We start from the raw sequence: 55,262 nt of genomic DNA on the forward strand, positions 1-55,262 counted from the left end.
CCAGGAAGACCATGACCATGAAGCCGGTGCGCTTGCGCTCCTCGAGATGCGGCTCGGCGGCCCACATCAGGAAGGAAGCGACGTCCTTGGCGTACTGGTCGACCGTCGCCGGCGAGCCGTCGTCATAGGTGACCTGGCCGTCGGAGAGCGGCTTTGGCATGGCGAGCGCAGCAGCACCGGCGAAGTACGGGTTGTAATGCGTGCCCTCGGCCACCTGGACGCCGGCCGGCGGCTGCTGGTCGTAGCCGGTCAGCAGCGAGTAGATGTAGTCCGGACCGCCTTCCTGATAGCCGCCGACGAACGGGATCATGTCGATCAGGAACTGCGGGAAGCCGCGCTCGATGCCGCGCGCCTTGGCGATCAGCGAGAAGTCCGGCGGCGCCGCACCATTGTTGGCGGCAGCCGCCGCCTCGTGGTTCGGGAACGGCGACGGGAAATGGTCCGACGGAATGGCCTTGCGGGTGAACATGTCACCGCTGGCATTCGGGCCATCCTGAACCTCGTAGTTGGCGGCCAAGGCCTTCACCTGTGCGTCCGAGTAGCCGAGAGCTCCGAGCGTGCGGAACGGCACGAGGCTCATCGAGTGACAGGCGGCGCAGACTTCCGTGTAGACCTTCAGGCCGCGCTGCAGCTGGCCCTTGTCGTAATGGCCGAGCGGGCCGGCAAAGGTCCAGTGCTCATGCTTCGGATGCATGAGCGGATAGTGCGGCGTTGCGCCTTCGGCATGCTCTGCCGGCGCGGCCCCGTTCGGGGTGGTTTCCTGGGCAAGTGCCGCGCCGCTCAAACCAGCGACGACGGCCAGCGACAGGAGGCTGGTAACAAGCTTGTTCATGTGTCTCTTCCCTTCCTGTCGCACGCTCAGGCCTTGACCGGCTCGGCGGCCGCCACCTTGTTGCGCTTTTCCAGAACCGCTTCCGTAATCGAGTTGGGCAAGCGGCGCGGCGTCTCGACGAGGCCGAGAACCGGCATGATCACCAGGAAGAAGGCGAAGTAGAAGAGAGTGCCAAGCTGCGACATGATCACGTAGGTGCCTTCGGCAGGACGCGAGCCGAGCCAGCCGAGGACGATGGCATTGGCGACGAACAGCCAGAAGAACAGCTTGTACCAAGGGCGATAAGCCGCCGAACGCACCTTCGAGGTATCGAGCCAGGGCACGAAGAACAGCACGATGATGGCGCCGAACATGACGAGGACGCCGGCCAGCTTCGAGTCGATCGGTCCGATGTTGAAGGTGATCGAGCGCAGCATCGCGTAGAACGGCAGGAAGTACCATTCCGGAACGATATGGGCCGGCGTCTTCAACGGGTCAGCCGGGATGTAGTTGTCCGGATGGCCGAGGAAGTTCGGCATGTAGAAGACGAAGTAGGCGTAGACCAGCAGGAAGATCGAAACGCCAAGCGCATCCTTCAACGTCGCGTAGGGCGTGAAGCGAACCGTGTCGGTCTTGGTCTTCACCTCGACGCCGGTCGGGTTCGTCTGGCCGACGACATGCAGCGCCCAGATGTGCAGGACGACGACGCCGGCAATGACGAAGGGCAGCAGGTAGTGCAGCGAGAAGAAGCGGTTCAGCGTCGGGTTGTCGACGGCAAAGCCGCCGAGCAGGAACTGCTGGATCCACTCGCCGACCAGCGGGAATGCCGAGAAGAAGCCGGTGATGACGGTCGCGCCCCAGAAGGACATCTGGCCCCAGGGCAGAACGTAGCCCATGAAGCCGGTCGCCATCATCAGCAGGTAGATGAGGACGCCGAGGATCCAGAGGATCTCGCGCGGCGCCTTGTAGGAGCCGTAGTAGAGACCGCGGGCGATGTGCAGGTAGACGGCAACGAAGAAGAACGACGCGCCGTTGGCGTGCATATAGCGCAGCAGCCAGCCGTGGTTGACGTCACGCATGATCTTTTCGACGGAGTTGAAGGCAACCGTCGTTTCCGCCGCATAGTGCATGGCCAGCACGACGCCGGTCAGGATCTGCACGACGAGCATGACCGAAAGCATGGCGCCGAAGGTGTAGGCATAGTTCAGGTTGCGCGGAACCGGATAGGCGACGAAACTGTCATAGACCATGCGCGGCAAAGGCAGGCGCGCATCGATCCACTTCTCAAGGCCGGTTGATGGCTCGTAGCTGGAATGGCCACTCATAAATCAGTCCCCCTCAACCGATCTTGATTACTTTATCGGAAACGAACGAATAGGTCGGGATCGCCAGGTTCTGCGGCGCCGGACCTTTGCGGATGCGACCGGCCGTGTCGTAGACCGAGCCATGGCAGGGACAGAACCAACCATTGTATTCGCCGGCCTGGCCGAGCGGGATGCAGCCGAGATGGGTGCACGAGCCGATCATGACGATCCAGTTTTCCTTGTCCTTGCCGGCCGAACGGTCGACGCCGGTCGCCTGCGCGTCGGACGGCAGGTTGGCGTTGCGCGCCACCGGGTCCTTCAGGTCGGAAAGCGGCACCTCATCGGCAGCCTTCACTTCCTCGGGCGTACGGTTGCGGATGAAGATCGGCTTGCCGCGCCACTTGGCCGTCAGCGACATTCCCGGCTCGAGGCTGGAAACGTCAACCTCGATCGAGGCCAGCGCCAACGTCGAAGCATCCGGACGCATCTGGTCGATAAACGGCCATGCAACCGCGACGGCCCCAACCGCCCCCGCCATGCCTGTGGTGAGATAAAGGAAATCACGGCGAGTCGGCTCGTTTGCGGTTTCTTGGTTCGTGCTGTCTGTCACGCGTTTGACCTTTCGACGCTTGGATCGATCGCTTCGCCGACTGGCGTCCCCCTTGCTTAAGCAAGCGGCTGAACAGCGATTATGACCTCCATAGGTCGAAGGGCGCTCCCGGTATTTGCGCTTCCTCAAAGATCGCTGCGCTCGCCCGACCGCCCCGGCAAAACAGCTCAACTTTCCAACGGTCCTTGCACGCAGCAGGAAGTGCAATTGAGACTTTGCGTCTCCAAAAACGTGTGCTACGATTCTTGCTGTGGGGGAGCCGCCATGACCGATTTGATCGACAAAGCTCCGAAGGAAATCACTCCCCGCGGACGGCGGCGGGTCGAACTCCTTGCTTTCCTCGTTTTGGCGTTTGGAATCTGGCCGCTCGTCGCCGTTGGCGTCGTCGGCGGATACGGTTTCCTCGTCTGGATGTTCCAGATCATTTACGGTCCGCCGGGGCCGCCTGCGGGTCATTGAGGGCGTCATGCGGACAGAGCCCATCTCACGTCGAGCGTTGTTTTTCGGCCGACCTGCCAGGAGAAATATCGGCATCTGTCCTCCTGGGGCGACGGCCGAAAGCCTCAACGCGTGCACGGGGTGCGGGCTTTGCGTCGAACGATGTCCGACCGGCATCATCCGGCTTTCGGACGGGATGCCCTCGATCGATTTCGCTTTTGGCGAATGCACCTTCTGCGGCGAATGCAGCTCGGTCTGTCCCGAACCCGTCTTTTTGACCGTGAACGCCGATCGTTTCCCGCATGTCGCGGTTGTCGGCGACGGCTGTCTCGCGAAGCGCCACGTGGCCTGCCAGTCGTGCGGCGAATGCTGTCCCGAGCAAGCGATCCGCTTCCGCCCGCGGATGGGCGGCCCGTTCGTCCCGGAATTGAACGAAGCGCTCTGCAGCGGTTGCGGCGCGTGCCTCAGCATATGCCCGGTCAGCGCCATCGGCCTTCAGGCCCGCGAAGCGGAGGCCGCCGATGTCTGAGCAGCCGCAGCGCTATCATATTTCCAGCGCGGTGATCGCGACGGTGCCGGCGCGAACCGAAGGCGTCCTGGCTGCAATCGCCGGGATGGAGAATGTCGAAATTCATGGCCACGGCGGCGGCAAGATCGTCGTCGTGATCGAGGGAACGGATACGGGCATGCTCGGCGAATGCCTGACGCGCATTTCGCTCCTCGAGGGGGTGATCACGGCGAGCATGGTTTTCGAGCACGTCGAGACAGAGGAGATGCGAAGCGATGACCGGAACACTGACGCGGCGTGACATCCTGAAGGCCCACGCCGCCGGCATCGCCGCGGCGACGGCCGGTATAGCACTACCTGCCGCCGCCCAGCCGGTACCAGGCGGCGTCGAGGCACTCGAGATCAAATGGTCCAAGGCACCCTGCCGCTTCTGCGGCACCGGCTGCGGCGTGATGGTCGGCGTGAAGGATGGCAAGGTGGTCGCCACCCATGGCGACATGCAGGCCGAGGTCAATCGCGGCCTGAACTGCATCAAGGGCTATTTCCTTTCCAAGATCATGTACGGCGAGGACCGGCTGAAGACACCGCTCTTGCGCAAGCGTAACGGCGTCTATGCCAAGGACGGCGAGTTCGAACCGATCACCTGGGACGAGGCGTTCGACGTGATGGCCGAGCAATGCAAGAGGGTGCTGAAGGAGAAGGGACCGACGGCCGTCGGCATGTTCGGCTCCGGCCAGTGGACGATCTTCGAGGGCTATGCAGCGACGAAACTGATGCGCGCCGGCCTGCGCTCCAACAATCTCGATCCGAACGCTCGCCACTGCATGGCCTCGGCGGCCTACGCCTTCATGCGCACCTTCGGCATGGATGAGCCGATGGGCGTCTATGACGATTTCGAGCATGCTGACGCCTTTGTGCTCTGGGGCTCGAATATGGCGGAGATGCATCCGATCCTGTGGACCCGCGTCGCCGACCGTCGTCTCGGCCACCCACATGTCAGGGTCGCGGTTCTATCCACCTTTACCCACCGCAGCATGGATCTCGCGGACATACCGATGATCTTCAAGCCTGGGTCGGACCTGGCAATCCTCAACTACATCGCGAACCACATCATCCAGACCGGGCGGGTTAACCAGGACTTCGTGGATCGGCATACGCGGTTCGCCCGCGGCGTTACCGACATCGGTTACGGGTTGAGGCCGGATAATCCGCTGGAATTGAAGGCTGCCAATGCGACCGATCCGGCGAAGATGGAGCCAATTGACTTTGCCGCCTTCAAGAAATTCGTGTCCGAGTACACGCTGGAAAAGGCAGCAGAACTGAGCGGCGTTGATACAGGCTTCCTGGAGCAGTTGGCGGAACTCTACGCCGATCCGCAACGCAAGGTCATGTCGCTCTGGACGATGGGCTTCAACCAGCATGTGCGCGGCGTCTGGGCGAACCAGATGGTCTATAACATCCACCTGCTGACGGGTAAGATATCGGAACCCGGCAACAGTCCCTTCTCACTGACCGGGCAGCCGTCGGCCTGCGGTACCGCGCGCGAGGTCGGCACCTTCGCCCATCGCCTCCCGGCCGACATGACCGTTACCAATCCCGAGCACCGCAAGCGTGCGGAGGAAATCTGGCGCATCCCGCATGGCATCATCCCGGAAAAGCCGGGCTACCACGCCGTTCAGCAGGACCGCATGCTGAAGGATGGAAAGCTCAATTTCTACTGGGTGCAGGTCAACAACAATATCCAGGCAGCACCCAACACGAGCAACGAGACCTGGCAGGGCTACCGAAACCCGGAGAACTTCATCGTCGTCTCCGATGCCTATCCGACGATCACGGCGATGAGCGCCGACCTGATCCTGCCGGCTGCGATGTGGGTTGAGAAAGAGGGCGGCTACGGCAATGCCGAGCGCCGCACCCAGCTCTGGCGCCAGCTTGTCCAAGCCCCTGGAGAGGGACGGTCGGACCTCTGGCAGATCGCGGAATTCTCCAAGCGCTTCAAGACCGACGAGGTCTGGCCCGCCAATATCCTCGACGCCAATCCGGAATATCGCGACAAGAGCCTGTTTGACGTGATCTTCCGCAATGGCGAGGTCGACCGCTTTCCCCTCAGCGAACTCAATGCCGACTACGACAATCAGGAAGCGAAGGCCTTTGGCTTCTACATTCAGAAAGGCCTGTTTGAGGAATATGCCACCTTCGGGCGCGGACACGGCCACGATCTCGCACCCTTCAACATGTACCACGAGGTGCGCGGGCTGCGTTGGCCGGTGGTCAACGGCCAGGAGACGCTGTGGCGCTATCGCGAGGGCTTTGATCCTTTCGTGAAACCTGGCGAAGGCGTGAACTTCTACGGCCAGCCGGACGGCAAGGCGGTCATCCTGGCCGTGCCCTACGAGCCGCCGGCGGAGGCCCCGGATGATGAGTTTGACGTCTGGCTGGTGACTGGCCGTGTGCTGGAACACTGGCATTCGGGTTCAATGACATTGCGCGTTCCCGAGCTCTTCAAGGCATTCCCGGGTGCACGGGTATTCATGAACGCGGAGGACGCCCGCAAGCGCGGCATCAACCAGGGTGCGGAAGTGCGGATTGTGTCACGTCGCGGCGAGATCCGGTCGCGTGTCGAGACGCGCGGGCGAAACCGCATGCCGCCCGGCGTCATCTTCGTTCCCTGGTTCGATGCAAGCCAACTGATCAACAAGGTTACTCTCGACGCCACCGATCCCATCTCAAAACAGACGGATTTCAAAAAATGCGCGGTCAAGATTCTCCCCGTCGCCATTTGAGGCGGCCTGATTGGATGCTGGTCACGGCGGGTATTCTGCTTTTCGTCGCGACGGCCACGATTGCCCAGGTATTGCCGGAAGCGGCACCGCAACTGGTCGGGCGAGTGCCGTCGATGGCGATCGGCCCGGCGGCGCCGCTGCCGAAGTGGATCGTGGACGACCGCCGCAGGATGCGCGCCTATCCCGACCAGCCGCCAGTGATCCCTCATTCGATCGAGGGATACGAGCTCTCGGTGAACGCGAACCGATGCCTTTCCTGCCACAAGCGCGAGTTCACCCAGGACTCCGGTGCGCCGATGATCAGCGTAACACACTACATGACCCGCGACGGCCAGATGCTCGCGGATGTCTCGCCCCGGCGCTATTTCTGCACCGCCTGCCACGTGCCGCAGGCGGACGTGCGTCCGCTGGTGAACAACCTGTTCAGGGATATGAGCGAAATGGGCGTCAAGCCTGCGGGAAGCGAGTGACGCCGATGATCTCATGGATCAAGAAAGCGATTGTCTGGGCCTGGTCGATCCTGACGACGCCTGCGGCCACGATTGGGCTCGGCGTCCTGACGCTCGGCGGTTTCATTGGCGGCGTGATGTTCTGGGGCGCGTTCAATACGGCGCTGGAACTCACCAATACCGAGAAGTTCTGTACCTCCTGTCATGAGATGCATGACAATGTTTACCAGGAACTGTCTCGCACGATTCACTTCTCGAACCGCTCAGGCGTCAGGGCCACCTGTCCGGACTGTCACGTGCCGCATCAATGGACCGACAAGATCGCTCGCAAGATGCAGGCATCCAAGGAGGTGTGGGGCAAGATATTCGGCACGATCAATACGCGGCCCAAATTCCTGGAGAAGCGGTTGGAGTTGGCACAGCACGAATGGGCGCGCATGAAGGCCAACGACAGCCTGGAATGCCGCAACTGCCACACCGCGGTGGCAATGGATCTGCAGAAGCAGACGCAGCGCGCTGCCGAGATTCACACCCGATATCTGTTATCTGGACAGGCAACCTGTATCGACTGCCACAAAGGGATCGCCCATGAGCTTCCAAACATGGAAGGCATCGACCCCGGCTGGAAGATGCCGAAAGAGCTGGAAGGCAATGCGATGACGAGATCGACGCCGATCGAGGATCTGCAGGATGCCATAGCCAGAGCGCATGGATCCGCCTCCTCGCAGATGGTTGATTGATCTGCCGCACAAACCGCACGCGAAGTGGCCATTCATTGAAAGGACGGCAAGTGGATGAGACCGCCTTCCGCCGAGTGACTGACATCCGAACACGATCGCAGTGAGGATCTCGCCCTCCCCCGTCAGAGGAAATGTTTTATCGGTCGTTCTTCTCCACGTGGTGTGTAACCACACGGGCGCGATCGAACGAGATGCAGTCGCCATTCAATCCCCGTTCGAATCACCGGCATTTTGACGACACCGCGACGTTTCGGTTCATTCGGTGGACAGATAGGGCGGCGGCTGGTTTGCGTAGTACCGGGCTGCCTCTTCAATCTCTTCGGGCGTCATCGCGCGCGCAACGTTGCGCATCTGACTGCTGATGTCGTTCTGCCGCGAGCCGGATACGAAGGCCTGGAGCTGGGTCTTGAGGTAAAGTTCGGACTGGCCCTCGAGCCACGGACTGCCCAGCTTGTTTTCAATAGTGCCATGACACGAACCACAGGGCGCGATTCCTCTCGTTGGCGCGCCGCTGACCACGATCCGCGGCGCGGGATTGGCCCCGGCGGGATGAAAGCCCGGCAGTCGCGGCAAGAAGGCGTAGTATGCGGCAAGGTCCTGCATATCCCGCTCGGTCAGTTTCGCCGTGAACGGGCTCATGACAGCATTGACACGAACGCCGTCCTTGAAATCGCGAAGCTGTTTATAGACCACGCTCGCATACTGGCCGGCCAGATTCGGGGAGTCTGCGCGGCTTATGCCTGTGGGGCCGTGACAGATGGCGCACTGCTGCGCAAGCGTGGCCCCTCTGCCTATCGCCTCCTCGTTGCGAGTTCGCGAAACTGCGGTTGCTATCTTCACAAGAGACGTCTTGTAACCTGGCTGCACGGGTTCAGAAGCTTCTCCGCGCTGCGGCAGCCCGGCCGCCCGGCAGATGGTATCCCATAAGCCCACCACCTGCTCCCTTGCGTCAAGGCGCGGAAGCAGCACAAAGCCCAATAGCGCGGCGACAACGAAGATTGCGGCTGTGACGAAGACGCTGGTCAGCGTCCACCGGTTCCGAAAGCTGGTCAGCCTGTCGCCGTTCATCACCTTTCTCCCACATATACCGCTGGCACGGAGGTGTCATTGCGTATGGCAAGTTGAAGGATCGGATATCCATAGTTCGTGATCGTCAGTGCTACCATCAGGCCAACCCAAAGACCGTAGCTGTTCAGGGCAGCAGGAACTCTGGTGGTAGGATGGACGGCCAGCGCGAACCGATACTCCTCCGGCTGGCTTGGCGAAGCGAGATGCGAGCGGATAAGAACGACAAGGAAAAGAATACCCGAGGCAACGAGTATGAACCCGCCAATTGCCGAGAGCACGACCGAAACCGCCTCGTTCGCAAGCGCCGGATCCGTATAGTCGAAGAAGGACATCCGGCGCGGCATGCCGAGGATCCCGACATAGTGCCATGGGAAAGTCGTCACGATCATTCCGATGAACCAGAGCCAGAGCTGGAGCCTGACCAGACCAAGGCTGACGAGAGGGCGTCCCGTCAGATGGGGCCACAGGTCATAAGCGATGGCGAAATACATTATGACGATCGCGCCGCCGAAAATGAGATGAAAGTGTCCGGTGATCCACTGCGTGTTGTGGATCGACGCGTCGAGCTGGTAGCTCATGTTTATGAGCCCCCCGGCCCCGCCGAAGCCGAGCATGACGAAGGAGAACGTCACCGCCAGCATCATGGGGTTGCGCCAGGGGAGCGCGGTCAGCCAGCCGAAGGCGCCCCTGCCCCCTCGCGCACGCGCCGCGATTTCCACAGACGCCAGAATGGTGAAGACGGTCAGCAGCGTTGGAAGTGCGACCAGGGCGGTGAAAGTGGAATGGATGAACTTGAAGCCTGCACCGACCTGAGGGTCGGCGAAGGCGTGGTGGATGCCGATCGGCATGGCAACCACGAGAAAGAGGATGAACGAGATACGCGCCATGGTGTCGCTGAAGACGCGACCGCCGATCGCCCGCGGAACGATCGTGTAGTAGGCGATATAGGTCGGCATGAGCCAGAAATAGACGATTGCGTGCAATGTCCACGAGAAGAATACGCGCGCAAGACCGGCGTCGATCGTCGATTTGAACCCGAGTGCAACCGGGATGATTTGCAGCAGTAGCTCCAGGGCGGCGCCGACGGCGGTCCATGCCCATAGATACGAGCCGGCCACGTTCGCAAACATGGCGAGTGGCACCGGAGCGCCCGGATTGGCCCTTTTCCAAACTCTCAGATTGATGGACATGAGAGCCACCCAGATCCAGGAGCCGACAACGACCATCACCACGCCGATATAGTAGAGCGCGCTTCCGATCAAAGGCGGGTAGAAGGTATAAAGCACTGACGCCCGACCAAGGGACACGGGGATCATCGCGACGACAGCGCCGACCGCAATCAGCCAAAAACCGCTCCAGGCCCAGCGGACTCCAACGAGGGCCTGTTTCAGGGAAGCCTCGCTGATCGCATAGCCGAAGGCCATTGCGACAAGCGTTGGGAACACATAACCCATCACCGTGCCATGAGCGGTCAGGGAACGATAATACCATTCAGGATTGCTGATCCAGGGGGAGAGCGGACTGCGGACGTACATCTGCCAGGCGCCAAGCGGCAGGGCAAGGCCAAAGGTCGCGAAGGCGAGCCAGAAGTGCGCCAGAATTAGCCTGCGATTATGGAGCACAGGAAAGCCTCCTCTTGTCCGCAATTTCCGAAAGGAACTGCTGCTTGTCGACGGCCTTCACTTTCGCCCACATGCCTTCGTGGCCAACACTGCAGAACTCCTGGCATGGCATGAGGTGTTCACCGGGTTGGTCAAAGCTGGCCTTCTGAACCGATACGTAGCCAGGAACGAGCATCGTGTTGATGTTGGTGCCCTGGATGAGGAAGCCATGCACGACGTCGGCGCTGGTGGCCCTGAAGGTAACCGGGGTCTGAGTTGGAACGACGATGCAGGGCGGGGAGAACGAATACTGCTGGCCGATCGCCCTTACCGTCACGGAGCCATCCTGCTCAACCGCGCTGCCCAGATTGGATTCAATGAACTCGCCCTGGAGATGGATCGTGGTCGGGTCGATGGTTTCGACCGCTGTCTGCGGCATGGTCGCCTGATGTATCCCGGCGAACGCCGCCATCCCCGCCAAAAACACAATAATCAAGATCGCAACGGTCGCCCAGCGCCGTTCGACGCGCTCAGCGACCGCCGCCGCTTCGTTGTGAACATCGCTCATCAGACGCTCCGGGGCACGAACACAAGCAGATAAAACAAGACCCACATTGCAACGACGGCGGCGGTCGCAATCCCGGCCACAACAACTGCTCCTCGTGGCCCTTCAGCGACAATGCGTTCGACCATCCGGTCGTCGGGGATATGGGCAGGCTCGTCAGGATTGATCATGTCGTCCTCATTGCAGTGGAGCAGATCGAAGCTTGTTCGCCTCGGCGGCGCTGACCGGGGTGCCACGGTTGCCCCATGCCGTCCTGATATATGATGCTACCGCGGCGACCTCGTCGTCGGAAAGCGTGACGGCAAATGGCGGCATGCCATGGGGCATGGGATTCTTGGCGGTAGCCGGCGGATATCCGCCGTTGAGAACCATGCGAATACCATTTACGGCCGATTCCATCTGGATCGACTGGTTTCCGGCTAGCGGCGGGTAATGAGGAGGCTTTCCTTCGCCCTCTGCCCCATGACAGCTCGCGCAGTGCTTGTCATAGACGGTCTTCCCGAGACTGATGAGGAGGCTTGCCTCTTCGGTCCTGACCGAAGGCTTTGGCGGGGAAGGTTCATCCTGCGCGATGCTTTTCAGATAGATGGCCATCGCGCGCGTATCCTCGTCAGTCATGTACTGAAGACTGTTGTACACGACCTCGGCCATCGGCCCGTAGACCGCTCCGCGCGTCGATATTCCCTTCTGCAAAAGATCCGAGATCTCTTCGATCGACCAGTCGCCCAAGCCTGCTTCCTTGTTCGATGTCAGTGATGGAGCATACCAGTCCTGCATCGGAATCAAGCCGCCCTGAAACGCTTCGGACTCGCGACTCCCGCCGAGTGCGTTGATGGGCGTATGGCACATGCCACAGTGGCCAAGCCCCTCCACGAGATAGGCTCCCCGGTTCCACTCGTCGGACTGCTTTGGATCCGGCTTGAACTCGCCCTCGTTGAAGAAGAGGGTTCGCCAGCCGAGGATCAGAGACCTGTTGTTATATGGGAATTGCAGCTCATGCGGCCGGTTCGTCTGGCGCACGGGCGCAATCGTCTTCAAATAAGCGAAGATCGCATCGCTGTCGTCGCGCGTGACCTTTGTGTAGGAACCGAAAGGCATCGCCGGATAGAGGAGACCGCCGTCCGGGAACCTCCCGCTGTGCATGGTCCTGTAGAAATCGTCGGCCGACCATTTCCCAATGCCCGTTTCGGCGTCGGGCGTGATGTTCGAAGTATACAACGTGCCGAAAGGCGTGGGCATCGATCGACCACCAGCAAATAATTTGCCCTCGGGCGCTGTATGGCATGCGACGCAGTCCCCGGCTCGCGCCAGATACTCTCCCTTTTTGACGACATCGCCCGATTGCGGCGACTGCGCAGCAGCCGGCATCAGCGTTGCGGCTATCACCACCATCGATGACACGACAAGAGCGGTTGAAAGTCGATAACGCGCGCTCATGGCGTCCTCCCCTTCTCCGGCTGGCTGCCGCACGCGAAGGGCAACGAATAAGAGCCGGCGGCAGATGGCGCAGGATCGGCGGGCTGAGCCTGATTGGCGAGATAAGCTGCGACGGCTCGAACATCGTCTTCCGTCAAACGTCCAGCGACGAGCTGCATGCAGTCGGGCGCAGTGGCCGTGCGTGTTCCATAGCGCCATCCTCCAAGCTGAGCACTAATGTAACTGGCGCGCAAACCGAGGAGGCCGGGAATACCAGGCTCCTGGCCAGTCAGGGAGCCGCCGTGACAGCTTACGCAGGCCGGAATAGAGCGGTCCAGGTCGCCCTGCGTCACAAGCGCGTGCCCGTGATCAAGCACTGCCGCGCTGGCATCGGTTGGCGGCTTCTCGGGAAGCGCCGGCCGCTGATCGGCGAAATATGCCGCAAACTGCCGCAGATAGTCGTCCGTCAGGAACGCGAGGAGATAGTTCATTGGCGGATATTTCCGCCTGCCCGATTTGAACGCTTCCAGCTGGTTGTGTAGATATCCGGCGGGCTTGCCCGCAAGCCGTGGGAAATACGGATCGTTCGTGCCCTTTCCCTGCTCCCCGTGACAGGGTGTGCAGGCCTGGACACGGTCAGCCATGTCCGGAGGATAGGCCTCCTCCGCAGACGCCACCGCGCCCAGGAGGCTTAGACAGCTTGCAAGGAAAACCCCTCGTACGAACACCAGCGTCACCCCACAGCATCGCACTTAACTAAAAATCGTGATGCGATAGGATATCGCGCGAAGGCGCCTGTCAAGTGTGCCGAGGTATAGCTTTTCAGTGGGCGGTCGGTCGGCTAGCCAAAGGACTTGGTCAAAGCAGTTTTGTCGCTTAAGGGCAGAGTTTCTTTAGCTGACTTTGTCAACGAAGCCGCGCGTCGGCACGGCTGCCGAGATGGCAAGCCCTAGAGATGTCGTTGACGACACGGCGTACCCCGAAGACGCGATCCACGGCTGCCTCGGCAGCGCTTCATGTTGATGCGTTCGCAAGCCTTCTGCGCAAGGTAACCACGCCGACGGTCGCCCTGACGATTTGATGGGTAAGTCCAAGCTCTGGTTGAATTTGATTTCGCATCGCTGCCTGGCGGGTTTCCGACACGCGTGAAACGATCCCGACAGGCGGACGCGACTTCCTCAATCGACCGGACGTGCGGGTCGGTGCTTCGACCTCTCCGGGAGCAGCACATGAAGCTGGACGAATACGGTTCCAATGCAGGAAGGAAGCGCTGGAATAGCTCGAAAAAAGTGATCTTCAGAACGCGGTCGTATCGATGATGGGGAGTATAAAGCGACGTCCCGGCGCTGTCAGCCTTGTCAGACCTGTGACGCTATATTTGCCGTATCGAATGGGGACGTTGCGACAGTACGTGCCTACATCAAAGACTTCGAATAGTGGCACGCGAGGTCAGTCGTAAACCTTATTCTTGATGCGAAATTCCATGCGCGAACGCGAGCGCCCTGGTTTTATCCCAAGACATCCCTTCCGCATGCAGTTCGCCGTAACGCTCGGCACCCAGATGCGCCGTTGTCAACTCAATCGCCTTGTCGAACTCGACCTGATCGGCAAACTCGAATGTGACGCCGACCCGATGCAGCATCGTGGTTGCCGCTCCGAAAAGCCTTGCGGCATCGTCGAAGTTCGATTCCTTCAAGGCGATCTCTCCTGCAAGGGCAACGTAGAGATTGATCATCATGGTGTAGTCAAATTCGGTCGCCAACTGGATCGCCTCGCGCAGGTATTGCCTGGCGGCTTCAACATCGCCGTTGCTGATACAGACATGGCACATATTCAGCAGAAGCGCGCCCATCCAATATTGGTCACCTGATCGCCGCATGAGTGTCAGGGCTTCTTCGTAACACTCCGCCGCCGATTGCATGTCACCGCCACCACGCGCGCCTTCTCCCAGCGCGATAAGGGCAATTCCGGCGGAGTGCCAGTCTTCGAGCTTCTTGCACTCATCCAGGGCGGCAATAACCATGTTCGGTCCGGTGTCGCTCTCTATGGTGGCCGCCATGGTTGCTCCGAGCGTGATCATGGTGCGGGCGACATCCTCGGCGCGACCGAGGGATTTGAAAACTTCGTGCGCGACTTCGAAGTTCGGCACGGCACCCGCGTAATCGCCGGAAATCAGTTTGAACCAACCGGCAACGTCATTCAGGATCGCAAACTCTCGCGTTCCCTTGATACCCGAAGCGATGGCCAGGGCGCGATCTGTCCACATGAGCCCTTCAGTGAATTGGGCCCTTGGGATCAGATACCACAGCACTGCTTGCAGGTATCGACAGATATGGTCAAAATCGGCGCGCTCCAAACTCCAGCCAAGGGCCGCCCGGATGTTGTCCATTTCCATCTGGAGTTCTCCGACCAGCCGCCGCTGGTCCGGACCCACCAATCCAGGTGACACTTGCTCGACGAATTGCAGATAGTAGATCGCGTGGGCATCCTTGCAGGAATCGAGTTCGCCGGATTCCTGCAACTTCGCCAGGGCGAACTGCCGGATTGTCTCCAGGATGGAAAAACGCGAACTCCCGCCAGCGGTATTCGTCGTGAGAAGGCTCTTGTCACACAGGGAAATCAGGATATCGACAACCGGCAGGTCGGGTCGCGTTTGATCGCGACACAGGTGCTCGGCTGCAGCCAGGCCGAAACCGCCCCTGAAAACCGACATCCTTGCGAAACAACGTTGCTCGTCGGGATTCAACAGGCGAAAGCTCCAGGAGATTGCTTCGCTCAATGTCGTGTACCTCTGGTCGTCGTCGTAGTGGGCCTTCCCGATGATGGACAGGCTCTGGTCAAGGCGGCCCGACAGTTCGGTAAGCGTCAGTATCCGTAGCCTTGACGCGGCCAGTTCAATCGCCAAAGGAAGACCGTCCAGACGTCTGCAAATATTGGCAACCAACGGCACAGTGCGTTCGTCGAGAACGAAGTCGCGCTTCACGGCTCGTGCTCGCTCCGCAAACAATTGCACGGCATCGGACTGACTGACTGCCTCATGGGCAGTTGCATCAGGAAGCTGCATCGGGGCGACCGGATAGACCACCTCCTCCGCGACCCTAAGCGGCTCGCGGGTGGTCACCAGAACATCCAGCCTGGGACAGTTACCGAGCAGCTTTTTAAGATCGGCAGCGGCTTCGATGAGGTGCTCGAAATTGTCGATAAGGAGCAGAAGGTGTCGTTTTGACATGAAGTGGGTCAGTCCTTCCAGGACCGTGCGCCCACGGTATTCCGGCACTCCCAGCGTTTGTGCGACAACAGGCAAGAATAGGCTTGGTTTCGCGACTGCACCCAACGACACCATGAAAACACCATCACCATAGACAGGAACAAGCCTGTACGCCGTCTCGATGGCCAGCCGCGTCTTGCCTGCGCCGCCCGGACCCGCGAGCGTCACCAGCCTCTGGTCGCTCGTCAAAAGGCTGGTGATTGCCGAGATATCATTCTGGCGACCGACAAAGCTGTTGGTCGCCTTTGGAAGGTTGGTAGGGTGGTTGTCGATGGACTTTATGGGAGGGAATTCCGCCGACAGTCCGGCTATCTGGACTTCGTAGAGATGCTCTGGAAACGAAAGGTCTTTCAGGCGATGGCTGCCAAGGAAACGAACGCCGCCCTTCTCGGCGATTTTGTCTTTGTCCAACTCGGCCATGGTGGAACTGGACATGAGAATTTGTCCGCCACTCGCGGCTTCAGAAATGCGGGCCGCGCGGTGTACGTCAATTCCCACGTAACCGATGCTCGTGTCGGAAACGGGGTACACTTCGCCGGTATGGAGACCGATCCTGACCTTGAGAACGACATCGTCGGGCCAATCTTCCTCGGACAATGCTCTCTGGACTTCAACGGCGGCGAGAAAGGCGTCGTCCGCATCATCGAAAGACGCGAAAAAGGCATCGGAGTGCGCAACCACTACCTTGCCGCCGTTGGATACCGTTTTTTCCCTGAGGATCTCGAAATGGCGATCCACCACTTCGAAGAAGACCTCGGAATGATTTTGGACGAGCAAGGTCGACCCCTCGATGTCCGTAAACATCAAGGTAGCCCACTCGGAATGATCAAGTCTGCGGGGCAAAGCAGGCATTTGCGTCAATCGAGCTTATATTGGGTTGAGGTCCGGCTTACAGCATTGTCGGCTTCTTGACGGTCTTAATCGGCCACTCGAACTTGTCGAGTTTCGCCTTGATGTCGATCAGCGCCTTGACCTCCTGTGGGGTCAGATCCTCAAGCTGCTTCTTTTGCTCGTCCGCCATCTGTTGTTCGTCGTCGAAAACCTTGGCTTGCTTGAGCTTGTCGTAATTCGCGGAAGCCATAGTCGTCTCCCCTCAGAAGCAAGATGAAATTCAGCACCCCAGCAATTCAACTATACACTTTCGATGTTGCTTGAGCCATAACTAATATAAGTTGAATGTTGTTGTTGGCTCCATTTCCTTAGTTCTTTCGAAGCGTCAATCAGCGATCGGCCAATGGGGATTTCACAATGGAAACAAGTGATCGGCTTCGGCTCAGAATGGCGATGACCAACGGGCATCTGATTAGATCCCTCGACGCGCTTTGGAGCAGCCCCGACATTGCCCGGCTCTTTCCGGAATATCTGATCCTGCTGCATCAGGTCATCCGGGCGAGCGTCCCCTTGATGGAGGCTGCTCGCTCCGAAGCCTTGAAGCTTCCGATCGGAGACCCGCTTCGCGATCCGCTAGCGAGCTATTTTCAGCACCATATCGACGAGGAGAGGGACCACGATGACTGGACGCTCGAAGACCTTAGCGCGGCAGGCTTTTCCAAGGACGAGATCCTGAACCGGATCCCGCTGCCGACGACCGCCGCGTTTGTCGGATGCCAGTATTATTGGATCTATCATCATCACCCGGTTGGGTTGCTCGGCTATATCCTCATGCTGGAGAGCGATCCCGGAACCACCGAGGTATACGATGACCTCGAACGCCGGACAGGGCTCCCAAAAACCCTTTTCCGGACATACAGGATGCATGGCGAACTTGACCCGCAGCATGTGAAGGAATTGGACGAGTTCATCGATTCCCTGCCGTTGTCGGAGAGCCATCTGTCATTGATGGGGATTTCCGCGATGAGCGCCTGCATCGGATTCGCTGAGTGCGTCACCCGGCTGCAATAACCCGACACCAAAGACGAAGATCACCTTCCTCCACTAGATCCTGCCGACGTGGACCTCGCACCACTGCTCAACAATCCCGGTTTGGGCACTGTTTCACTGCCGAGAGCAACGCGGTCGCATCGTTCAGTGTGTACTTTTCGCTGCCTTGTGAATGGCCTGGTCGGATAGATCAATGGCGTAAGCTGCGCCGTCTCCCTCCAGGACCACGGTCGAATAGAGTTCAGGATGGATACGTCATCCGAGACCAAACAAATGCCTGATCCTTGCCGATACCGACGACGCATGTTGCAGAGGAGAGAGATGGCTCGCCATGTGCAAGCGCTCCTCCGCTTTCGACCGAGCGGACAATAGCATCGCCAGTTCTTCCGCAATGGCGGGACGTTCTCGCATGATCACGCCGAGCCGCTCCTTGGGAATCTCATAGACTACGGCGGCTGTGATCGCCTTGATATCACCTGGCTCCAGTGCTCCCATCAGCACCCCGCGCTCACCGAAGACGTCACCCGGAGCAAGGCGTTCAAGCTCGATGGTTTGGCCATCCTCAATTTCCTCGACTGTCATCACACCGCTTCGAAGGATCATCAGCGACGTCAGCGAGGTGTCCCGATGGGCGGCGATATCGCCTTCCTTGAACGACAGCCTGTTCATGGCGGAGGCCAACTCTTCTCGTTCCTCGCTTGTCAGAGAAGAAAACAGAGAAATCGCATCCAGAAGACGCCGCCTTGACGTTTGACGTGGGACACTCATCTCGGATGCCTCCTGGGTGAGGACTACCCTGGTAGCTCCTCCGTCGGAGGCAAGCTGAAGACCGGACGCCTCGGTGTGACGAAAGACGAGATCGTATAATTCGTTTCGAGCGCGAGACAGTTGACCGAGTTCCGACACCCGAAATGACAGTTCGATCTCCAGATAATTCGCATCCATCGCCGTAAAATTCGCGGTGGGATGGGGCGTTTTCAGGATCGCATTACTGCTCAACAGTACACGTTCCATGGTCTGGAGGATTACTGATGGCGGCTTGGTCGGGGCCAGCTTGAATTTCAAGGTCGAGCCGTGTGTGTTGTCCGGACTACTGATGTTGACGATCCGGCTCTTGGCGAGGACGCTATTGGGCACAATGATGAGGTCGTTGGTGCCGCTAAGGAGTTCGGTTGACCGCCAGTTGGTTTCCACAACGCGTCCTTGCGTGTCGTCTTCCAATCTGATCCAGTCACCTACGGACAGGGGCTTTCCGAGGTTCAGCGCAATACCTGAAAAAACATCGTTGAGGGTACTCTGCAAAGCCAGACCCAAAACGATAGCGAACACACCGGAGGTGGCGATGAGGGTGCCCACTGGTAAACTGAAGACGTAAGCGATGATGCTCAACGCGGCGCCAAGATAGACAATCCCCACTACCAGGTCCTGCAGAAGTCGCCCTTCCCTCGGTTTCCGTTCGAGTGTCAAGAACGTGCGGACCAAACTGGCAAGGAGCATCGCTCCTCCGACCCACCAGATCGCTTTGAGGATCCCGGAGCCGATCCGATCAGCCACCGTTTCCGTAGTTATATCAGGCGCATACGGCGGAATTCTATGGTAGAGGAGCAAAGCCGTTAGGGCGACGAAAAATACGATGTTGGCCGCGAGCCGTCCAACTACCCGATCGCCCGTCAATGGCGTCGCGAGCATTCTCAGAAGAACGAGGATGGCAAACTGGACAACAGGCTCTTTCAGCAGACTGGCGAACTGATCAGAATACGATAGCATCAACCGTGACCTTGTCTAAAATATCAGCCCGTCGCGAACTTCTCGACCTTTCCGATTTCAAAAGCACTATTCCCTCGCGCACGCAACTGCGTCGCAAGTTTGCGGCTCCGGCAACATCATCCGGGATCGCAAAAGCCACCATGAACCTGCCCGAGAAGACCAAGCCGTCCCCGGGGAGAGAGCCACGAAAACACACCTCGGCAACGCCGCGACCTGCGACACGAAATGGAAGAAGGCGAACGACACGTCGACCACCGGCGGCAAGATTCTGAGGGCTGGCAAGCTTATGGACGGGGCAGCGCGTAGTTGCGAAGCCCACTCGGTCAGTCTCCTCGCCAACACGCCAGCCATTTGCTGTCGATATGCGCGAGGATAGACACGATATATCCGCCGAGAGAGTTGGCGACTGCTGCTGATTGTTCGGTGGCAGAACTAACGCTATGCAAGGAGTGAGTGGCTAGCCATAACTGTGCATATACTCGTCTTCTTCGAAATCCTCGAAACCTTGGGACCAGCGCTTGCCGGGCCAGATATAGTCCACTCTCCCTTCCACGGGGCGGTAGACGGCAGTGTAAAGCGTCGGAAAGGAACCGCTCCTGGAATACAACGGCGGCAAAAGAAATAGATCGGTCAGTCGCGAGAGTGTCATGGTTGGATCATCGATCGCCTGCTGAATCAGATGCTGGCGCGCCAATGATGACGATGGGGGCCTGGCGGTTCGCTGGTGGTTCGTGCAGGCCTTCAACCTGGTAACGATCGGCCGCTGGTGGGGAGCGAGAAGCACTGTGGCGTAGTGCCCTGAACGGTCGAGGACAGTCACGTTTTGTGGGAGCGCTACTGGTATTCGGCAGAGCGTCGCCACCGCCTGACTTACATCGTGGCAAGTTTCGAGGATGTAGCGGATGATCAAAATGATCGAGAAGCCAAGTCCTTGAGCACGGCTGCCGCCAAGGGTGACACTGGCGACGAGTCCGTTCTCGTTCATACCATCGACACAGCCTCCCCAGGGCCGCTGCGCCTTGCAGATCACCCGCATTCCCGACCAGGCTGTGATCTCAAATCGTTCCGAAACAATATCGGGTGGGTAATCGAAATTGCGGATGAGGGCTGGCCCTCCTCTTCCCAACCAGACGGCCTGACTGCAGCCATGGCGTTCTGGCGCAGGACGGAAGTGACTGAGCATTCGATGCGCCACGTCATCGTCGCCAACGAGGTCGCAGGCGCGGTCGTAGTGGAGCGTCAATTTCGGCATGTAATTCACTAGGGCCGCGCGGCAATCCTTCGCCGTTGGCGTCAGTGATGCTTGATGGCCGAAATACCATCGTTCTGCTTCCGCTCGCCCAGCAACGAACCGGGAAAGCCAAGCCTTTCCGGGGCGATCTTCCCGTTCCATGAGGAATCTCTTGAACATTGTGCAGCTATTGTAACCCGCTGCAAGCGGTGCGGCTACGTCGCTCTATTGCTCTAGACAACAACCGATCGTTCGGCCCTGCTGCGGCGGCAACTTCGGCGTCTCACCCGGTTCAAGTTCTGGCTGCACCCGCCAGGCCCGGTTGCCTGGTCGCGCGCCGCTACAATTCCAAAAGAGGTCTTTGGGCGGATATCACAGATGAGGCGATTGATTCGTGGCCCGGTTGAAGATTGGCGGCCCCCATTGCCGCCCTGTTCGAGGGTGGCGCCGGCTCCGCCGTTAAAGGGTCGCCGGCGACGACATCACAATCACCCCGAAGCTTACTATTCAAACAGACGCACTTAGACGATCTCAGTCGCGAGCTGTGCGTCCAGAACGGTCATGCCCTCATGTCGCGCAAGTGCTTTCCGGATCTGCCCCACGATTTCCCGTTCGGCCTTGATGCGTCGCCGCATCAAGCAGAAGAACGATCGCAGGAGATATCCTATGGCATCCCACGACAGCCTGCAGTCGCCGTTCTTCAAAGCCAGCAGGACGTCGACCACTTCTTGCGCGGCATCCATGTCGAACAGGCGTTCGGTGGATCTTCTATTTTCGGCCTCCACGCGATCATGGTCCGGCATGATTGCGTGCAGTGACGCAGAAACAACATGTTCCTCCAGGCCATGGGTTGCCTGGAGCAGCGGGATCAGGCCGCCCGTCACGGTGTCACACAGCCTCTCGTCTACGTGGCAGGGAAGAAAATCGGCAATCGCTTCCAGAAGGTCGCACCACGATACAAGCTGCCCGTAGCACGCCTCGAGCTCGGCGAATTTGTTCGGCATTTGCATGATCGCCATCTACCTTTGCAGAAAGAGGCTTGCGGCGATCGCAACGGCGGCAAGGACGGCTGACACGACGCCCGTCCGCTGCAGGACGCCCATGCGGTAGAGCGTGATTGCGAAAATGACGATCACAGGGGTGGCTATGGAAAGTCCGATCTGGGCGTCGGTCATCATGGTCTCCTTTGAACCGGACCATAGGCCGGTCGAGAACAGACGTCTTTGAGATCGATCAAAGAGACAACAGCAGGCCCGGAAGCGACGGAAGGAGAAAGAAGAATTGGGGGAACGGGCTGGCTACTCAATACGAAATGCCAGCCATTGCCGTCCCGGATACCATCCAGGACGGCACCAAGGTCTCATGTCTTGGTAAACAAAACCTTGCCGACTGGATTGGCCGCTGATGCGAGGACCCCAGGGTTTTTGCGTTTCCTCAAAGAAGAAAGCAGATCCATTGCCTATCGAGGGCGCATGACCTCGACGACATCAGACGATCTCGCGGAGCCTGGAAGTGGCGACCTGCTTGTTTGGATTCTTGCCTGGAGCGAGCTGGCCGCGTTCGGGGCTCTCCTGGCTGCGTTTGTGATAGCCTCCTGGATTAGTCCGGAGGACTTCCTCGCAGGCAGGGCAAGGCTGGACACCACCATACCCATAGCAAACACCGTCGTCCTGCTTGCAAGCGGTTGGTTTGCCGCAATGGCCGCCCGGCAAACGAGATTGTTGGGACGGCGGCTATTGTTGCTCGCAGCTGCGGCAGGAGGGTTTCTCTTCACTGCCCTGAAGGTCCATGAGTACGGTCAGGAGGGAGCGTCCCTTCTTTCAAACGACGCGTTCTCGACGCTCTATGTGCTGATAACGGGCTTCCACCTGGCGCACGTGCTCTTCGGCTCTTGCGTGCTCGCCCTGATAGCTCGCTTCCCTTCACGTGAGAACGTCCACCTGATGACGACCCTGTGGCACGTCATCGACATTGTGTGGCTCGTAATGTTTCCGCTGGTCTACCTTCTATGAAAATCGAAAACCGGACTTCCGCACGTCCGACCAAGGCGCTTGCCTATCTCTTCGCGCTCACCGGATGCATTGCCATCGGATCGACCTATCTGGGCGTCGCATCAAGACCGGCGTTTATGGCGCTTGTGGTCGTTGTTGCGATCGCAAAAGTCAGGCTGGTTGCGGCAGATTTCCTTGGACTTCGCGGTCGCGGCTCGCCGATTTACCCAGCCTTGATTGCATGGGCGATGACCATCCTCTCCATGGCATTGCTGAAGACCCTCGCTTCGGGCACGTTCTTGTAGATCGCTCTGGTCCACAGAGACCAAGCAATCGGTCGAGCGCGGCAGGTAATCGGGTCGGTGCCGGCGCAGGTGCCCCTCGCAATGACGTGACGCTATTTTGCTATCGACGGAGCGGCCCGTCGGAGCGGGCTTCGACGTCTTCCCGGTGTCCAGCCCGGCAACGTTGGCCTGTCGACATCCGGCTGCGTTTCTATGCCGCCCGCTACCGAGCTCAGACCTCACCAACAATGCGTAATCCTTCGCTTACTTGCGAATTGACAAAGACCCACCGGCGGAATTCGGCCATCCACCAATAACGAGCCCCTGGCTCGATTTCCGACGTCACGGCGGCACCGCCACTGACATGAAAGGATGATCGATGGCTGAACGCCTGACCAAAACCGCGGCCCGAAACGTGTTCTACGGCGGGTCCGCTTTCTTCTTCGCTATATTCGTGGGCCTTACGGCCCACAGTCACTATTACATTCGAACGGTGTCCACCAACGAGGCGACCCTGACCGAAGGCGTCGCCCGCGGAAAACACATCTGGGAAAAGAACTCCTGCATCAACTGCCATACGCTTGACGGTGAAGGCGCCTACTTCGCGCCGGAACTGTCGAACGTCTGGATACGCTGGGGCGGCGACAAGGATCCGGCAAGTGCCCGCGAGGCGCTTCATGCGTGGATGGCCGCTCAGCCATCAGGCATCGAGGGGCGCAGGCAGATGCCGCAATTCAATTTGACCGACCAGGAGGTCAACGACCTTGCCGACTTCCTCGAATGGGTCAGCAAGACGAACACCCAAAACTGGCCACCGAACCAAGCCGGCTGACAGGGAGAGGTTTTTAAGATGAAGTACAAGACTCAGAGCGTTGCGATGCTCTACTTCTACGGAGCGCTCGGCCTCTTCATGGCACAGCTCCTGTTCGGCGTGATCGCGGGCACAATCTACGTGTTGCCCAACACTCTGTCCGTCATGCTGCCCTTCAACATCGTTCGAATGGTACATACGAACGCACTGATCGTATGGCTGCTCATGGGCTTCATGGGCACCACATACTTCCTCCTTCCCGAGGAGTGCGAGACGGAGCTTTACAGTCCGAAACTCGCAAAGGCGCAGTTCTGGATCTTCCTCGTGGCCGCCGCGGTGGCGGTCGTCGGATACCTCTTCCATATTCACGAAGGCCGGGAATTCCTGGAGCAGCCCTTTGCCATCAAGGTCGGTATCGTCATTGTCGCCCTGATGTTCCTGTTCAACGTCACGATGACGGCTCTCAAGGGACGCAAGACCACCATCACCAACATCCTTCTGTTCGGTCTATGGGGCGTTGCAATCTTCTTCCTGTTCGCCTTCTACAACCCCGTAAACCTTGCGCTGGACAAAATGTACTGGTGGTACGTTGTTCACCTGTGGGTCGAAGGCGTGTGGGAACTGATCATGGCCTCGGTTCTGGCCTTCCTCATGATCAAGTTGAACGGTATCGACCGCGAAGTCGTCGAGAAGTGGCTCTATGTCATCATCGGCCTGGCCCTCTTTTCGGGGATCCTCGGCACTGGCCATCACTACTACTGGATCGGCGCACCGGGATACTGGCAGTGGATCGGCTCGCTGTTCTCCACCCTCGAAGTCGCACCGTTCTTCACCATGGTCGTCTTCACCTTCGTCATGACCTGGAGGGCTGGACGCAAGCATGAGAACAAGGCCGCCCTCCTCTGGTCGATCGGATGTTCTGTAATGGCCTTCTTCGGGGCCGGCGTCTGGGGCTTCCTGCATACGCTGTCGTCGGTGAACTACTACACCCACGGCACGCAGGTCACCGCCGCTCACGGTCACCTCGCCTTCTTCGGTGCTTACGTGATGCTGAATCTCGCCGCCATGGCCTACGCCATTCCGCAGATCCGCGGACGCGCGCCATACAACCAGTGGCTCTCGATCAGCAGCTTCTGGATCATGTGCGGGGCGATGTCGGTCATGACTTTCGCGCTGACCTTCGCGGGCGTCATCCAGGTTCATCTGCAGCGCGTTCTCGGTCAGTCCTACATGGACGTCCAGGACCAGCTCGCCCTCTTCTACTGGGTCAGGCTCGGCTCCGGCGTCTTCGTCTTCATCAGCGCGCTGATGTTCATCTGGTCGGTGCTTGTCCCCGGACGCGCACGCATGCCCAACGCAGCAGTACAGCCCGCCGAATAAGGCGGGCCCCCTCACTGGAGATCAGTCATGACAATAGCCCTCAATCATCCGCTGCATCCAAAGGACGAAATTCCCTACTATGCGCCTCAAGGCAATGAATGCGCCCTTTTCGAAAGCGCCTGGACCCGGCAACTTCCGGTCCTGCTGAAGGGCCCGACAGGATGTGGCAAGACCAGGTTCGTACAGCATATGGCAGCCCGCCTGGGGCTACCCGTTTCGACGGTATCCTGCCACGACGACCTGACCGCGGCAGACCTGACCGGTCGCTACCTCCTGAAGGGAGGCGAGACCGTATGGATCGACGGCCCGCTCACAAAGGCGGTTCGCAACGGTGGCATCTGCTATCTCGATGAGATCGTCGAGGCGCGCAAGGACGTGGCAGTGGTCCTCCATCCGCTCACTGACGATCGCCGGATCCTTCCTCTGGAAAGAACAGGCGAGCTTCTCGAGGCACAGTCGGGCTTCATGGTCGTCGTTTCCTACAATCCCGGCTACCAGAACCTTATGAAGGCGCTGAAGCCCAGCACGCGGCAGCGTTTCGTTTCGATCGAATTCGACTTTCTGCCGCGGGACAAGGAAATCGCCACCGTCTCGCGAGAGAGCGGGCTTCCTGAAGCCAGGGTCGCGTCTCTCGTCGATCTCGCCCGACGGCTCCGCTCGTTGAAGGGACAGGATCTCGAGGAAGGCGTTTCGACCCGGCTCCTGATTTATTGCGCGACGCTTGTCGAGGCCGGAATTCCCATGGTCGAAGCCGTCAGGGCCGCAATTATTGAACCACTGACCGACGAGGCCGATGTGAAGGCGGCGCTCGTTGAAGTTGCCAAGGCGACGATAGGCTAGGTGCGACATGCTTGAGTTTCTGGAACTGGAAGAAACCGTTGGACGCACCTGGCATCGCCTCGTAGGCGATACCAGCTCCTGGAAGCGCCATCCGGAGCACGCTGTCCATCTTGCCGACCTCAAGGCGCAGCTCGCGGTCTGCTTCCGCGCCTTTGGTGGCGGGCGCACGCTTCAGATCCAGAAAGCGCGCCAGAAAACCTCGTCTCATCGTCTGCGGCTTCGCCAGGTTGTCGGTCTCGGCGAGGAAAGAAGCGATCATCCATCCTGGGATGGTTCCGCGATCCATCTACCGGCCACGATCGACCTCTTCCACGACGAGAGGCTCAATCGTGACCTCTACTTCTGGCTCGCAGGATATATCGCTGTCGCACAGATGCCGGGGCCGGCCTCGAGCGACAGGATGCTTCGCGACATCGCCCGGATCGAGGCGGGGCGCAGCAATTGCGCTCGGTTGGTCAGGGAATTCCCCGGAATGGCAGAGCGATATGCCCGCCTCAGCCATGCGGTCCTTTCCTGCCGCGTTCGCGGGAAACTCCCTCAGGCAGAGATGCTTGTTGAAGATTTCGTGAAGAGTGCCCTCTCCTTCCCCTTGGAGCATGTCCTCCCGCCGGGGTGCCGGCCCGCTCTTGCGGCGGCTCCTCCCGGATACCTGCCGATGCTTGCCGTTCCCCTCTGGCCCGACTTCACCGGGCGGGCGGAATGCCAACCGACCGACCGAGACGACCTTCCATCCGACGACACATCATCTGATGACGATGGAAAGCGGGTTTCTCACGAGGCAAAGCGAAAGGACGATGCCGCCGACCGAAAGCGCGACCCGTTTATTCTCAACCGCTTCGAGAAGATCCTCGCCATGGCGGAAATGGTCAATGTAGACCGCCCGACGGACGACAGGGAGGACGACGAACCCTCGGCTGCCGACGAGCTCGACGACATCACGCTCAGCGGAACCAAGGAGCGGCCGAAGTCAAAGTTCCACTTCGATCTCGACCTCTCCCCCGAAGCCGTTGATCCTTCGCGAATAGAAGGCGAGCTGCTCTATCCGGAATGGAATTTCAGGACACAACAGTACGCTGAAGACCATTGCCGGGTTGTGCTCGGGACAATTCAGGACTCGGAGATTTCCCCGATTGCAGGCGACCAATCCGTGATCCGGAAGGTCCGCAAGCAGTTCGAGATCCTTCGGCCACGACGCGAGATCTGCCGAGCACAGTTGGACGGAAACGAAATCGATCTTGAAGCGGTGGTGCGCTCGCGCATCGATCTTCTGGCCACCGGTTATCCCGATGACCGCATCTACGAATCGTCGCGTCCTGCCGCCCATGAGCTGGCCACATCCATTTTGGTCGACGTCTCGCTATCCACGGATTCGTGGCTCGACAATCGGCGGGTGCTCGACGTGGAGATGCAGGCGCTTAACGTGCTGGCTCGTGGCCTCGACGCCTGCGGCGACAGCTTCGCGATCGACACGTTCACGTCTCGCCGACACAGCTGGATCCGGGTGGACAGTGTAAAGCGCTTCGAGGAGCAGTTCTCCGCCACGACCGCCAGGCGCATCGCCAGCTTGAAGCCCGGCTATTACACCCGCATGGGCGCGGCGATCCGACACGTGTCTAAGCAACTCGACTTACAGGGGGCAAGGAAGAAGCTGCTGCTGATTCTGACCGACGGAAAGCCGAACGACGTGGACCATTACGAAGGCCGGTTCGCGCTCGAGGACTCCCGGCGGGCGGTGATGGAGGCCCGCAATCGCGGCCAGGCCGTGTTTGCGGTCACCGTCGACCGCAATGCTGGCGATTACCTTCCCGCGATCTTCGGGCGGTCGGGCTTCTCGCTGGTCTCAAATATTGCGAAGCTTCCGAGCGCTCTGCCTGTGATCTATCGAAACCTGACGGCATAGCGGGGCTACGATCACTGCCAGGGGCTTATGTGCGGGCGTCTATGCGGGCGGTCCAGCGGCTCTTCTGGCATTGGATGGGGCCCGACGTCGAGGCTGAGGGGCTGGGAAGATTTCCGGCGGCGATCGCGCAAGCCAAGTCGCCTTTGGTTCTGCGGCTGGTCACCCGCAAAAGGGGCGCCGGACAGGAGCATCGAAACAACGATGTTGCCATCTCGCGGACCATCCCATGTCACGCCGATCGTTTGACGAACGATGCCGCCTACTGGCGGCAAGTTTCACCGACACTGGCTCACCGAACTTCCGTCCGCGAGATGCTGCGCGACAGGATTGAGATTGGCAGTGCGGCGATGGTGCCCGCAAGAGGAGCCTGGTCGCCAACCCTGCCAATGGCGACGAGCGAGACCCCAGAGATTGCCGGAAATGGCGGATACGGTCTGGCGGGTTGCGTCTGGCCGAAACCGGCCCGGCCAGCAGAGAAGGCGAAAGGTCAACATCCCATGAAGAAGCGGGCGCGACCAGCTTAGGCTGCCTTGCTGTGAGACCGTCCCAAGGACCCGAAATAGGCGTCGAACGCGGAAGCAACCGCCCTGACCATAAAGCGGGAGCTCCTTGAAACCACCACCCGGCCCTCCTCGATCGTGACGACGCCGTCCGAGACAAGCGCCTGCAACCGGTCGTTCCTGTCGAGCAGAAAACCGCTCTCGTATCCTGATTCCTCGGCCAGCTTCGGCAGATCCACCTCGAAGTCACACATCAGGCGCTCGATGACCCTGGCACGAAGCTTGTCTTCCCCGGTTAGCATATAGCCTTTCGCCGTGGGCAAAACACCGGATGCGACCCGTTCAGCATAGCGGCCCAACGCCACGTGATTTTGGTAGTAACCGGACGGCAGCCTTCCTATCGCGGAGGCGCCAAGGCCGATCAGGGTGGCACAGTCATCCGTGGTGTAACCTTGGAAGTTCCTGTGGAGCGTGCCGGCGCTGGAGGCGACTGCGAGCTCGTCACCTGGCAGCGCAAAGTGATCTAGGCCAATGCGGACATAGCCACAGTTGACAAGTTCCTCCGCCACCGCCTCGGCCTGCTCGTTTCGCTGCGCGGCATCCGGCAACGCGGCTTCATCTATAAGCCGTTGATGCTTCTTGAAGGCCGGGACATGAGCATATCCAAAAACCGCGAAGCGCTCGGGGCTCAATTCGACTGCCTGTCTGACCGTATCCACGCATGATTGGACAGTTTGATGCGGCAGGCCATAGATCAGGTCGAAATTGATGCTCGTCACCCCGAAGGAGCGCAACCCTGCGACGGCTGCCTGGGTCTGGCCAAAGGTCTGGATGCGGTTGATGGCCTTCTGTACAACGGGATCGAAACTCTGCACACCGAGGCTGGCACGATCAACGCCGTTCTCTCCCATCGCCGCGATCATTTCTGGCGCGAGTGTGCGCGGGTCGATTTCGACGGCCACGCTGGCGTCGTGCTCGAACTGAAAGGCGCTCCTGAGCTTCATCATGAGCGCCGCGAACTCGTGGGGCTTCATGATCGTGGGCGTTCCGCCTCCGAAGTGGACGTTCTTGACCGGCACATTGTTTCGGGCCGCAAACGACACCAGTTCGATCTCCTGGCTCATGACGTCGAGATATTCCAGGATCGGTGCGTCCTGCCGGGTGATGGTCGTGTGGCAACCACAGTACCAGCACATCGAGCGGCAAAAGGGTACGTGCAGATAGATCGAGACCGGGTCCGAGGCGGATATGGCCTGAAGTCCTTGCGCGTATTCGTCAGGTCCCACTGTCGCAGCGAATGCCGGTGCGGTTGGATAGCTTGTGTAGCGCGGGAGTCGGGCGTCGCCGTACTTGGCGACAAGAGCTTCCGACATGTCGATCTCCTTTCTTGAGGATCATCGCGCTCTTATGTCTGCCCGCCGCCTGCATTTCCTTGTCATATGTCAATGAAAACGAATTCGCACGGGCCAAACCTCCTCGATGTTTGTTCGCTGTCAAAGTGCCCCAATCCGCGCAAGCCTATCGTTGCCAACTGACAACGGATGCGCCGCGGTCCCGTCGATCGTCATGCCAGCGGCTGAAGGAACAATCACATGACTGACGCGCCCTCCACGCAAAGCGAAATCACGCATATCGACGTGCGTGTCCTACCGCCATTTGAGCGTCATCCCCAAATCTTCGGCACGCTGCATACGCTGACGCCTGGAAAGGTTTTGCATATCACCAGTGATCACGAACCCCGGCCGCTTCAATACCAGCTGGAAACGGCACTTCCTGGGAAGTTTTCCTGGGAGTACCTCGAGCAGGGGCCAGAGGTCTGGCGTGTGGAGATCACCCGTCTCGACGCCGGCTGCGACTGCTGCTGCGGCAGCCACTAGCACCGGAGAAGCACGATGATGCCAATGGGCGCCAGTCTGTCGCGATGGACCATGTGCTACTTCGGCGCAGCGCTCCTCTTTCTGCTGTTTGCGGAGGTTCTGCTTTCAACAGGAAGCTGGGCGCCATCCGTCGACGTCAGCGATCCTCGCGCCCTCATCGTCGTGCACTCTGTAACGATTGGATGGCTTGCCCTCTTGATGATTGGCGCGCTGCTCCAGTTCGCCCCGGTTCTTACGGGGTTGAGCCTTCCCAAAGGACGCTACGACGTCCTTGGCCTCGGCGGCATCGTCGCCGGGCTTGCTCTTCTGCTGCTGGGCTTCCATTTGATCGACCGTGGATCCGAACGCGCGGGCGGGGTGATGCTCGCTGCGGTCGCCACTCTGGCACCTTCGCTTTCCTGGGTGGGAACTGCGTTGCTGCTGGTGCTGTGGCGCGGTCGCAAAAGCCATCCGGCATCGCCCCTCGTCCTGATCGCAATCGGTTGCCTCGCGGCAACAGCCGCCCTCGGCTCGCTCTTTGCCGTAACCGTTTCGGGTGTCTCCCAGGCACCGGTTTTCATCGTGCTTCTGCTCCAGGGGGTTCCCTTCCACGCAAGCTTCGGCCTCGGGGGGTGGATGACGCTGGCGGCCATCGGCGTAAGCTATAAATTGCTCCCGATGTTCCTGTTGTCCGACGACATGAAGCGGGCGCAGCTTATCGCCAACATGGCTGGCGTGAGTATGGTCGTGCTGGCGGTGGCGACTGCGATTTCACTGACGTGGCCGACCGTTTCCCAATGGTTGCTCGCAGCGGCAGCAATAGTGTTCGCCGTAGCGATCGCCATATATGTACTGGAGTTGATGTCGGCCTACAAAGGACGCCGCCGCGGGCCCCTGGAGGTGAACATGTCCGGATCACTGCCGGCCTTCACGCTACTCGGACTGTCAACGTCGATGCTCGCGACAGGCCTCGCATCCAATGTGGGGAGCCATTTTCTCGCAGCCGCAGTCTACCTGTTCGTCTTCGGCTGGCTGACGGGCCTGGGTCTTGCCCAATTGCTCAAGATCGTTCCCTTCCTGACGTGGATCGAGGTCTTCGGCCCCCTCCTCGGACGCCGGCAGACGCCGCGTCTCTCCGATCTCGTATCGGGAGGCCGGGCCGCGATCTGGCTTTGGCTCTTCTACGGCGCGGTTGTCGTCGCGTCGTTTGCAATAGGTATGGCTTTCGACGGCCTTTTCCGTGTTGCCGTCATCCTCCAGACCTTCTCGACCGCTGCTCTCATCATCGAGCTTGTCCTTGCTCGCTCGCTCGCAAATATAGATGCTTCGATGAAGACAGCACCATTCAAAAAGCCGGCGCTTCTTTTCGCCGTTAATCAAAGGGGTAACGCCAATGGTTCAGCTTCGTGAACTCGACGTACGTCAGATCCTGCGGGACGGCGGGATGCCGTTCCAATTGATCATGGATACCGTCTCCAGCCTTGATCCGGGCGAGGGACTTAGGCTCCATGTGATATTCCAGCCGGTTCCCCTGATCCGCCAGCTCGAGCAGCGGGGCTACTCGCACGTCGCTCGAAAGCTTTCCGACGATGACTGGGAGATCGATTTCGTCCCCGGCGACCAAGCTGTCGAAGCTGAGCCGGCGGCCCCGGCGACGGAAGCCATCTGGCCTGATCCCGTTTGGAACCTCGATCTAACCGACCTTCCGCCTCCCGAACCGATGGAGCGTATCCTCGCGCGGCTCGAGACGATGGAAAGCGGCGAAGTCCTTTTCGCCCTGCTGAACCGTGAACCGGTTTTTCTCTTCAACGAGCTGAAGGACCGCGGCCATGAGTGGATCGGGAACTTCGACGAGAGCGGAAAGGTTTACAGGATCATGATCAGAGCGACGCCGGCAGGTTCGGATGGCTGATCTCTCCCCGAATGTGATCCTCGACGTGCTCCGGGGAATCAAGGACCCGGAGGTGGGAACCAGCATCGTGGACCTGGGTCTCATCTACGAGATAGATACCGACCCCACAGGCATCGTAAGGATCAAGATGACCACGACCACGCGATTCTGTCCGGTATCGGGCTTCATCGTCGAGGCGGTAAAGAACCGTGCCGCCGAGGTCGACGGCGTGATCGATGTCGTTGTCGATCTCGTCTACGATCCTCCATGGTCGCCAGACATGGCCGCGCTGTTTTCATTCGAGCAGCCAGCCTGACGACGGCAAAGGCTGGAAAGGCATCAAACTGTGAACATCGACCTTGATAACCTGGCCGTAGATGCTTCCTATCTGGCAGGCCGGTTTGGACTGTCGGCAGAGACGCTTCGAAGCTACATGAAGCGGGGCCTTGTCCGTGGCACAGTCGAGGCCGGTGTTGGTGACGACGCCGGCAGGACGCGCCTCTCGGTCCGTTTCGGCAACCGCATGTGGATTGCAATCGTGAGCTCAAACGGCAGCGTTTTGAGCGAAGAGACAAGATTTGTCGCAAAGGGACCGCAGGGCTCGTAATCGGGTACGAAACGGTTGCCCACCCTGTCGCTTGTTCCCGCTCGACCCTCTGGAGCGTTCCCTTGCTGACGGCCGCGACCTCGTCAGCGCCACAGATCCGTCATCGCGCGTCTTGCCGCTTCCCCTTTCGGCTGTCGGACGACCGCGCCGAAACGCTCGGCGCGGTCGCTGACCGACACTCATTGTCCCCTGACGGTCAACGGCTTGCGGCCAGTGCAGAGCATCGGGGCATGCTCGAATGCAAACATTGCCAACGCAGCCATCCATCCGATCGCCGAAGTCATCAATATCTGTGTGGTGAACGATGGCGCGATTTCTGCAAGCGGTCGCAGAAGAGCCACGAGGGCAAGAACGACATAGGATGCGTTCGTCATCCTGCTCGATTTGAGCTTGCGCCCGGTATGGCCGCGAGTGGCACGCGTCATGACGGCCAGCATCATCAGCGAAATGGCGCCGATGGCGAAGACATGCAGCACTGCGATCTGGGGTAGGCCTGCGGCACCAAGGGCGACGGCGGCAAATCCCAATGGCACGAAGGCAAAGGCGGCATGTAGGACGAACACGATCGGCTCCGCCCAAGTGGTCCAGCCGCGCCAACGGTACAGGCGAATGACATTCATCACCGTCGCGACAGCCGCGACGATACCGGTCGCGATCGCGTCTGGCCAGACCGCCCAGGATCCGAGCGCGACTGCGCCAACGATGATCGTTGCCGCGTCATACCGATTGTACGCTACGGGAAAGTCGGTTCGCCCGAACTGGTTCAGCCAGTTGCGGGTAAAACTGGGAAGGATTCGGCCGCCGACGATTGTCACCAACAGCACGTAGGCGCTCAGCCCGAGACGAATAGGCAGCTCGGGGTTTACCCCGTTGATTGCCTTCACCTGGAAGCAGATGTTGGCGACGGACAGGATGAAAAGCCCGGCGACAACCTTTAGGTCCTTCCATTTCTTGCCTGCGACGACCTCTCGCGTGCACAGGACAAGCATTGCGGGCAAGAAGAGGGCGTCGACAAAAGCGGCTGCCACAACTCCTGTAAGACCGCTTGCCAACATCGCGAGGCGGCCAGCGCACCAGATCGAGAACAGGAAGGCCAGCGGTCGCCCGGCTATCGGAAGTCTGCCCGTCCAGTTCGGTATTGCCGTGAGCAGAAATCCCGCCAGGATTGCCGGCGCGAAGCCGAACAGCATCTCGTGGGCGTGCCAATATAATGTCCCATAGTCTTCAGCGACCGGAACACCAAGCGTCAGGTAAGCGGTCCAGAGGCCCATGCTGAGAATGCCCCAAACCGCGGATGCTAGAAAGAATGGCCGGAAGCCATACGAGAAGAGGACGAGGCCGGTCCGCGACATGCCGCGGGGGACGCGCGTCTCGGCGTCCATGATCTTCTGCATGATCGTAGTCTCCAAATTGACGGCCAAGCAATGCCAAGTTTTGGAGCGCAGGTCGTTGATATTACGCAAATAGGGACAGTACAACTTTGCGCTGCCACAAATAGCAAATTTGCGCCAAGTCAAAGAGTTCGACTGCCTTTTCTCTACTCTCCTTCTCGACAGGGCGGGGTTCGCTCGCTCTTCGACCACAGGAGTTGGGAAATGACAAACACAATGCAAATGACCCGGCGCACCATGCTGACCGGCGCCGCTGTCGCAGGGGCGCTTACACCCATCATCGTCGCGAGCACCGCTGCCCACGCCGACGATCATGCCGCCCCCGCGGAACTCAAGGGTGCCAAGAAGGTCGACCTGTCGAAGCTGGCTCGTGAAAAGGTCGAACTCGTAAAGCCGCCATTTGTGCACGCCCATGATCAGAAGGCCAAGGGTGGCCCAAAGATCAAGGAATTCACGCTTACCATCGAAGAAAAGAAGATGGTGCTGGACAAGGACGGCACCGAAGTGAACGCCATGACGTTCAACGGCTCGGTCCCCGGCCCGCTGATGGTTGTCCACCAGGATGACTATGTCGAGCTGACGCTCGTCAATCCCGAAACCAACACGATGCAGCATAACATCGACTTCCACGCCGCGACCGGCGGCCTTGGGGGTGGCGCTCTGACCGTCGTGAACCCCGGTGAAAGCACCGTCCTGCGCTTCAAAGCCACGAAGGCAGGCGTCTTCGTCTACCACTGCGCTCCTCCCGGAATGGTGCCTTGGCACGTGACGTCGGGGATGAACGGGGCAATCATGGTGCTGCCGCGTGAAGGCCTGACAGACGGTCACGGAAAGCCGCTCGTCTATGACAAGGTCTATTATGTTGGCGAACAGGACTTCTACATCCCTCGGGACGAGACCGGAAAATTCAAGAAATACGAAAGCCCCGGCGAGGCCTACGAGGACACCGTTGCGGTGATGAAGACCCTTACGCCGACCCATATCGTCTTCAACGGCGCGGTCGGTGCACTGACTGGCGACAACGCGATGACCGCCAAGGTCGGCGAAACGGTCCTGATCATTCATTCGCAGGCCAACCGTGACACGCGTCCGCATCTCATCGGTGGCCATGGCGAATACGTCTGGGCAACCGGCAAGTTCGCCAACGTGCCCGACATCGACCAGGAGACCTGGTTCATTCCGGGCGGTACCGCAGGCGCTGCGATTTACACCTTCGCTCAGCCTGGCATCTACGCCTACGTGAACCACAACCTGATCGAGGCGTTCGAGCTTGGTGCGGCGGCCCACTTCAAGGTCACGGGGGACTGGAACGACGATCTCATGACGTCGGTCAAGAGCCCGCAAGCAAGTTGACCATTGGCGGGGGAGGTGCGCGGACGGGGGTGGTCCGCGCACCGTTCTTTATAAGGAGGCGCTACTCGCGAAAAGACCATGAACAGGCACGCTGAGACTGGATCGGTTTCAGGCATTTCGATCGCTATTCCACTCGCTCTTCTGGCCGCGCTCTCCGGAGCGGTTGCCGTGAAGGCGGGTTTTGCTTCGTCCGGTCCACACGACGGTGGAGTTACCGCTCCGGAAGTGGTCACCATACAGCCTCATTCTTTCGAGTATCGCGAGGCGACCGAATACTTTCGCAAGGGCCTTGCCGTCGACGCGCCAAAGCACGACGCGAAGGTCCGTCTCCCGCTCGACGTAATGAAGTTTCAGACGAGCCGCGCAGAATATCAGCGCTGCGTGCTGGACGGCGCGTGTGCACCGGCCGAATATGAAGGCCAGGCCGGGCCTGACCTGCCGGTCACAGGGGTGAGCTACGACGATGCAGTGCAGTACGCGGCATGGTTATCGCAGCAGACGGGCGAGAACTGGCGCCTGCCGAGCGACTTTGAACTTGCATACGCCGCAGCCGACCGCTTTCCTGACGATGCGCTTGGCATCGACGCCGACGACACGAACCCGGCGACACGTTGGCTTGCCGATTACGAGCGCGAGGCCCGCCGCGCGGCGTCGACCAACCCCAAGCCGCAGCCGAGAGGTTCGTTCGGCATCAGCACGACCGGCCTTGTCGACTTCGCGGGCAATATCTGGGAATGGACCTCCACGTGCAACAGGCGGGTCGATCTAGACAAGGCAGCAGAGACGGAGATACTGGATCCAGCCGGCTGCGGCATTATAATAGCGTCTGGTAAGCACAGGTCGCCGATGAGCAGCTTCGTTCGAAATCCCAAGGGCGGGGGCTGCGCAGTCGGAGCGCCGCCCGACAATCTCGGTTTCCGGCTCGTCCGCCGTCCCACGTTTTTCCAGAGCGTGGTGGCGTTCGCCCGCAGGGCCGCAACGGACGCTCTTGGCCCCCATATCAGCGCCCACACGGAGCAGAACGAAAATGAAGGTTGATCGCGCAGTAGTGAAGTCCCTGCCGCTCTTCGAGCGGATGACGGACACCGATCTCGACTCGATGCTCGAGCATGCTGTGCCGCGTCGCATCGCCCAAGGAGATACCGTTTTCGAGCAAGGGGCACAGGCGAAGTCGTTCTTCCTGCTGCTGCATGGGCGGCTCAAGGTGACGCAGGTGACGCAGGACGGCCAGCAGATCATTGTCCGGATGGTACACCCCGGCGACTTGTTCGGCTTCGCCATGGCGTTTCGCAGGACCGACTACCCAGGCACGGCCCGTGCCGCGGCCGAAAGCTTGATCCTCGGATGGCCGACGGACATGTGGGGACGCTTCGTCGAACAGAACCCACGCCTGGCGATGACTGCGATGCAGACCATCGGCCAGCGACTTGAAGAGGCCCACGTCAGAATTCGCGAGATGTCGACGGAGGAAGTTGAAAAGCGCGTCGCGCACGCCGTGCTCCGCCTGTCCAAGCAGGCGGGAAAGGCCGACGGTGTTGGCATCCGGATCGACTTCCCGATATCACGGCAGGATATAGCGGAGATGACCGGAACGACCCTTCACACGGTCTCACGCATCCTCAGCGCGTGGGAATCAAAGGGTATCGTCGAGGGCGGGCGGCAGAAACTCACCGTCACCGATCCGCAGCGCCTTCTGAAACTGGCCGACGGCGAACGCGAGTAGACCGCCATGGCCGTGATGTTGGACAACGGCATACGGTTGCTTCTTTTGGCCGCTGGGCGCCATCCCTTCCGGGTTACGATCGCCGAGACCGCCGAGGCTTTCGGGGCATCACACCCACACCTTGCGAAGGCAGCGAACCTTCTGGTTCGTCGCGGTTTCTTGGCGAGCCGGCGCGGCAAGAGAGGAGGTCTTTTCCTTGCGCGGTCGCCAGAGACGATCTGCCTTGCGGAGGTTGCTGCAGCGCTCGTTTCCTGCGAAGCCAGGTCGGATGCGCTGGACACTCTCCAAGGATGGCGGACGATAGAGCAAGGAGCTGCCCTCGCCTATAAAGGTCATCTGGCCAGACATACGCTCGCTGACCTCCTTGAACCCGCCAGCTCCAGGTAGCTCCCCCTTACACCTTTGAAGCGCTGCGGCATGCGGGATGTCTTGGCCAGGGGCGCATGCGTCGATTTTCGCCTTCCGTTTCCCGATAACTTTGATGGAGGTCAAAGTGCGCTCTTGCCTGCTTCGCTAGGCTTCATGCAGGCACTGAATCAATTGCTCGCTCAAGCGGGTTCAACGGAAAAGAAATGAAAAGAACCATGAGACCACAGCAGAAGCCGTTCGTCGTAGAGATCAAGAAGCGCAGAGCTCCCCGTGCAGCCGGAGCCGAACACAAGCCCGACCTTGATGCGCGCACCGGCAAGGTTGATACGGACAAGCTTTGCCGGCTGGTCTTCGGTCGTCTGCAGCGTTCCTGAAACAGGCTGATGCCTTGTGTGCGGCCGGCGATTTTTCCAATCCTTCCGGGGCACTCAGAAATCCTTCCGCTCCAGCGGTTTTCCATTTCGATACTGTTTTGCGATGGAGGGCTATGATCGGCCGCAATCGATGGTCACCCCATCTGATTTTATTGCCTCGCCGGCGGCTGAATGATGCCCTCTTCCGACAAGAGGTGTCCTTGTCAACAGGCCAGCAACCCTGGAGCGTTGCTAGCTGAACGCCGCCCAGCCGACTGCAAAGGTCAACGTCGGAAGCGCCAAGAGGCACGTCGCCAGGAGCCGCCGGCCGAAACGCCGGTCGTACAGGCCAGTGATCTGGTGGCAAAGTGCGACAGACCAGACGGCGGCCGCCAGAACCAGCGCGCTTCTCAGATCGTCGGCGATGGGCAACATGATCCCGTCCATCCGCAGCTGCGATATCGTGAGCGACAGAAGGCCCGTGAACAAGGAAGCGGACGCAAGGGGAATAAGGGATTGTGCGAGGTGATGCATCGGGCGGACGCGATTGCGAAGGATCCAGGCGCTCGCTGCCAGAGGGAACCCAAAAGCGAGGGTCGCCAGGGCAGCTGACAATGCGAGAAGCGCAAGCAGGGACACGGCGTCGACGATCGTCATGATATCGCTGGCTGCAGGATAGTTGGTCAACAGCCACCATGGCAGCCGTAACGAAAGCGGCCACATCAGCTGTGCGTCGAGGCAGGCTTCCACCAGCCACTGGCGTATGGCCAGAAACCAGTCGCTGCCCGACCAGGTGAGCGCGGCCGGGACGAGACCAAGCATGACCGGGAGCAACATCGCAGTCTCCCATCCGGTCGCCATCCGGCCGGATCCTCGCACGATGTCGATCGCCGGCTTTCGCCACGCCAGCCGGATCGCGCCCCTGTGTCCGGAACAACGGCCGCACATGTGACAGGCGGCAGCTCCCTGCATGGTCTTGATGGGGACCAGGGGCGCACAGTTCACGGCATCGGGTCGGCCGCGTGGCGCGGGCCAGCTCGCCGGATCCACCCTGAAATGGAGGGGCGCTATCTTCGACACGATGCCGAATACGCCGCTGACAGGACACAGGAACCGGCACCACACTCTCTTGGCCTTGCCATATCGAGCGCCTACGGCGATTGCTGCGAATGTCGAGCCGCCGAGCAGAAGTGCGGCCGGCTTGGGATACTGATAAATGCTCGTAAGCTGACCGTACACTGTGGTGGAAATGAACGACAGGACCGGCCAACCCGACCACTTCATCCAGCCAGGAATCGCCCTCCCCGCCCCCCGTTCACTGGCAAACTCCGAAAGCGCGCCTTCCGGGCAGAGTATCCCGCACCAGAACCTGCCGACGAGCGCCGTTGCGAGGATCACAAACGGCCACCAGAGGCCCCAGAACACAAATTGAGCGAAGCGCGTCAGGTTCGTCCATATGAAGTCGGTACTCGCAGGAAGAGGCAGGACGACGGGCACGACCAGAAGCGCCGCATAGCCTGCCACGATCCCCCATTGAAGGCGTCGGATGAACACCTGCCGCCGCAGGAGAAGATTGCCGAAGCCGCCAAGAAGCGCCTGCGCGCCAATCTGGATGGAGGTCATGCAGGAGCCTTCTCTCTAAGCGGCGGCATGTAAGCCAGAGAGGCGGTGAGCCAGTAGGCGCCGATGCCCAGAAGAGGAAGAAGTTCTGGACGGGCCCGATAGCCTGCGAGCCCGGCGAGGAAGGCCCCGGCCCCCCTGCCATCGTCGAGAAGCCAGCTCAAGTCCCATAGCGGTGCGGTCAAGGGCGTCATGATGCCAAGGGAAATCGACTTGTCGATGACGGTCATTGCCAGGCCACTGCCGAGGATGATGAGGAGCGCCTGACTGATCCGCGACAACACCTTCTTGGATGCCATCGCCGCACCGGTCCTAAACGCCCAGAACGTTCCGACGGCCAGCACCAGACCCACCGCTCCCGACACGACGACAATGCCGGTCTGCCACCCTTCGGACGCAGAGAGCATTCCATAGAGAAAAATGACTGTTTCGGCTCCTTCCCGGGCTACGGCAAGCGCCGCCAGACAAGCGAGACCCAGCCAGTTGCCAGCCCGTACATGCCCGAGCGCCTCATTGCGCAGTCCCCCGCTATTGCCCTGTTCCATCCGGCGCATCCAGAACACCATTCTCAGCATGAGGACTGACGCCAGCGACGCCATGATCATTTGGAGTATTTCCTCGGCATCCCCATCGAGCAGTGCGGAGGCCCGGCTCATGATCAGCGCCAGGGCGGCGGCGAACAGGATGCCGGAGGCAACGCCCGCGGCAATCCATCCGACGGCTGTTCTTTGAGCGGACGGCCCCTCCCGCAACGACCAGGTCAAAAGGATTCCGACGACGAGCAAGGCTTCAAATGTTTCCCGCCAGACCACGGATGCGATCTCGAAGGACTGCAGATAAAGATTCGCGCTCATTTGGCGACCATGCTCGCCGGTGGCATGTCGAGGTGAAAGTCGTCGAAGAAGGCATAGGTTCCGACATCCAACGAGCGAAACACCAGAAAGCTTGAGGCGCCCGGAGCGAGCACTTTTTCCTTGCGCAGCGGAATGCTTTCGAATTCGACCGGCGTCGAGCCGTCGTTGTGAAGCTCAAGCTTGAAACGCGTGTTGGCTGGCACCTCGATGACGGATGGCGAGATCATTCCATTGCTGAAGTGAATCTGGATGACCGGATCGTCGCCCTGCGCAACGGCGGGCGAAACCGCGAGGCAGACCGCGAGCCCCGAAACGAGCGTTCGCAGCCACATCAGTAGCCGCCCTTCTTTCCGACGCCGGCAAACACGAATTCATATTTCAGGGTAAATGCTTCAGGCCACGCGGCTACTCCGGTCTCCTTGTCGACATGCCGGCCGAACGACATCATGCCGTGACCGCCAGGGTGCACGGTGAGTTCAAGCGCATAGCGGCCTGGCCCTGAGAGCTTGACGTTGTCGCCGTAGTGCGGCCCGTCGCTTGCGACCATCGCCTCAAGGGCACCCCCCTGTTCGGCACCGTTGTCCAGGTTCTTCACCCTGTATTCGACATGAAGACCCGGCACCCAGTCGCCCTCGGCAAAGCCATTCGCGTTCTCGGCCGTGGCGTGTATGTCCGCTTCCAGATGAACGTCGGATTCGGCCGTTGCAAGCATCATTCCCGGAGGATCCATTTCGATCGGCTGAAGATAGACGGCTGCCACTTCCATCCCACCCGCAAGCTGCGGCGCTCCGATCGGATATTCCGCGGCGCGCACAGCAAAAGGCATGGCGGCGAGAAGAACAGGCGCGAGGCAAAGGCAGGTAGCTCGAAGCATTGTGTGTGATCCGTAAAAGGTGACTGAACGGCTCACCTTTATCAGCGCAATTGCCCCACTCTTTGCGCTGGCGCAAAGATGAGGACTTCGCAAGGCTGATTTGACATTCCTCAACGCCCGTTCGTGCAGATCGTGCCATCGACAAGAAAAAGGAGGCGAGCGTGACCGAATTTCTAGCCGCGTTTGTGGTGTTTCTGGCGCTTCATTCGATCCCCGCTGCACCAGCGGTTCGCGCAGGCATCATCAGTCGGATTGGCAGGCGGACGTACTTTGTCGCCTATTCAGCAGCCTCGCTGCTGGCGCTGGCATGGCTGTTTGCCGCTGCGCTGAAACTTGACTACGTGCCTTTGTGGGACCTGCAACCCTGGCATGCGGCGATCACGTTTGTCCTGGCTCCCCTGGGCGGCTTCCTGGTGATTGCAGGACTTATTAGTCCCAATCCCCTTTCGATCACCGTCCGATCATCGGAAAGACCTGGCGCCGTGGTTGGTATCACCCGCCATCCGGTACTCCTCGGATTCGCGATCTGGGCAGCGGGACACATCATCGCCAATGGCGATCTGCGGTCCATTCTGTTGTTCGGCGGTTTCGCCCTCTTTGCCATCGGCGCCATACCGATGATCGAGAAGCGGGCAAAGCGGCGGCTTGGATCACGGTGGAAGAGCCTGGCTGCGCCGACCTCGATCCTGCCTTTCCGGGCGTATCTGGCTGGAAGGCGACCCGCCTTCGACGTGCCATTGGTCGCCTCCATTCTCCTGACCGGTATCCTTGTTGGCTGGCTTTTGTTTGGCGGCGGTCATGCCCTGCTTTTCGGCGCCGACCCTGTTGCAATATTCGGTTGATCGAACAACGCCTCGCCAAGCCAGGCGCGCGATTGATGCGGCACAGGAAGTCCGAGCAGATCGACAGCCCGACGAGCGAGGTGGTCTACCACGTCCTGGATGGACTCGGGCCGATTGTAGAATGCCGGCACGGGCGGCATGACAACCGCTCCCATCTCCGTGGCGGTGACCATGTTACGAAGGTGTCCGAGATGCAACGGCGTCTCGCGGGTGAGCAGGACCAGCCTGCGCCTTTCCTTCAGTTGAACATCCGCGGCCCGAGAAATCAGGTTTTGAGACAACCCCGTGGAGATCGCTGCCAGCGTCTTCATGGAGCAAGGTGCAACAATCATGCCGGTGACCGGAAACGAACCACTCGCGATAGCCGATCCAATGTCGTTGTTGTCGTAGGTCCTATGTGCCTTGAGCAGCATGCGCCCGTGGGCTTCAGCCCCAACTTCGTGAGCGAGTGTCCGGCAGCCACTGTCGGAAACAACGAGATGCACCCTCACATTCAGCGAGACCAGCAAATCGAGCGCGGCGACTCCCAGCGCAGCGCCTGACGCTCCTGTCACTGCAAGCACGACATCCTTGTGTTCAGATACCCGCATCACGTCGCAGCCTTTCCCATGTTTGCGCGGCCTTTTCCTCAAGGTTTTCGGGCATCTCCAGCACTCGACCCCATTCCCTTTCGGTCTCAGCACCGATCTTGTTGGTGGCGTCCAAGCCCAACTTGGCGCCGAGCCCGGACTTCGGAGACGCGAAGTCGAGATAGTCGATTGGCGTGTTTTCCAGCACCACCAGGTCCCGCGAGGCATCGAACCGGGTTGCGACCGCCCACATGATCTCCTCCCACTTCCTGACGCTGATATCCGGATCGACGACGATGATGAGCTTCGTATAGTTGAACTGCGGGAGCATCGACCACAGCCCCATCATGATGCGGCGTGCCTGACCCGGATAGCGCTTGTCGATCGAAACGACGACTGCCCGGTAAGAGCAAGCTTCCGGCGGAAGCCACAGATCCCTGATCTCCGGAAACTGGCGCTTCACGATCGGGATGAAAAGCTCGGTCATCGCCTCGCCCAGCCGTGATGGTTCGTCTGGCGGGCGCCCGGTATACGTCGAGAGATACACCGGCGAGCGCCGCGTGGTTATCGCACTCAACCTGACGACTGGAAACGGCTCCACGGAGTTGTAGTAGCCGGTATGATCTCCATAGGGTCCCTCTGGCGCCGTTTCCTCCGCGGAAACGTAGCCTTCGAGGACTATTTCGGCATTTGAAGGGACCGCAAGCGGGACGGTGAGCGCGCTCGAGACTTCGGTTCTCGATCCGCGCAGAAGGCCGGCGAAGTTCAGTTCGCTCATGCCTTCGGGAAGTGGAATGACGCCGGCGAGAAGCGTCGCCGGATCGGCCCCGATCACAACGGCGATCGGCATATCGAGACCCTTACGCTGCCACATCCGAAAATGCTTCGCGCCACCACGATGAGCCAGCCACCGAACGATCAGCGACGAGCGGTCGCGGACCTGCATCCGGTATATGCCCACGTTCACGTCCCTGGGGTCGTCGGGATTGCAGGTGATCACCAGCGGCCAGGTCACGAGAGGCGCCGGCTCGCCTGGCCAGCACCATTGTACCGGAAGCTGCCCGAGGTCGATCTTCGGTCCCTTGTAGACGACCTCCTGCGAGGCAGCCGCCCTGCGCAAGCGAGGTCGCATGCTGCCCACCGCCTTGAGCATTGGCAGCTTGCTCCATGCATCGGCGAGCGACACGGGTGGTGTCGGCCGCTGAAGCTCGGCCAGGTCATTGGCGAGGCCCGTCAACCCCGCTTCGCCGACGCCAAAGCCGAGCTCGATCCGCTGCCTTGTACCGAACAGATTTGCAACGACCGGTATCGGGGAGCACCGTCCGTCGGCGTTTACCGGGTTTTTGATGAAAAGGGCGGGGCCGCCCTCGGAAAGCACTTTCTGGTGCAGGGCGGTCAGTTCATGCACGAGCGACACGGGCTCCTCCACGACAAGCAGCAGTCGTCGCTGCTGCAGGTCGCGAAGGAAGGACTGCAGGTCGCCATGGCGTTTGGCTTTTGGCTCTTCGTTACGCATGACGCTGACATCGACGAGGAAACCGTCTTTGTCTTTGTCTCAGATCAAACAGAGCCTCGCCAAGAAAAACTAGGATGGCTCGTTCAATCTGAGAGGCCGTAATGCTCGCCCCATCTCGCCTGATGGCGACCGCCCGCATCATTCCATTGCCGATCGTCGGGCGCATCGCCGACTTCCTGCTCAAGGAGGTTCTTTCAATTCATCCGAAGCTCTTCGACCGGCTCGGTGAGTACAGCCAGTCCCGCTTTGCATTCGTGCCGTCGGACTTCCCGTTTTCATTCCTGATTTGCCCAAAAGATCGCACTGTCCAAGCCTTTCGTCGCGGTACCCACATGGCCGCTGACACCACCATCTGCGGACCGCTGGTCCTGATGCTGGCCCTTGCCGAGGGCAGGATTGATGGCGACGCCATATTCTTCGCCAGAAAGCTCACTGTCACCGGTGACATGGAGGCGGTGCTGGCACTTCGAAACGCCCTTGATGACAATGAAATAGACCTCGTTGACGCCGTCGGGAGATTGTCGGGCCCGCTGACCCGTTCCATCACCGGAGCCCTTGGTTCGGTCCGTCGGCAAGCACTGAAGGCGCATGGTGTCCAATGGAGCTGATCTGCCCTGCAGGAACCCCTGCATCGTTTCGCGAGGCCGTCGATGCAGGGGCTGATGCCGTCTACTGCGGCTTTCGCGATGAGACAAACGCGCGCAACTTCCCGGGTTTGAATTTTGATCTCGCCGAGCTTCGTGATGCAATCGGCTACGCACGCGCGCGAAAGGTGAAGACGTTTGTCGCTCTCAACACTTTCATGACCGCAGGCAAGGAAGATCTCTGGTACCGCAGGGCAAGGGAAGCGTCGGAAGCGGGCGCCGACGCCCTCATCGTTGCAGATTTCGGATTGATGGCGCATGTCGCGGAACATCACCCGGCACAGCGCCTCCACATCTCCGTTCAGGCGTCTGCCTCCAATCCCGAGGCCCTGTCATATCTGGTCGAATGTTTCGGTGCTGCCCGCATCGTGCTGCCGCGAACGCTCACCATCCAGGACATCGCCCGCATTGCACGAAGCGTAGACTGCGAATTGGAGGTTTTCGTCTTTGGCGGATTGTGCGTCATGGCAGAGGGGCGCTGCTCGCTGTCGTCCTACGCGACCGGCAAGTCGCCAAATATGAACGGCGTATGCTCGCCAGCCAGCCACGTACGCTACCGGCAGGCCGGCGGCGACCTGGTGTCTGAACTGGGTGGCTTCACCATAAACCGGTTTTCCGAAGAAGAACCCGCTGGCTATCCGACGCTGTGCAAGGGTCGCTTCGCGGTCGGACAAAGCGCGACCTACGCTTTCGAGGATCCGGTGTCGCTGGACGTCATGGACCAGCTCGACGAACTTCGGGCGGCCGGCGTCAAGGCATTGAAGGTCGAAGGCCGTCAACGCGGCAAGGCCTACATCTCGGAGGTCGTTTCCACGCTTCGCGCCACGCTGAAGGCGGCGCCCGCGGACCGCCCGGTCCTCATGTCACGCCTTCGCAAACTCAGCGAGGGACAACAGACGACAAAGGGCGCCTATGAGAAGCGCTGGAGGTAGTCGATGAAATCTCCCTTGAAGCTTACCTTGGGGCCGCTCCTCTATCTTTGGCCGACAGAGCGCTGGCGCGACTTCTATTTCGCAATCGCCGACCAGTCGCCTGTCGACGTCGTGGTGCTTGGCGAGACCGTCTGTTCCAAGCGGTTGCATTTCATGGAACCCGAGTTCGTGGCTGTCGTTGAACGCCTGGAGGCGGCTGGAAAGGAAGTCCGTCTCTCCACGCTCGCCCTTGTAACCCTCGATCGTGAATCGAAATATCAGAGATCGGTTGCAGCCGATGAAGGTCACCTGGTCGAAGCCAACGATCTTTCCGCCCTTCAGATGCTGAAGGGCCGGCGTCACACCGTCGGACCCTTCGTCAATGTCTATAATGGACCTTCGGCCAAGCTTCTCGCACGAAACGGCGCGGCCAGCATCTGCCTGCCCCCGGAGCTGCCGGCAGCGTCGGTCGCCGAGATCACGCGATCCTGCCCCGGAGGCGATTTCGAGCTCTTCGCGTTCGGCCGCTTACCACTCGCCATCTCGGCGCGCTGCGCGCATGCCCGATCCAAGGGAAAGACCAAGGACAATTGTCAGTTCGTTTGCCAGGAAGATCCCGATGGCCTTTCCGTAGGCACGCTTTCAAACCAGCCGTTTCTCGCATTGAACGGCGTACAGACGGTCTCTCACTCCTGCCAGGCGCTTCTGGAAGGGCCGGAGGAGTGGGACGCACTGGGCGTCAGCTCACTGCGCCTCTCGCCGCAGGATTGCGACATGGTTGCCGTGTCCGCGCTCTATCGCAAGATGCTCGACGGTCACCTCGAGCCGGCGGAGACGGGCTCAAGAATACGAAGCCTCTATCCCGACGTCCCGTTGTCGAACGGATTTCACCACGGGCGCGCCGGTGCGGAATGGATCGCAAGACAAAGGAACACAGAAGGAGCGAGCAGATGACAGGGAAGCAATCGCGAAACGGCAGTCTCGCCGATAATCATATTCTTGCAGCGGTTCGCCAGATCAAGGCTTTCGCGAAAAATCCGGCGCTCGATTGCGGATGCTCCACGGTTGTGGGCCAGGTCCTGGTCAGCCTCGTGCCGAAACAGCGCGCTGCAGTCGTCCAGGAGCTCTTTCTGTCCGCCATGCGACAACGCGACAAAGTGTCGACCCTTATGGAACTTCTGAAGGAACTCGACCAGTTCGGACCGGCAACAGAGATCGGGGAGGTCGAGGAGGCGGCGTTGATCTTCGACGACCTGGCCCAGCAGGCGCGGTTGGGATCGCAGCTCCTGAGAGCCTTCGCCTTCAATCGAAACGACGTGCTCGCTCCATCAACCAAGCATGTTGAGGTGCAGGAGGCCTTGTCGTGAATTCCCAACGGAGCTGGCAGAGACATATCGACGCTCTGGAGTTCGTCAGCCTTTGGGGAGCGTCTGGTGGCGAGCAGCAGGCGGTCCTGGAGGCGTTCCTTTTCCATTCCCGCGGGTGGTTTTCGAAAGATCCGGGTGACCTGCAGGACCGGCTTTGCAGGGAACGCTCCGGTGAATAAGCCTTCATTCCAGTTGGCGTTCATCGAGTGCGAGTTCGAGCCGGCTTCGCGGAAGTATTTGGGCCCGGCAGGTATGATGTCACGGTTTGACCCAGATCAAGGTTTTGGCAGAGCGCATCGCTCATCTTCGCAGAACTTCGGCAAGGGATCGGCGTCAGCGGCGCTTTTGGCGCGCGGCAAGGAGGGAGCAAGTTTTGCGGTATACGGTAGTCGCTGCGTGGCTGGACGGAAAGGAGAGATCCGGACGCATCGTTTTGCAGGCAGCCGGTCGTTCACGGACGATCGTTGTCACGCGACGTGCGCTCCTCAATGTCGACAGCCCTCCCCGCGCCACAGAGGCACGTCTCCTTCAACATCTTGATAGTTTCTGTGAGATGGCGCTCGCCTTCATCGGCGATCGCCAGGACGACAGCGAGACGCTCCTTGTCACAGCGACCGACGTTCGCAACCGCAGAAAAGCAGAACCGGTTCCGGAGCCGCTGTGGACCTGGCAAGACCAGTGGGGCTCCTGGAAACAGAAAGGCCGTCGTTCTCGGCTCGGGTTGGTCTGAGCGGCAGGATCGCCCTGGTCGTCAATAACGCACCGCTCGGCGCTCATGCCTTCGGCTTTGCGCATTTGCGCCGGACTTTCGGCGTTCAAGGTTCATCAAGCCACAGCGCCGTCGCCAGGTAACCGGCAGCGATCGTGCTGCCGAACAGATAGACAAACATGCCCTGGGCCACATAGTAGTCGGGCACTTCAATACCTGCGCCCCAGGAGCCGACCCTCCAGATAGCCAATCCAGCCACGGATCCGATTGCGAATCCGGCCGAAAGGCGGGTAAGCAGAAACCAGATCAAGTGAGGCATCGCGGTACCTCCATCCATGTCCCAGCATAACACGTCGAGTGGCGACAAGTTCTCCCAAAATGATCAATGTCAATGTGTCCGACGTCGCATCGTGCGAGCAGCGAGTTTCACAGGATACGGACCATGAATGACCTCAGCTTTGCACTTGGTGCTTTCACACTTCTGATACTGCCGGGACCGACCAACGCATTGCTCGTCATGGCGTCGCACGGCCTATCTCGCATTGGCTTGCTTGAGGTGCTCGCCGCCGTTGTCTTGGCTTACCTTGCGATCATAATTCCCGTTTCAAGCGTCGCTGGTCCTTTCCTGCATGCTCACCCTCTCGCGCTGCAAGTCGTGAAGGCCACCTCCGCCGTCTGGGTGCTCTATCTTGCATTCAGGCTTTGGAGGCGCAGTACCGTCGCCGCGACGGAATTTGCGGGTCCCCGGCACGTGTTCGTGACGACATTGCTCAATCCGAAGGCAATAATAATCGGATTGACGATCATTCCCTCCGCGCAGGAAGGACTTGCGCTCAGCACTGTTATGGCGTTCGTCGCCGTGGCACTCTCGACGTCCCTGATTTGGCTTACCGCCGGCAGGCTGGTGATCGGCGAAAGCGACCACATGCCCTTGATCGCCAGGCGTTGCGGTTCGGCAGCCTTGATGATCTTCTCCATCGTCCTGACGGCGAGTGCTCTTCGCTAGGAGACGAGCCGTCTTTCCCCAGCAGTTTGCGCTGGCTCAATGAAGGGATCCGGGAGGTCGCTACTATTTGCTCCGTTCATACCGGAGGAAATGCGATGCTCGGCGACGACGGCGAACTCGCTGCATATTTCTCGGCGCTCGCGAATGCCCATCGCCTGGCCGTGTTGAGAACACTCGCCGAGGGCGAAATCTGCGTCAGGGAACTCGCGCTCCGCATCGGTCTGGGCCGGTCTGCCTTGTCGCAGCACCTGAACATCCTTCGACGGCATCAGCTGGTCAAGCAGCGTCGTGAAGCGCAGACGACCTACTTTTCCCTGTCTGGCAGCAGAAGCGACAAGGCGCTCCTGCTCGTTAACACCATTCTTTTTCCCTATGGGGTCCAGTTGTCGATGTTCGGGTTTTCGGACGTCACGCGGGACGGCGTGTAGGCATTCGTAGAAGCGGATCCCGTTTGCGCCCTGGAGGTGCCTGAAATGCGCGTAAGTCAAATCATGACAGAAGGCGTCATCACGATCACTGAGCGGGCGACCGTGATCGATGCTGCTGAACTGATGCTCTACCATCGCATCAGTGGCCTTCCGGTGCTTGATGCGCGGGGCGGCCTGGTGGGCATGCTGAGCCAAAGCGACCTGGTGCGAAGGACGGAGGCGCAGACCGAGACGCGCCGTTCATGGTGGCTGCAACTCTTGACGGGTCAAGACATGCTTGCCGACGAATATGTGGCCTTGCGCGAACGGCGCGTTGGTGAAGTCATGTCGCGTCCGCTTGTGACCGTCTCTCCTTATGCGACGCTGACCGAGGCGGCAGAATTGATGGAGCAGACAAGTGTAAAGCGGCTGCCGGTGGTCGTGGGGGACAGCCTCGTCGGCATCATTACCAGGAAAGACTTCCTCAAGCCGCTTGGACAATCGCGATCGGTCTCGGTCTTTCCGATTGATGACAGGACGATCCTGTCGAACGTCGAGGCGGAATTGCAGACCAGGGAATGGGCTCGATGTGGACAGATCCGCGTCAGCGTCAATGCCGGCATTGTCGTGTTGAGAGTGACGGTTCCCGACGAACGGGTGCGGGCGGCCGTAAGAGTGGCGGCGGAGAATGTCGCCGGCGTAAAGGACGTTCGGGACGAACTCACCTGGATCGATCAGAGCTTCAGGATTCTGGCGCCGTCACCAACCGTCGAAGAGAGGCTGAACTGAACGCGCCTCAAATGGCGGCTAGACCGTTGCAAAAAGCCGCATGACAGGCCCGAACCGATGGCAGGAGAGGCAAAGGTGCTGACGCCAATTGCATTTCGGCAGTCTTGCGGGCGATGGCGAGCTTGCTGCGGCATGCGAGACATCAACCTTCTGCAGTTTGAGACGTTTTGCGTCACGTTCGGTTGCGTTCACTGGCGAGCCACGAAACTCGGGTAGGAGACTTGCGCTTCGAGGAACCAGGTGCCTTGCTGACAACGCCGTCTGACAAGGCCGTTCGCTATTGCGACGCCGGGGTGAAGCGCGCTACCAGTGCGTGCCGGTCGCCGGGATAAGTGAAGCGCACGTGAGTGACTGGCCCGACATTGCTCCAGGTGCGGCGTTCGACGACCAGACAGGCCGTGTTGCGCGGGATGTCCAGGGCGGCAGCCTCGTCCGCGCCGGCCGATACGGCATGGATGCGGTGCTCGGCGCTACTCCATGGGATCTGATTGATCAGCCAGGCGCCCGGTGCCATCTCGGAGAAATCGGCGTCGGCCGCCTCGGGTACGGTCGACAGACTGATTAGCCTTTCCTCGAGGCAGAATGGCCGCCCGCCCGCGTGATGAATGCAGGCAACGTCGACAACGGAAGAGCCCGGCATGACGTCCAGGCGTCCGATGTCCTCCGCCTTGGCCTTGCGTTGCACGCGCTTTGAGACCGTGAAGGCATAGGCGAGATTCAATGACTTGACCTCGGCGCCGATGTCGTGGATCTCGAGGACGGCCGATTGTGCCTGCGGCTGTGTGACGAAGCTGCCGGACTTTTTCCGACGCTCGATGAGGCCCGCCTTGGCAAGCTGGGTCAGCGCCTTGTTCACGGTCATGCGCGAACAGTCATATTGCTTGGTGAGATCCACTTCGAACGGGATGCGGTGACCCGGTGGCCATTCGCCCGAGACGATGCGGCCTTCGATGTCACTCACGATCCGCTGGTGCAAGGTTATGTCCTTGCTTTGGTTCATCGTCACGCTCCGGTTATACCTCCCGCTCTAATGTGAATGTCGGGACCTGGAAAGCCCTACGCTGAAAGAAGCTCGCCCATCGCCTTCAGGAACCGGCGATTGATTGCCTCGCGCGCTACGTGGCGGCCGCCTTCCACCTGCTTGCGGCCGAGCGCCCAGACACTGTCGACCGCGACACCGCCGGCAAAAATCCAATGATCGAGCAACTGGTCGCCTGAAAGGTAGGGCACGGCGGTCGTGTCGAGCGAGATGAGATCGGCGTGATGACCGACGGCAATTCCCCCAGGGGCCTTCAGGGCGGCGCCGCCACCGGTTATTGCATGATCGAACAGGCTGCGCGCCGTTGAGCCGCCGGGTGCAGCCACCACATTGCGGGCCCTCAACGCCAGACGCTCTGAGTATTCAAGCTGGCGCAGTTCGCCGGAAAGCGAGATAGCCACGTTGGAATCGGAGCCGACGCCGAGACGTCCGCCTTCCTCGATGAAGAGCGGTGCCTCGAAGGTGCCATCGCCGAGGTTGGCCTCGGTAATCGGGCAAAGGCCGGCGATCGCGCCGCTACGGGCCATGCCACGGGTTTCCTCGTCGCTCATGTGCGTCGCGTGGATCAGGCACCAGCGATCATCGACGGGTTGGTTGGCAAGCAGCCATTCAACGGGCCGGGCGCCCGACCAGGCGATGCAATCCTCGACTTCCTTGACCTGCTCGGCGATGTGGATGTGGATCGGGCCGTTACCGGCAAGCGGGACGACCGTGGCCAGTTCCTCGGGCGTGGCGGCGCGCAGGCTATGTGGGGCAAGGCCGAGCTCGGCACCTTGAAGCCCGCTCGTCACCTTGCGGCACCCGTCCATCAGGGCGGCAAAACTGTCCAGCGAATTGATGAAGCGTCGTTGACCCTCGATCGGTGCCGCGCCGCCGAAGCCAGAATGGGCATAGAATACGGGAAGTAGCGTCAAGGCGATGCCGCTGACATTTGCCGCCGCCCCGATGCGCTCGGCCAGCTCGGCAATGTTGGCGTAGGGTGTGCCGTTCTTGTCGTGGTGCAGATAGTGGAATTCGCCGACCCGGGAAAAGCCGGCCTCCAGCATCTCCATGTAGAGCTGGGCGGCAACGGCTTCGACATGTTCGGGCGTCATCGACAATGCGAACTTGTACATGACCGTGCGCCAGCTCCAGAAGCTGTCATTGGCTGGTCCCCGCACTTCGGCAAGGCCGGCCATGGCGCGCTGGAAAGCGTGGCTGTGGAGATTGCCCATCGCGGGCACAAGCGTGCCGTGACGATCATCGGCTGGCGTCGGAGCGACGTTGGCCTCGATGGTCGCAATCAGGCCGTCCTCGATCGTTACGCGCACGTCCTTGCACCATCCCTGCGGCAGAAGTGCCGCGCTCGCATGAAGTCTGGTCGCCACCGTCTGAGCCATAACGCTTTTTCTCCTCTTTGGCGCCGCGCATCTTTCTTTTCCATGGAGGCGCACAAAATTTCACTTGTCATCGGTTTATTATGTATATACATGTTTCCGCATAAGGAAAGGCGCAAAGCTGATGAATGGGAACAAATTTTCAAGCCATGAGTCATCCGGCGACGTCCGTCCGCATCTGTGGCGGAATGTGCGCTTGGCAACACTCGACCCGCAAAAGCAGGGCCTCGGCATTGTCGACAAAGGCGCCCTCGTCACCGAGGGTGGGCGCATAAGCTACGTCGGCTCCGAGGCCGAACTGCCGGTTTCCGTGATCGAGCGCGCCGAGATCACGGATCTCGAGGGCCGCTGGGTTACACCGGGTCTCGTCGACTGCCACACCCACATCGTCTTTGGCGGCAATCGCGCCCGCGAGTTCGAAATGCGCCTCGAAGGTGCGACCTATGAAGAGATTGCGCGCGCCGGCGGCGGCATCGTCTCTTCCGTCAAGGCAACAAATGCGCTCTCGGTCGATGGCCTCGTCAAGGCGGCGCTTCCACGCTTGGATACGCTGATCTGCGAGGGGCTGACGACGATCGAAGTCAAGTCCGGCTATGGGCTGAACGTCGACGGCGAGCTGAAGATGTTGCGCGCTGCCCGCCAGCTTGAGCGCCTTCGCCCGGTGCGCGTCGTCACGTCCTATCTCGGCGCTCATGCAACGCCGATCGAGTACAGGGGGCGCAACAGCGACTACATTGCCGAGGTCGTCCTCCCAGGCCTCGAAGACGCCCATGCCGAGGGCTTGGTCGATGCAGTCGACGGGTTCTGCGAGGGCATCGCCTTTTCCACTGCCGAGATCGCCCGGGTCTTCGACAAGGCAGAGGCACTCGGTCTGCCAGTCAAGCTGCATGCCGAACAATTGTCCAATCTTGGCGGCGCCAAGCTCGCCGCCTCCCATGGTGCGCTCTCTGCCGACCACCTCGAATATCTCGATGCCGAGGGTGCTGCCGCCATGGCTGCGGCCGGTACGGTCGCCGTTCTCTTGCCTGGCGCTTTCTACGCCATCAACGAAAAGCAGAAGCCGCCCGTTCAGGCGCTGCGCGACGCCGGCACCCGTATTGCCATTGCGACCGACTGCAATCCCGGCACCTCGCCGCTCACCTCGCTGCTTCTGACGATGAATATGTCAGCCACGCTCTTCGGCCTGACTGTCGAGGAGTGCATTGCGGGGGCGACCCGCGAGGGTGCACGCGCCCTTGGGCTTCTGGGCGAGACCGGAACGCTCGAGACCGGCAAGTCCGCGGACTTTGCGATCTGGGACGTCGAAAGCCTCGCAGAGCTCGTTTACCGCATCGGCTTCAACCCGCTTCATGCACATGTTTTCAAGGGCGAAAGGATCGACCGTTGACCATTACCCTTCATCCAGGCTCCGTTTCGCTCAGGGATCTGGAGACGATCTACTGGACCGGTGAACCGGCGAGGCTCGACGCATCTTTTGATGCCGGCATCGCCAAGGCCGCTGCCCGCATTGCAGAGATCGCGGCCGGCAATGCACCGGTCTATGGCATCAATACCGGCTTCGGTAAACTTGCTTCGATCAAGATCGACAGTGCTGACGTGGCGACGCTCCAGCGCAATCTTATCCTGTCCCACTGCTGCGGCGTCGGCGCGCCATTGCCCGAAAACATCGTCCGCCTGATCATGGCCTTGAAGCTCGTTTCGCTCGGTCGCGGCGCCTCCGGCGTCCGGCTCGAACTGGTGCGGCTGATCGAAGGCATGCTCGAAAAAGGCGTCATCCCGGTCATCCCGGAAAAGGGTTCCGTGGGCGCTTCGGGCGACCTTGCGCCGCTGGCCCACCTGGCCGCCGTGATGATGGGCGAAGCCGAAGCCTTCCTTGCGGGTGAACGCCTGTCCGGCGCAGCCGCCCTTGCGAAGGCTGGTTTGAAGCCCGTTGTGCTGGCGGCCAAGGAAGGCCTTGCGCTCATCAACGGCACGCAGACCTCGACGGCATTGGCGCTTGCCGGTCTCTTCCGAGCTCACCGCGCAGCTCAGGCAGCACTGATTACCGGTGCCATGTCGACCGATGCGGCGATGGGCTCGTCCGCGCCTTTCCATCCCGATATTCACACGCTGCGCGGCCACAAGGGCCAGATCGACACAGCCGCCGCACTTCGCGCGCTCCTCGAAAGCTCCGTCATCCGCCAGAGCCATATTGAGGGCGACGAGCGTGTGCAGGATCCCTACTGCATTCGCTGCCAGCCGCAAGTCGATGGTGCCTGCCTGGATCTTCTGCGCTCGGTCGCGCGCACACTGGAGATCGAGGCAAATGCCGTCACCGACAACCCGCTGGTGCTTTCGGACAACTCGGTTGTCTCGGGCGGCAATTTCCATGCCGAGCCGGTTGCCTTTTCAGCCGACCAGATCGCCCTCGCCATCTGCGAAATCGGCGCGATCGCACAAAGGCGCATCGCCTTGCTGGTCGATCCCGCGCTTTCCTATGGACTGCCGGCCTTCCTGGCAAAGAAGCCGGGCCTCAACTCAGGCCTGATGATCGCCGAGGTAACGTCGGCAGCGCTGATGTCGGAAAACAAGCAGATGTCGCACCCGGCCTCCGTCGATTCGACGCCGACATCCGCCAACCAGGAAGATCACGTTTCGATGGCCTGCCATGGCGCGCGTCGTCTGCTCCAGATGACCGACAACCTCTTCAGCATTATCGGCATCGAGGCATTGACCGCAGCGCAGGGCGTGGAATTTCGTGCGCCACTCACGACAGGTCCCGAACTGCAGAAGGCGATCGCCACCATCCGCAGCGTGGTACCGACGCTGGAGCTCGATCGCTACATGGCGAACGATCTGAAGGCGGCGGGCGACCTCGTCGCGACAGGCGCGCTGAATGCGTCAGTCTCAAGCGGCATCCTGCCGGCTCTGGAGGTCTGAGATGGCTGTCGTCGACGTCAAACAGGGTTCTTCACCCATTATCCTGGGTTTTCCGCACACCGGGACTGACGTGCCCGCCGACATCTGGGAGCGTCTGAATGATAACGGCAGGATTCTTGCCGATACCGACT

At 60.2% G+C, this 55,262-nt stretch carries 62 protein-coding genes (1 of these 62 running past the window's edge); 36 read left to right on the top strand and 26 right to left on the bottom strand.

All coding sequences use genetic code 11. The features are described 5' to 3' along the window. The 3 genes from AS026_RS00005 to petA all read right to left on the bottom strand — a co-directional run. Window positions 1-832: cytochrome c1 (locus AS026_RS00005; protein WP_062368220.1), on the bottom strand; the 832-nt coding region annotated here is incomplete at its 3' end. 26 nt (window positions 833-858) lie between these two features. Continuing rightward, on the bottom strand, window positions 859-2,136 hold the full coding sequence (locus tag AS026_RS00010) for a cytochrome b (protein ID WP_062368221.1): 1,278 nt from the start codon (window positions 2,134-2,136) through the stop codon (window positions 859-861). A 13-nt stretch (window positions 2,137-2,149) separates the two neighbouring features. Beyond that, window positions 2,150-2,725, bottom strand: coding sequence for a ubiquinol-cytochrome c reductase iron-sulfur subunit (gene petA, locus AS026_RS00015; protein WP_062368222.1), 576 nt, complete (start codon window positions 2,723-2,725; stop codon window positions 2,150-2,152). A gap of 264 nt (window positions 2,726-2,989) precedes the next feature. Here petA and napE point away from each other — a divergent pair, with 264 nt between their 5' ends. From napE to AS026_RS00045, 6 genes are read left to right on the top strand one after another with little or no spacing between them, the layout of a single operon-like run. Beyond that, window positions 2,990-3,184, top strand: coding sequence for a periplasmic nitrate reductase, NapE protein (gene napE, locus AS026_RS00020; protein ID WP_062368223.1), 195 nt, complete (start codon window positions 2,990-2,992; stop codon window positions 3,182-3,184). Between the two features lie 7 nt (window positions 3,185-3,191). Further along, window positions 3,192-3,692 carry a ferredoxin-type protein NapF gene (locus AS026_RS00025; RefSeq protein WP_062368224.1) on the top strand — a complete coding sequence of 167 codons (501 nt, stop codon included), beginning with the start codon at window positions 3,192-3,194 and terminating at the stop codon, window positions 3,690-3,692. Then, window positions 3,685-3,972 carry a chaperone NapD gene (locus tag AS026_RS00030; RefSeq protein WP_062368225.1) on the top strand — a complete coding sequence of 96 codons (288 nt, stop codon included), beginning with the start codon at window positions 3,685-3,687 and terminating at the stop codon, window positions 3,970-3,972. Before AS026_RS00025 ends, AS026_RS00030 begins: the two co-directional genes overlap by 8 nt. Continuing rightward, window positions 3,947-6,454: a periplasmic nitrate reductase subunit alpha gene (napA, locus tag AS026_RS00035; protein WP_062368226.1), complete on the top strand. Its 2,508-nt coding sequence runs from the start codon at window positions 3,947-3,949 to the stop codon at window positions 6,452-6,454. The genes AS026_RS00030 and napA overlap by 26 nt, the downstream gene beginning before the upstream one ends. Beyond that, a complete protein-coding gene (locus tag AS026_RS00040) occupies window positions 6,421-6,924 on the top strand; it encodes a nitrate reductase cytochrome c-type subunit (protein WP_062368227.1) in 504 nt (167 codons plus the stop codon). Before napA ends, AS026_RS00040 begins: the two co-directional genes overlap by 34 nt. Window positions 6,925-6,929: 5 nt before the next feature. Continuing rightward, window positions 6,930-7,643: a NapC/NirT family cytochrome c gene (locus tag AS026_RS00045; RefSeq protein ID WP_167354877.1), complete on the top strand. Its 714-nt coding sequence runs from the start codon at window positions 6,930-6,932 to the stop codon at window positions 7,641-7,643. Window positions 7,644-7,898: 255 nt separating this feature from the next. On the opposite strand, the gene AS026_RS00050 is transcribed toward AS026_RS00045, so the two are convergent. The 8 genes from AS026_RS00050 to AS026_RS00080 all read right to left on the bottom strand — a co-directional run bounded on the left by AS026_RS00050 (window position 7,899) and on the right by AS026_RS00080 (window position 16,642). After that, entirely contained in the window at window positions 7,899-8,711 is an 813-nt protein-coding gene (locus tag AS026_RS00050) for a c-type cytochrome (RefSeq protein ID WP_062368228.1), read from the bottom strand. Continuing rightward, on the bottom strand, window positions 8,711-10,333 hold the full coding sequence (locus AS026_RS00055; protein ID WP_062368229.1) for a b(o/a)3-type cytochrome-c oxidase subunit 1: 1,623 nt from the start codon (window positions 10,331-10,333) through the stop codon (window positions 8,711-8,713). Before AS026_RS00055 ends, AS026_RS00050 begins: the two co-directional genes overlap by 1 nt. Beyond that, window positions 10,323-10,880: a cupredoxin domain-containing protein gene (locus AS026_RS00060; RefSeq protein WP_062368230.1), complete on the bottom strand. Its 558-nt coding sequence runs from the start codon at window positions 10,878-10,880 to the stop codon at window positions 10,323-10,325. Before AS026_RS00060 ends, AS026_RS00055 begins: the two co-directional genes overlap by 11 nt. Further along, the gene (locus AS026_RS42185; protein ID WP_018856232.1) at window positions 10,880-11,047 is read right to left on the bottom strand and encodes a hypothetical protein; all 168 of its coding nucleotides are present in this window, start codon (window positions 11,045-11,047) and stop codon (window positions 10,880-10,882) included. Before AS026_RS42185 ends, AS026_RS00060 begins: the two co-directional genes overlap by 1 nt. Before the next feature lie 7 nt (window positions 11,048-11,054). Then, entirely contained in the window at window positions 11,055-12,314 is a 1,260-nt protein-coding gene (locus AS026_RS00065; RefSeq protein ID WP_062368231.1) for a c-type cytochrome, read from the bottom strand. Beyond that, window positions 12,311-13,021, bottom strand: coding sequence for a c-type cytochrome (locus AS026_RS00070; protein ID WP_063805885.1), 711 nt, complete (start codon window positions 13,019-13,021; stop codon window positions 12,311-12,313). The genes AS026_RS00065 and AS026_RS00070 overlap by 4 nt, the downstream gene beginning before the upstream one ends. A 734-nt stretch (window positions 13,022-13,755) precedes the next feature. Beyond that, window positions 13,756-16,413, bottom strand: coding sequence for an adenylate/guanylate cyclase domain-containing protein (locus AS026_RS00075; protein ID WP_082728391.1), 2,658 nt, complete (start codon window positions 16,411-16,413; stop codon window positions 13,756-13,758). 37 nt (window positions 16,414-16,450) lie between these two features. Beyond that, a complete protein-coding gene (locus AS026_RS00080) occupies window positions 16,451-16,642 on the bottom strand; it encodes an aroma-sacti cluster domain-containing protein (RefSeq protein WP_062368234.1) in 192 nt (63 codons plus the stop codon). Between the two features lie 167 nt (window positions 16,643-16,809). Here AS026_RS00080 and AS026_RS00085 point away from each other — a divergent pair, with 167 nt between their 5' ends. Continuing rightward, window positions 16,810-17,463 (top strand): iron-containing redox enzyme family protein, encoded by a 654-nt coding sequence (locus AS026_RS00085; RefSeq protein ID WP_082728392.1) that lies wholly within the window; start codon window positions 16,810-16,812, stop codon window positions 17,461-17,463. Between the two features lie 234 nt (window positions 17,464-17,697). Here AS026_RS00085 and AS026_RS00090 read toward each other — a convergent pair whose 3' ends face one another. From AS026_RS00090 to AS026_RS42190, 4 genes are all read right to left on the bottom strand, one after another. Beyond that, window positions 17,698-19,209 carry a mechanosensitive ion channel domain-containing protein gene (locus AS026_RS00090; RefSeq protein ID WP_062368236.1) on the bottom strand — a complete coding sequence of 504 codons (1,512 nt, stop codon included), beginning with the start codon at window positions 19,207-19,209 and terminating at the stop codon, window positions 17,698-17,700. 457 nt (window positions 19,210-19,666) lie between these two features. Beyond that, window positions 19,667-20,620, bottom strand: a complete 954-nt coding sequence (locus AS026_RS00095; RefSeq protein WP_062368237.1) for a C45 family autoproteolytic acyltransferase/hydrolase — start codon at window positions 20,618-20,620, stop codon at window positions 19,667-19,669. Between the two features lie 341 nt (window positions 20,621-20,961). Next, the gene (locus tag AS026_RS00100) at window positions 20,962-21,444 is read right to left on the bottom strand and encodes a hypothetical protein (protein WP_425349734.1); all 483 of its coding nucleotides are present in this window, start codon (window positions 21,442-21,444) and stop codon (window positions 20,962-20,964) included. A 15-nt stretch (window positions 21,445-21,459) separates the two neighbouring features. Beyond that, window positions 21,460-21,615 carry a hypothetical protein gene (locus AS026_RS42190; RefSeq protein WP_018856222.1) on the bottom strand — a complete coding sequence of 52 codons (156 nt, stop codon included), beginning with the start codon at window positions 21,613-21,615 and terminating at the stop codon, window positions 21,460-21,462. Between the two features lie 297 nt (window positions 21,616-21,912). Between AS026_RS42190 and AS026_RS00110 the strand changes: the two genes are divergently transcribed. The 6 genes from AS026_RS00110 to AS026_RS00135 all read left to right on the top strand — a co-directional run bounded on the left by AS026_RS00110 (window position 21,913) and on the right by AS026_RS00135 (window position 27,646). Then, window positions 21,913-22,452: a cytochrome c oxidase subunit 3 gene (locus tag AS026_RS00110; protein WP_062368239.1), complete on the top strand. Its 540-nt coding sequence runs from the start codon at window positions 21,913-21,915 to the stop codon at window positions 22,450-22,452. Then, window positions 22,449-22,736 (top strand): hypothetical protein, encoded by a 288-nt coding sequence (locus AS026_RS00115; protein ID WP_062368240.1) that lies wholly within the window; start codon window positions 22,449-22,451, stop codon window positions 22,734-22,736. Before AS026_RS00110 ends, AS026_RS00115 begins: the two co-directional genes overlap by 4 nt. Window positions 22,737-23,094: 358 nt before the next feature. After that, window positions 23,095-23,547 (top strand): c-type cytochrome, encoded by a 453-nt coding sequence (locus tag AS026_RS00120; RefSeq protein WP_018856218.1) that lies wholly within the window; start codon window positions 23,095-23,097, stop codon window positions 23,545-23,547. 18 nt (window positions 23,548-23,565) lie between these two features. Beyond that, a complete protein-coding gene (locus AS026_RS00125) occupies window positions 23,566-24,906 on the top strand; it encodes a cbb3-type cytochrome c oxidase subunit I (protein WP_018856217.1) in 1,341 nt (446 codons plus the stop codon). Window positions 24,907-24,933: 27 nt separating this feature from the next. Beyond that, a complete protein-coding gene (locus AS026_RS00130) occupies window positions 24,934-25,746 on the top strand; it encodes a CbbQ/NirQ/NorQ/GpvN family protein (protein ID WP_062368241.1) in 813 nt (270 codons plus the stop codon). 7 nt (window positions 25,747-25,753) lie between these two features. After that, a complete protein-coding gene (locus tag AS026_RS00135) occupies window positions 25,754-27,646 on the top strand; it encodes a nitric oxide reductase activation protein NorD (protein ID WP_062368242.1) in 1,893 nt (630 codons plus the stop codon). Between the two features lie 520 nt (window positions 27,647-28,166). Here AS026_RS00135 and hemN read toward each other — a convergent pair. Further along, a complete protein-coding gene (hemN, locus tag AS026_RS00145) occupies window positions 28,167-29,519 on the bottom strand; it encodes an oxygen-independent coproporphyrinogen III oxidase (protein ID WP_062368244.1) in 1,353 nt (450 codons plus the stop codon). A gap of 219 nt (window positions 29,520-29,738) precedes the next feature. On the opposite strand from hemN, the gene AS026_RS00150 reads away from it, so the two are divergent. The 5 genes from AS026_RS00150 to AS026_RS00170 are packed head-to-tail and all read left to right on the top strand — an operon-like array spanning window position 29,739 to window position 32,500. Next, complete coding sequence (locus tag AS026_RS00150; RefSeq protein ID WP_062368245.1) at window positions 29,739-30,023, top strand: DUF2249 domain-containing protein; 285 nt, start codon at window positions 29,739-29,741, stop codon at window positions 30,021-30,023. Between the two features lie 15 nt (window positions 30,024-30,038). Further along, complete coding sequence (locus AS026_RS00155; protein WP_062368246.1) at window positions 30,039-31,412, top strand: hypothetical protein; 1,374 nt, start codon at window positions 30,039-30,041, stop codon at window positions 31,410-31,412. Beyond that, window positions 31,396-31,914, top strand: a complete 519-nt coding sequence (locus AS026_RS00160) for a DUF2249 domain-containing protein (protein ID WP_062368247.1) — start codon at window positions 31,396-31,398, stop codon at window positions 31,912-31,914. The genes AS026_RS00155 and AS026_RS00160 overlap by 17 nt, the downstream gene beginning before the upstream one ends. Further along, window positions 31,907-32,209, top strand: coding sequence for a metal-sulfur cluster assembly factor (locus AS026_RS00165; RefSeq protein WP_062368248.1), 303 nt, complete (start codon window positions 31,907-31,909; stop codon window positions 32,207-32,209). Before AS026_RS00160 ends, AS026_RS00165 begins: the two co-directional genes overlap by 8 nt. Before the next feature lie 30 nt (window positions 32,210-32,239). After that, window positions 32,240-32,500 (top strand): DUF6522 family protein, encoded by a 261-nt coding sequence (locus AS026_RS00170; protein WP_062368249.1) that lies wholly within the window; start codon window positions 32,240-32,242, stop codon window positions 32,498-32,500. A 179-nt stretch (window positions 32,501-32,679) separates the two neighbouring features. On the opposite strand, the gene AS026_RS00175 is transcribed toward AS026_RS00170, so the two are convergent. After that, window positions 32,680-33,894 carry an NnrS family protein gene (locus tag AS026_RS00175; RefSeq protein ID WP_062368250.1) on the bottom strand — a complete coding sequence of 405 codons (1,215 nt, stop codon included), beginning with the start codon at window positions 33,892-33,894 and terminating at the stop codon, window positions 32,680-32,682. Between the two features lie 201 nt (window positions 33,895-34,095). Here AS026_RS00175 and nirK point away from each other — a divergent pair, with 201 nt between their 5' ends. From nirK to AS026_RS41870, 5 genes are all read left to right on the top strand, one after another. Then, window positions 34,096-35,244, top strand: coding sequence for a copper-containing nitrite reductase (nirK, locus tag AS026_RS00180; protein ID WP_062368251.1), 1,149 nt, complete (start codon window positions 34,096-34,098; stop codon window positions 35,242-35,244). A 78-nt stretch (window positions 35,245-35,322) separates the two neighbouring features. Beyond that, a complete protein-coding gene (locus AS026_RS00185; protein ID WP_062368252.1) occupies window positions 35,323-36,282 on the top strand; it encodes an SUMF1/EgtB/PvdO family nonheme iron enzyme in 960 nt (319 codons plus the stop codon). Then, on the top strand, window positions 36,272-36,967 hold the full coding sequence (locus AS026_RS00190) for a Crp/Fnr family transcriptional regulator (RefSeq protein WP_062368253.1): 696 nt from the start codon (window positions 36,272-36,274) through the stop codon (window positions 36,965-36,967). The genes AS026_RS00185 and AS026_RS00190 overlap by 11 nt, the downstream gene beginning before the upstream one ends. 15 nt (window positions 36,968-36,982) lie before the next feature. After that, window positions 36,983-37,354, top strand: a complete 372-nt coding sequence (locus tag AS026_RS44340) for an RrF2 family transcriptional regulator (RefSeq protein ID WP_425349739.1) — start codon at window positions 36,983-36,985, stop codon at window positions 37,352-37,354. Window positions 37,355-37,539: 185 nt separating this feature from the next. Next, the gene (locus tag AS026_RS41870) at window positions 37,540-37,710 is read left to right on the top strand and encodes a hypothetical protein (RefSeq protein WP_156828727.1); all 171 of its coding nucleotides are present in this window, start codon (window positions 37,540-37,542) and stop codon (window positions 37,708-37,710) included. Window positions 37,711-37,941: 231 nt separating this feature from the next. Here the strand turns inward: AS026_RS41870 and AS026_RS00205 are convergent, their stop codons facing one another. Genes AS026_RS00205 through AS026_RS00220 form a run of 4 tightly spaced genes read right to left on the bottom strand, consistent with a single transcriptional unit; the run spans window position 37,942 to window position 41,037 of the window. Next, complete coding sequence (locus tag AS026_RS00205) at window positions 37,942-39,312, bottom strand: 4Fe-4S binding protein (protein WP_062368256.1); 1,371 nt, start codon at window positions 39,310-39,312, stop codon at window positions 37,942-37,944. Then, window positions 39,309-40,163, bottom strand: a complete 855-nt coding sequence (locus tag AS026_RS00210; RefSeq protein ID WP_062368257.1) for an FTR1 family iron permease — start codon at window positions 40,161-40,163, stop codon at window positions 39,309-39,311. Before AS026_RS00210 ends, AS026_RS00205 begins: the two co-directional genes overlap by 4 nt. Next, window positions 40,160-40,495, bottom strand: coding sequence for a cupredoxin domain-containing protein (locus AS026_RS00215; protein WP_062368258.1), 336 nt, complete (start codon window positions 40,493-40,495; stop codon window positions 40,160-40,162). The genes AS026_RS00210 and AS026_RS00215 overlap by 4 nt, the downstream gene beginning before the upstream one ends. Further along, window positions 40,495-41,037, bottom strand: a complete 543-nt coding sequence (locus tag AS026_RS00220) for an iron transporter (protein WP_062368259.1) — start codon at window positions 41,035-41,037, stop codon at window positions 40,495-40,497. The genes AS026_RS00215 and AS026_RS00220 overlap by 1 nt, the downstream gene beginning before the upstream one ends. 161 nt (window positions 41,038-41,198) lie before the next feature. Between AS026_RS00220 and AS026_RS00225 the strand changes: the two genes are divergently transcribed. Further along, window positions 41,199-41,879, top strand: a complete 681-nt coding sequence (locus AS026_RS00225; RefSeq protein ID WP_062368260.1) for an NnrU family protein — start codon at window positions 41,199-41,201, stop codon at window positions 41,877-41,879. On the opposite strand, the gene AS026_RS00230 is transcribed toward AS026_RS00225, so the two are convergent. Continuing rightward, window positions 41,834-42,469 (bottom strand): UbiX family flavin prenyltransferase, encoded by a 636-nt coding sequence (locus AS026_RS00230; protein WP_062368261.1) that lies wholly within the window; start codon window positions 42,467-42,469, stop codon window positions 41,834-41,836. The two genes, AS026_RS00225 and AS026_RS00230, sit on opposite strands and share 46 nt — an antisense overlap. Further along, entirely contained in the window at window positions 42,456-43,964 is a 1,509-nt protein-coding gene (locus tag AS026_RS00235; protein WP_062368262.1) for a UbiD family decarboxylase, read from the bottom strand. The genes AS026_RS00230 and AS026_RS00235 overlap by 14 nt, the downstream gene beginning before the upstream one ends. A gap of 101 nt (window positions 43,965-44,065) precedes the next feature. Between AS026_RS00235 and ubiT the strand changes: the two genes are divergently transcribed. From ubiT to AS026_RS00265, 6 genes are all read left to right on the top strand, one after another. Then, a complete protein-coding gene (gene ubiT / locus AS026_RS00240; RefSeq protein WP_062368263.1) occupies window positions 44,066-44,572 on the top strand; it encodes a ubiquinone anaerobic biosynthesis accessory factor UbiT in 507 nt (168 codons plus the stop codon). Continuing rightward, a complete protein-coding gene (gene ubiU / locus AS026_RS00245; RefSeq protein ID WP_062368264.1) occupies window positions 44,563-45,540 on the top strand; it encodes a ubiquinone anaerobic biosynthesis protein UbiU in 978 nt (325 codons plus the stop codon). Before ubiT ends, ubiU begins: the two co-directional genes overlap by 10 nt. A gap of 3 nt (window positions 45,541-45,543) precedes the next feature. Then, the gene (gene ubiV / locus AS026_RS00250) at window positions 45,544-46,473 is read left to right on the top strand and encodes a ubiquinone anaerobic biosynthesis protein UbiV (RefSeq protein ID WP_062368265.1); all 930 of its coding nucleotides are present in this window, start codon (window positions 45,544-45,546) and stop codon (window positions 46,471-46,473) included. Then, entirely contained in the window at window positions 46,470-46,886 is a 417-nt protein-coding gene (locus tag AS026_RS00255) for a hypothetical protein (RefSeq protein WP_062368266.1), read from the top strand. Before ubiV ends, AS026_RS00255 begins: the two co-directional genes overlap by 4 nt. Beyond that, window positions 46,883-47,065: a hypothetical protein gene (locus AS026_RS00260; protein ID WP_062368267.1), complete on the top strand. Its 183-nt coding sequence runs from the start codon at window positions 46,883-46,885 to the stop codon at window positions 47,063-47,065. Before AS026_RS00255 ends, AS026_RS00260 begins: the two co-directional genes overlap by 4 nt. A 194-nt stretch (window positions 47,066-47,259) precedes the next feature. Beyond that, window positions 47,260-47,616 (top strand): hypothetical protein, encoded by a 357-nt coding sequence (locus tag AS026_RS00265; protein WP_062368268.1) that lies wholly within the window; start codon window positions 47,260-47,262, stop codon window positions 47,614-47,616. 85 nt (window positions 47,617-47,701) lie between these two features. Here AS026_RS00265 and AS026_RS00270 read toward each other — a convergent pair whose 3' ends face one another. After that, entirely contained in the window at window positions 47,702-47,914 is a 213-nt protein-coding gene (locus AS026_RS00270; RefSeq protein WP_018856187.1) for a hypothetical protein, read from the bottom strand. A gap of 123 nt (window positions 47,915-48,037) precedes the next feature. Between AS026_RS00270 and AS026_RS00275 the strand changes: the two genes are divergently transcribed. The 3 genes from AS026_RS00275 (at window position 48,038) to AS026_RS00285 (ending at window position 49,797) form a co-directional block, all read left to right on the top strand. Then, window positions 48,038-48,601 carry a threonine transporter RhtB gene (locus tag AS026_RS00275; protein WP_062368269.1) on the top strand — a complete coding sequence of 188 codons (564 nt, stop codon included), beginning with the start codon at window positions 48,038-48,040 and terminating at the stop codon, window positions 48,599-48,601. A gap of 95 nt (window positions 48,602-48,696) precedes the next feature. Next, complete coding sequence (locus AS026_RS00280; RefSeq protein WP_062368270.1) at window positions 48,697-49,029, top strand: ArsR/SmtB family transcription factor; 333 nt, start codon at window positions 48,697-48,699, stop codon at window positions 49,027-49,029. 45 nt (window positions 49,030-49,074) lie between these two features. After that, a complete protein-coding gene (locus tag AS026_RS00285) occupies window positions 49,075-49,797 on the top strand; it encodes a CBS domain-containing protein (RefSeq protein ID WP_062368271.1) in 723 nt (240 codons plus the stop codon). Window positions 49,798-50,074: 277 nt separating this feature from the next. Here the strand turns inward: AS026_RS00285 and hutC are convergent, their stop codons facing one another. After that, window positions 50,075-50,797 (bottom strand): histidine utilization transcriptional repressor HutC, encoded by a 723-nt coding sequence (gene hutC / locus AS026_RS00290; RefSeq protein ID WP_018856183.1) that lies wholly within the window; start codon window positions 50,795-50,797, stop codon window positions 50,075-50,077. 56 nt (window positions 50,798-50,853) lie between these two features. Further along, window positions 50,854-52,215 carry a formimidoylglutamate deiminase gene (locus AS026_RS00295; protein WP_062368272.1) on the bottom strand — a complete coding sequence of 454 codons (1,362 nt, stop codon included), beginning with the start codon at window positions 52,213-52,215 and terminating at the stop codon, window positions 50,854-50,856. Window positions 52,216-52,336: 121 nt separating this feature from the next. Between AS026_RS00295 and hutI the strand changes: the two genes are divergently transcribed. The 3 genes in view from hutI to hutG are tightly spaced (at most 1 nt apart) and all read left to right on the top strand, a layout consistent with a single transcriptional unit that may run on beyond the window. Then, window positions 52,337-53,599 (top strand): imidazolonepropionase, encoded by a 1,263-nt coding sequence (hutI, locus tag AS026_RS00300; RefSeq protein WP_062368273.1) that lies wholly within the window; start codon window positions 52,337-52,339, stop codon window positions 53,597-53,599. Continuing rightward, window positions 53,596-55,131: a histidine ammonia-lyase gene (hutH, locus tag AS026_RS00305; protein ID WP_018856180.1), complete on the top strand. Its 1,536-nt coding sequence runs from the start codon at window positions 53,596-53,598 to the stop codon at window positions 55,129-55,131. Before hutI ends, hutH begins: the two co-directional genes overlap by 4 nt. Before the next feature lies 1 nt (window position 55,132). Further along, window positions 55,133-55,262, top strand: partial view of an N-formylglutamate deformylase gene (hutG, locus tag AS026_RS00310; RefSeq protein WP_062368274.1) — the beginning only. The gene runs 671 nt beyond the window's last position; 130 of the gene's 801 nt are visible here — the first part of the coding sequence; the start codon lies at window positions 55,133-55,135; the stop codon falls past the right edge of the window.

It is taken from the genome of Rhizobium altiplani (assembly GCF_001542405.1).
GTDB lineage: Bacteria > Pseudomonadota > Alphaproteobacteria > Rhizobiales > Rhizobiaceae > Rhizobium > Rhizobium altiplani.

Coding starts and splice junctions, on each gene's coding strand:
- AS026_RS00100 (WP_425349734.1), bottom strand. CDS start 21,444: ATGCCGAACAAATTCGCCGAGCTCGAGGCGTGCTACGGGCAGCTTGTA.
- AS026_RS42185 (WP_018856232.1), bottom strand. CDS start 11,047: ATGATCAATCCTGACGAGCCTGCCCATATCCCCGACGACCGGATGGTC.
- AS026_RS00285 (WP_062368271.1), top strand. CDS start 49,075: ATGCGCGTAAGTCAAATCATGACAGAAGGCGTCATCACGATCACTGAG.
- AS026_RS00135 (WP_062368242.1), top strand. CDS start 25,754: ATGCTTGAGTTTCTGGAACTGGAAGAAACCGTTGGACGCACCTGGCAT.
- AS026_RS00280 (WP_062368270.1), top strand. CDS start 48,697: ATGCTCGGCGACGACGGCGAACTCGCTGCATATTTCTCGGCGCTCGCG.
- ubiV (WP_062368265.1), top strand. CDS start 45,544: ATGAAATCTCCCTTGAAGCTTACCTTGGGGCCGCTCCTCTATCTTTGG.
- AS026_RS00220 (WP_062368259.1), bottom strand. CDS start 41,037: ATGCTTCGAGCTACCTGCCTTTGCCTCGCGCCTGTTCTTCTCGCCGCC.
- AS026_RS00155 (WP_062368246.1), top strand. CDS start 30,039: ATGATGCCAATGGGCGCCAGTCTGTCGCGATGGACCATGTGCTACTTC.
- hutI (WP_062368273.1), top strand. CDS start 52,337: ATGAATGGGAACAAATTTTCAAGCCATGAGTCATCCGGCGACGTCCGT.
- AS026_RS00160 (WP_062368247.1), top strand. CDS start 31,396: ATGGTTCAGCTTCGTGAACTCGACGTACGTCAGATCCTGCGGGACGGC.
- AS026_RS00210 (WP_062368257.1), bottom strand. CDS start 40,163: ATGAGCGCGAATCTTTATCTGCAGTCCTTCGAGATCGCATCCGTGGTC.
- AS026_RS00175 (WP_062368250.1), bottom strand. CDS start 33,894: ATGCAGAAGATCATGGACGCCGAGACGCGCGTCCCCCGCGGCATGTCG.
- AS026_RS00090 (WP_062368236.1), bottom strand. CDS start 19,209: ATGCTATCGTATTCTGATCAGTTCGCCAGTCTGCTGAAAGAGCCTGTT.
- AS026_RS42190 (WP_018856222.1), bottom strand. CDS start 21,615: ATGACCGACGCCCAGATCGGACTTTCCATAGCCACCCCTGTGATCGTC.
- AS026_RS00125 (WP_018856217.1), top strand. CDS start 23,566: ATGAAGTACAAGACTCAGAGCGTTGCGATGCTCTACTTCTACGGAGCG.
- AS026_RS00270 (WP_018856187.1), bottom strand. CDS start 47,914: ATGCCTCACTTGATCTGGTTTCTGCTTACCCGCCTTTCGGCCGGATTC.
- AS026_RS00010 (WP_062368221.1), bottom strand. CDS start 2,136: ATGAGTGGCCATTCCAGCTACGAGCCATCAACCGGCCTTGAGAAGTGG.
- AS026_RS00045 (WP_167354877.1), top strand. CDS start 6,930: ATGATCTCATGGATCAAGAAAGCGATTGTCTGGGCCTGGTCGATCCTG.
- AS026_RS00115 (WP_062368240.1), top strand. CDS start 22,449: ATGAAAATCGAAAACCGGACTTCCGCACGTCCGACCAAGGCGCTTGCC.
- hutC (WP_018856183.1), bottom strand. CDS start 50,797: ATGAACCAAAGCAAGGACATAACCTTGCACCAGCGGATCGTGAGTGAC.
- AS026_RS00205 (WP_062368256.1), bottom strand. CDS start 39,312: ATGACCTCCATCCAGATTGGCGCGCAGGCGCTTCTTGGCGGCTTCGGC.
- hemN (WP_062368244.1), bottom strand. CDS start 29,519: ATGTCGGAAGCTCTTGTCGCCAAGTACGGCGACGCCCGACTCCCGCGC.
- AS026_RS00120 (WP_018856218.1), top strand. CDS start 23,095: ATGGCTGAACGCCTGACCAAAACCGCGGCCCGAAACGTGTTCTACGGC.
- napA (WP_062368226.1), top strand. CDS start 3,947: ATGACCGGAACACTGACGCGGCGTGACATCCTGAAGGCCCACGCCGCC.
- AS026_RS00065 (WP_062368231.1), bottom strand. CDS start 12,314: ATGAGCGCGCGTTATCGACTTTCAACCGCTCTTGTCGTGTCATCGATG.
- ubiT (WP_062368263.1), top strand. CDS start 44,066: ATGCTCGCCCCATCTCGCCTGATGGCGACCGCCCGCATCATTCCATTG.
- AS026_RS00215 (WP_062368258.1), bottom strand. CDS start 40,495: ATGTGGCTGCGAACGCTCGTTTCGGGGCTCGCGGTCTGCCTCGCGGTT.
- AS026_RS00150 (WP_062368245.1), top strand. CDS start 29,739: ATGACTGACGCGCCCTCCACGCAAAGCGAAATCACGCATATCGACGTG.
- AS026_RS00080 (WP_062368234.1), bottom strand. CDS start 16,642: ATGGCTTCCGCGAATTACGACAAGCTCAAGCAAGCCAAGGTTTTCGAC.
- AS026_RS00275 (WP_062368269.1), top strand. CDS start 48,038: ATGAATGACCTCAGCTTTGCACTTGGTGCTTTCACACTTCTGATACTG.
- AS026_RS00030 (WP_062368225.1), top strand. CDS start 3,685: ATGTCTGAGCAGCCGCAGCGCTATCATATTTCCAGCGCGGTGATCGCG.
- AS026_RS00230 (WP_062368261.1), bottom strand. CDS start 42,469: ATGCGGGTATCTGAACACAAGGATGTCGTGCTTGCAGTGACAGGAGCG.
- AS026_RS41870 (WP_156828727.1), top strand. CDS start 37,540: ATGAAAAGAACCATGAGACCACAGCAGAAGCCGTTCGTCGTAGAGATC.
- AS026_RS00255 (WP_062368266.1), top strand. CDS start 46,470: ATGACAGGGAAGCAATCGCGAAACGGCAGTCTCGCCGATAATCATATT.
- AS026_RS00075 (WP_082728391.1), bottom strand. CDS start 16,413: ATGCCTGCTTTGCCCCGCAGACTTGATCATTCCGAGTGGGCTACCTTG.
- AS026_RS00165 (WP_062368248.1), top strand. CDS start 31,907: ATGGCTGATCTCTCCCCGAATGTGATCCTCGACGTGCTCCGGGGAATC.
- nirK (WP_062368251.1), top strand. CDS start 34,096: ATGACAAACACAATGCAAATGACCCGGCGCACCATGCTGACCGGCGCC.
- AS026_RS00060 (WP_062368230.1), bottom strand. CDS start 10,880: ATGAGCGATGTTCACAACGAAGCGGCGGCGGTCGCTGAGCGCGTCGAA.
- AS026_RS00185 (WP_062368252.1), top strand. CDS start 35,323: ATGAACAGGCACGCTGAGACTGGATCGGTTTCAGGCATTTCGATCGCT.
- napE (WP_062368223.1), top strand. CDS start 2,990: ATGACCGATTTGATCGACAAAGCTCCGAAGGAAATCACTCCCCGCGGA.
- AS026_RS00085 (WP_082728392.1), top strand. CDS start 16,810: ATGGAAACAAGTGATCGGCTTCGGCTCAGAATGGCGATGACCAACGGG.
- AS026_RS00190 (WP_062368253.1), top strand. CDS start 36,272: ATGAAGGTTGATCGCGCAGTAGTGAAGTCCCTGCCGCTCTTCGAGCGG.
- AS026_RS00110 (WP_062368239.1), top strand. CDS start 21,913: ATGACCTCGACGACATCAGACGATCTCGCGGAGCCTGGAAGTGGCGAC.
- AS026_RS00040 (WP_062368227.1), top strand. CDS start 6,421: ATGCGCGGTCAAGATTCTCCCCGTCGCCATTTGAGGCGGCCTGATTGG.
- AS026_RS00130 (WP_062368241.1), top strand. CDS start 24,934: ATGACAATAGCCCTCAATCATCCGCTGCATCCAAAGGACGAAATTCCC.
- AS026_RS00095 (WP_062368237.1), bottom strand. CDS start 20,620: ATGTTCAAGAGATTCCTCATGGAACGGGAAGATCGCCCCGGAAAGGCT.
- AS026_RS00295 (WP_062368272.1), bottom strand. CDS start 52,215: ATGGCTCAGACGGTGGCGACCAGACTTCATGCGAGCGCGGCACTTCTG.
- AS026_RS00050 (WP_062368228.1), bottom strand. CDS start 8,711: ATGAACGGCGACAGGCTGACCAGCTTTCGGAACCGGTGGACGCTGACC.
- AS026_RS00025 (WP_062368224.1), top strand. CDS start 3,192: ATGCGGACAGAGCCCATCTCACGTCGAGCGTTGTTTTTCGGCCGACCT.
- AS026_RS44340 (WP_425349739.1), top strand. CDS start 36,983: ATGTTGGACAACGGCATACGGTTGCTTCTTTTGGCCGCTGGGCGCCAT.
- ubiU (WP_062368264.1), top strand. CDS start 44,563: ATGGAGCTGATCTGCCCTGCAGGAACCCCTGCATCGTTTCGCGAGGCC.
- AS026_RS00235 (WP_062368262.1), bottom strand. CDS start 43,964: ATGCGTAACGAAGAGCCAAAAGCCAAACGCCATGGCGACCTGCAGTCC.